Source organism: Halomonas jincaotanensis (assembly GCF_018448785.1).
In the GTDB taxonomy this organism is placed as follows: domain Bacteria; phylum Pseudomonadota; class Gammaproteobacteria; order Pseudomonadales; family Halomonadaceae; genus Halomonas; species Halomonas jincaotanensis.
In genome coordinates, this window is record NZ_JAHCLU010000013.1 from 1 (window position 1) to 57,671 (window position 57,671).

Consider the following 57,671-nt stretch of genomic DNA (forward strand, 5'->3'; position numbering starts at 1 on the left):
TGGATCGCATCGCGGCGGCAGTCCGCGATCCTGGCATGCAGGCGCGCCACGCGTTGCTTGGCCTTGGCGCGATTCTTTGAGCCTTTTTGCTTCTTGGCCAGCCGGCGCTGAAGGTAGGCCAGCTTGGCTTCGTCGCGTTTCAGGTGGCGCGGGTTGCCGGATGTTGCCCCGTCGCTGGTGATGAACAGGTCGGTCAGCCCCAGGTCAATACCGGTCATCTTCGGCGTAATCGGCAGCGCCTCTGGCGAGAACTCGCACAGGCAACTGATGAAATAACGCCCTGCACGATCCCTTGAAATCGTGATGCTGGAAGGCGGGCCGGGCAACGGGCGGCTCCAGCGGATCGGCAAGGGGACGTTCGACTTGGCGATGGTGATCTCGCCATCCCGGTAGCGAAACGCGGCCTTCGTCAGGCGGATCGACTGTCGGCCATCCTTGCGCTTGAAACGCGGATAGCGCGCCCTGAGCTTGGGGTTGAAGAAGTTGTCGAAGGCGGCTTTCTGGTCACGCGGGGTTTGTTGCAGGATCACGCTGGACACATCGGCAAGCCAGGGATACGCAGCTTTCAGCGCCACTAGCCGCTTTTCCACTGCCGCATGCGACACCGACTCGCCGCGCTGCTGAAAGGCCTCAGTACGAAACGCTAATGAGTTGTTCCAAATGAAACGGGCAGAGCCGAACGACTGTGCCAGAAGCTCGGCCTGCTCAGGCGTAGGATAAAAGCGTTCCTTGTAGGCACGTTTCGTCATACTGGAAAAATATCAGGGGTTGGTGTCTATATCAACTGGCACCGCTTCGCGGTGCGCGCTTATATCACCCGCCCGAGTGGGCGATGCTTTACGCGCTGTTTGGTAATGAAAGACAACGAACGGACGAAGGCAACGACAACAACGAGACCGTTGACCATTAATTGATGTTAAGCCTCCGCGGTTCGGCGAAGCCATAGGCAGCCAAGCTCGCTGTCAACCGAGCGTCGTAGCCAGTGACAAAACTGGCCCCGGGGACAAGCCCGCGTGAGGCATTGGGCACGACCTCGGCAACACGCCGGGCGATGGCTTCACCGGAGTCGATCCAGTTGACACCCTTCGGCGAGGCGTCCACCAGGAAGTCCTTCAGCAAAGGAAAGTGTGTGCAGCCCAGCACGACCACGTCCAGGTCGGGTTCGATCCACAAGGGCGCCAGTGCGTCGCGAATCACTGCGGCATCCACTGACTCACCGGCGAGCCAGCGCTCCGCCTGGACCACAAGGGCGTCGGCGGCAACACGAGTGACGCGACAATCGGCAGCAAAGTCGTGTATCAGCTGGAGGGTATAAGGGCGGGATATCGTGGCGCTGGTGGCCAACAGGCCGATATGGCGTGACTGGCTTAGGCGCGCCGCAGGCTTGATGGCCGGTACCGTCCCGATCACCGGCACGCTGAGACTGGCTCTCAACGGTGCCAAGGCCAGGGTGCTGGCCGTGTTGCAGGCAAGCACTAGTGCCGAGCAATCACTGACGGCAAATGCCGCCTCACACACGGCCAGAATGCGCGGTATCAGCCAGCTGTCCTCGCGTCGGCCATAGGGCATCATGGCATTGTCGCAGGCGTAGGCCAGAGAGGCTTCTGGAAGGCGACGACGCAAAGCGCCGACGACGGATAGCCCTCCCACGCCGGAATCGAAGACCAGTATCGGACCCGCGGTCAAGATCGCCAATCCTCTCTCGCCGGCGCCGATGCTGAAGCAATATGCCGCGATGAGGCCTTCTCAGGCCAGTGACCCGACGTCATGGCGTCCCATTCGGCATTTGTCTTTATCTTGTAAGTACAGCGGCTGAGCATGCTCGAATACAGTGACTGATGGCCAGGGAGCGCGATTCTACCTTAAAACCCTTCAGACTGGCGGTTCCGGGGCCTCGCGGAGCTCTGCATAGAGCTCCGGATATGCCTCCTGCAAGCGCTCCAACTTGGCGGTGGCACCTTCGGGCAGGGCATCAGCCAGCTCATCCAATGCTGCATCGTCGAAGTGCTCCCGAATCAATGGAAAGAGCAGTTCGCGCTCATCGCGTAGATAGGCACGGTGGCTATCCAGATAGGCCTTGAGATCCTCGGAGAAACGATCCATCGGTATCACCGCATCCATGAGGATCATGTCGATATCGTTGGAGAGTCGCTTGAGACGTGTCTGCAATTGCCGGTAATCATTGGCCAACTGTTCGGTTATCTCGACGCTATGGGGTGCGACCCCCCTTAGCTGCTCGGCGCAAACGCGCTCAAGCGGCATGGTAAATCCGTCCATGTAATCGAGAATGTAATCGACGACCTCCCTGACCAACTGGAAATTGGGACGCTCGCCCTGATCAAGCGTCTTCTGCTTCAGCTGCAGGACGTGCAGAATACGCGCCATATTGGCATGATCCAGGCGTAATTGGGTCAGCATCGCCATGTCGTGGCCTCCTGTAATTCGGCAAGTGGTAACGAAGGCACCCCCATTGGACGCGCCAACGATGTCGGTGTTCATCGGATCATGGATTACATTGCCGCACCGGCTCACCCCCGGCAACCAAGATAACCGGATCATCTCAAACTAGCGCCTTGCGGCGAATACTGCCTCTGTCCCAAGGTCGTATTACCGATTCAACAGTTTTCAATTTAGCAGCCCGTCGTCAAGGAGTCAGACAATGGATCTTTTTTCCCCGGCCACGTTTGGCGAGGATGCCCCACTCGCCTATCGCATGCGACCTCGCCAGCTAAACGACTACGTCGGTCAACAGGCGCTGGTGGGGCCAGGCAAACCGCTGCGTCGCATGGCCGAGAGTCGCATCGTACGCTCGATGATTCTCTGGGGGCCACCCGGAACCGGCAAGACGACGCTTGCCGAGATCCTCGCAGCAGAGTCTGGCGCCCATCTGGAGCACCTGTCGGCGGTCATGGCCGGGGTGAAAGAGATCCGCGCAGCCGTGGAGCGCGCGCGCGTTCGCCAGAGCCAGCAACACCCCACACTGCTGTTTCTCGATGAGATCCACCGGCTCAACAAGAGCCAGCAGGACGCCTTGCTGCCTCATGTGGAATCGGGACTGCTGACGCTGATCGGGGCAACTACCGAGAACCCCTCTTTCGAGGTCAACTCGGCACTGCTTTCCCGGGCAAGGGTCCATGTCCTGACCTTGCTCTCCGAGGATGAACTGGTGGAAATCTTGCGCCGCGCCCTGACCGACCCCGAGCGTGGCCTCGGCAAGCGTCGGATTGAGGTTGACGACGAGGTGCTGGGCACCCTGGCTCGCGCAGCAGCTGGCGATGCCCGGCGTGCCCTGGGGCTTCTGGAGACCGCCTGCGACTTCGCCATCGCCCAGGGCGATGGTGAGCACCTGCCCCGCAAGGCGCTGAAAGACGTGATCGGCTATCAGGCAAGCGCCTTCGATAAGCAGGGGGATCACTACTACGACTTGCTGTCGGCCATTCACAAGTCGGTGCGCTCGTCGCGTCCCGACGCCGCATTGCTTTATATGGCTCGCTTCATGCAGGGCGGTGGGGACCCCCTTGACGTGATACGCCGGCTAGCCGCCATCGCGTCCGAAGACGTCGGAAATGCTGATCCACGAGCTTTGCCCCTGGTCATGTCAGCCTGGGATGCCTACCTGCGCCTCGGGGATTACGAGGGCCAGCGCGCCATTGCCCATGCGGCCATTCATCTCGCCGTGGCGCCCAAGAGCAATGCCATCGATCGCGCCTGGAAACAGGCCAAGACCTTCGTTGACAATCAACCCAGTCTCGAGGTGCCGGGCTACCTGCGCAACGCGCCTACCCTGCTGATGGAATCCCTGGGGCACGGGCACGGCTATCGTTATGCCCACAACGAGCCCGACGCGTATCCGGCCGGCCGCACGCACGACTGCTGGCCTGAGGACATTCCCGCCACCCGCTTTTATACCCCCAGCGAATACGGACAGGAGAAACGCTTTAAGCAGATGCAGGAATGGCGCGCTGCGTTGGATGCCGCGGCAGATGGCGAGTCATCTTCCATCCAGGGCCCAGCAAAAAAAGACCCTGCAAACGAAGACCCCGGCTCACCTTAAGCGTGAACGGGGGTCTTCATCGCCATACATCACGAGACTGCGGTTAGGGGGTCATCGCGAAGCCTGGCCAGACTCGCGAATCACGTCGGTGCCCTCAGGGATCTCGAACTCAAAACGCGAGTCGGGAATATCGCTATTCTGCTCCACCTCATCGAACTCGATGGCCGTTCGCTGACCGGTGCTGTCGGTCATCTGCAGCAGACCCAGCCGTTCGCCATAGAACGTCATCTCGAGTTCCTCGAACAGCGTATCTGGGTCGCGGGGCATCAGCGTGAACGACTCGGCGTTGCCTCGTTGCGAACGCGAGACGTTGTAGCTCTCGGTCAGTTCATCCGCACTTCCCGACAGCAGCAGCGCCGGGGTGTGGGTCACGCGATGATCCAGCTCCCTTACCGTGGCTTGTTCGAGGTCCGGGTCATAGACGATCACTTGTTCGCCGTCGGAGACCACCAACTGCTGGTAAGGGGCGTCCACTTCCCAGCGAAAACGCCCGGGGCGTGATAGCCACATGCGCCCATTGGCTTCCTGAAGACGCTGACCACTGCCATCGAGAATCTGCTGTTCAAAATCGGCTGCGTAGGTCTTGAGAGGCTCTAGCATCCGGGTCAAGCGCTCGGCACCTTCACTGGCGAGGGCGGTCAGCGGCATGGCGAGCGTCATGGCCAATACGGCGAGGGGCTTGTTCACTGTCATCGTCTCTGTCTCCCTGGACGGGTCCCACTAGGAAATCCTGTCGTTCGGACCCGGAAACCGCCGGCGTGTTGCATTGACGCCGTCGCTTCCATCTTTACTGCAAGGTTGAATATCACGCCCATCAACCGCTTACCGGGGGTGGCGCCAGCACCTCACGCGCGCCGTTGGTCCCCATGGTGGTGACTACGCCCGCCATTTCCATGGCTTCGACGAGCCGAGCGGCACGGTTGTAGCCGATTTTGAAGCGCCTTTGAACCGCGGAAATCGAGGCTCGCCGCGTCTCGGTGACGAATTGCACCGCCTCGTCATACAGCGCGTCCTGTTCGGCATCGCCACCATCTCCGGCCCCATCCGCTTCCAAGCCCACGAGAGCCTCAGCCGACACGCCTCCCGAGAGGATCTCTTCGATATATTCCGGCTCGCCACGACGCTTCCAGTCTTCCACGATGCGGTGGACCTCGTCGTCATCGACAAAGGCGCCGTGTACGCGGGTCGGCATTCCGGAACCGGCCGGCAGATAGAGCATGTCGCCATGCCCCAACAGGTTCTCGGCTCCGCCCTGATCCAGGATAGTCCGCGAGTCGACCCGCGAGGAGACCTGGAACGCCATACGTGTCGGTATATTGGCCTTGATCAGGCCGGTGACCACGTCCACGGAAGGACGCTGGGTAGCGAGTATCAGGTGAATACCGGCGGCCCGCGCCTTCTGGGCCAGCCGCGCGATCAGCTCCTCGACCTTCTTGCCGACGATCATGAACATATCGGCGAATTCGTCGATCACCACGACGATATAGGACAGCTTTTCGAGCACTGGCGGTGACTGGTGCATCTCCCAGGGCTGTGGTTCCCATAACGGGTCGGCCACTTGAGCGCCTGCCCGCTCGGCCTCGTCCAGCTTGGCGTTGAAGCCGGCGATATTGCGCACACCCATTGAGGCCATCAGCTTGTAGCGGCGCTCCATTTCGGCCACGCACCAACGCAAGGCATTGGCCGCCTCTTTCATGTCGGTGACCACCGGCGCCAGCAGGTGCGGAATGCCGTCGTAGACCGACAGCTCGAGCATCTTGGGATCGACCATGATCAACCGCAGTTCGTTAGGCGTTGCCTTGAGCAGCATCGAGATCAGCATGGCGTTGACCCCGACCGACTTGCCCGAGCCGGTAGTGCCGGCCACCAGCAGGTGGGGCATCTTGCCGAGATTGGCTACTACAGCGCCACCACCGATGTCCTGGCCCAGTGCCATGGTCAGTGCCGAGGCTTCTTGCTGATAGCGGTCGGAGTCGATGACTTCGCGCAGACGGATCATCGCGCGCTTGGGGTTGGGAATTTCGATGCCCACCGTAGGCCGGCCAGGAATCACCTCGACTACCCGCACGCTCTTGACCATCAGCGAACGGGCCAGATCCTTGGCCAGGTTGCTGATCTTGGAGACCTTGACCCCGGCCGCAGGCTTGATCTCAAAGCGTGTGATTACCGGCCCAGGCCAAGTGGCGACCACCTCGGCCTTGACCCCGTACTCACGCAGGCGGACTTCCAGCAGTTCAGCCATGTCAGTCAACTGCGCATCGGTGTAGTTGGGCTGGTAGGCCTCCGGGGGCGTTAACAGACGCAGGCTCGGCAACTCACCGGAGGGCTCGGGTAACCCTTCCAGTTGGGGTCGTTGGCTCTGCAGGTGTTCGACGGTCCACAGCGCCGGCCCATCGGGCTGGTCGGCAGCGGCGCGACCCTGTTCTGCGGTAGCCAGGTGCGGGCTGTGCTCCGTCGACGGCTCCGCCGGGCTGAAGGCTTCATCCCCCGTCGTCTCAGCCAGTGATTCCCCCTCGGCCTCAGCGTCCTCCCCGTCGACGGCTGAGGGCTCGGCCAAGGTCGGCTCGCGGCGCTCGCCCTCATGGGCCGTAGCTGCCGACGAGGCATCCGAAGAAAACCACGACGGAGACACCCTGCGCTGACTCGTTGCGTCTTCCGGTGACTGGCGTGATTCACGAGGCGACTCGGGGGCGATTGATGCGTCGGAGATTTGCCGGTCCGCGTAATCGTCACGGCTCGCACGCAAGGCGGGACCAGGCCAGGCTTCCGTCACCTCGTCATCATCTGACAGCACGGGCTCGGGGACGGTTTCCGGCGCAAGGCCGGGAACTGAAGCGGCTGGCCATTTTTTTGTCGCCGCTATGCTTTCCGACCTGACTGGCCTTACCGGCGCGGCAGACGTGCCAGCCGTCGGCGACGACGTGGGTTGTTGCACGTGCGCGGGGGCCGATGTCCGAGACTGCTGAGCAGTATAGGCTGCCTCGGGCCTTTTCGCCGAAGGGGTATGCTCGGGCACATCCCAGGGAATATCGGTCTTGCCGTCGTTACCGAAGCCTGGCTCACGACGCACCGACCCCTCGGTCGCCTGTGCGGGGTCAGTTGCGCGGCGCGCCCCGGGCAGCAGACGCCGCCACCAGCGAGAACCGGTGGGGGATTCCGCCTCATGGGCCGGGGATGTGACAGGCTCTGCCTGCGCCGATGAAGAGACCCGCGTATTGCTGGCCTTGTCGCTGCGTTCACTGCGCCGCTCGCACACCAACCCAAAGCTATCGACAATCCAGTGCCACAGGCGCAAGGCACGCAGGCCCAGCTCATCCATTACGGTGAGCCATGATGTGCCACCGAAGAGGGGAAAGCCGCACAGCATCGCCGCCAGCGCCAGCAGGCCGGTGCCGCCGATACCCACCAGAGGCACCAGAGCACCAACCAGGCCCTCACCAAGAATGCCCCCCGATGAGTAGGGCAGCACACTGTCGGGATGATAGAAATGCAGTGCGCCAAGGGTCGTGGTTCCCAACAGCAACAGCACGAGCCCACCGGTTCTCACGGCCAGAGCCGTGCTGTCCCAGGCAAGATGCACCTGGCGAGAGCGGAGCAAACGCCAGGCAGCGAACCCCAGCATTCCTGGCCACCAGAGCGCACTGACACCGAACAAGGAATAAAGCACGTCGGCGATCCAGGCGCCGATGGGACCCATCCAGTTAGCGACACTCGTTTCCGGGCCCGTTTGCGTCCAGCCAGGGTCGCCGGGCTGGAACGAATAGAACGCCAACAGAAGAAAGACGCAAAGCGCGAGGAGCACAATGGCCACCCCTTCCCCTGCTGCCCCTTGCAAGCGCAGGCCGAAACGTTTCGCCGTTTCCTTTGCATTTGCCGTGTTCACTCGCCGTGGCAAGGACTTGTCATTGGCACTCAATCGTCAATTCCCCTTACGCCACCTGTGACGTATTACGTTTACATCACACTAATCATACCCAGCAAGGGCATGGCATCACAGGGTCTTCGCGGACTAGTATCAGCTTGAGCTATGCTGCAGCGGGCGTCACACTAGCGTTCACGCTCGTAATGAAGCCACTCCTGAATGCTGCCCTGGCTCGCCGACTACCCCGTCATCTTCCCCCCCGTGGAGCTCGCGCTACGCGACCCGGATGGTCTTCTCGCCGCCGGAGGCGACTTGAGTCCAGCCTGGCTGCTCGCCGCTTACCGACGCGGCATCTTTCCCTGGTATGGCGACGACCAACCGATCCTCTGGTGGAGCCCGGATCCGCGCATGGTCCTGTTTCCCAGTGAAATGCGAGTACGGCGCAGCCTCGCCAAGCGAGCCCGTAATGGAGGCTTTCGCGTCAGTGCCGACCGCGCCTTTCCTCACGTGGTCGCCGCTTGTGCCGCCCCAAGGCCTGGCCAGCCCGGCACCTGGATCACCGCCGAAATGAGCAAGGCATACGAGCAGTTGCACGCCTTGGGTGCAGCTCACTCTGTGGAGGTATGGCATGATGGCCGCCTGATCGGCGGCCTTTACGGCATCGCCATGGGACCTGTGTTCTTTGGTGAATCGATGTTCTCACATCAACCCGATGCCTCGAAGATCGCCTTGATGCATCTAACCGATGCCATGCAGGGTGGGGGCGGTAAATTGATCGATTGTCAAATGCACACCTCACATCTTGCCAGTCTGGGAGCTCGGGGTATCGCTCGGGCCGAGTTCATCGGCTATCTTAAAAAGTGGCTAGGCGATGAGAATTGGCCGGGCGAGCTGCCATCAGACGGGGCAACCGGACCTGGCGTCATCCCACCGACCTGGTCATTCGCAAGCATTGGCAGCGCGCAAGAGTCGACTTCAGGGAGAAAGCCGTCGTGAGCAGCAACACCCCGCGGCAGCCGGTACGTGACCTGCGGTTCTTTCTTACTGTGCCGCATGGCTGCAGCTACTTGCAGGGACGCGAAGCTACCACGTTGTTTCTTGACCCTCAGGAAGCGCCTGGGCAAGGCGTTTATGATGCGCTGGCGCTGCTGGGCTTTCGTCGTAGCGGACGTCACCTCTATCGCCCTCATTGTGAGGGGTGCAGCGCCTGCATCTCGGTGCGAATCCCTGTGGATGACTTCACCGCGAGCCGCAACCAGCGCAAGGTGATAGCGCGAAATACCGATATTACCCTGCGTACCCGGCCGGCGATTTTCGACCCGGAGCATTACTCACTCTACTCTCGTTATATCCGTGCTCGACACGCTGATGGCGATATGTTCCCCCCGAGTCACGAACAATATCGGACCTTTCTGACCCTCAACCAGCCTTATGCGCGACTTCTCGAATTCCGCCTGGGTAAAAGACTGGTGGCGGTGGCAGCCTTCGATCAGCTCGAGCATGGCCTGTCGGCTATCTATACGTTCTTCGATCCTGACGACACCATGGATCGCCGTTCGCTTGGCACCTTGGCTGTCCTGTCATTGATTGAGCGAGCCCGTGAGCAGCACATGCCACATGTCTATCTCGGCTACTGGATTCGAGAATCCAGGAAAATGAATTATAAACAAGCCTTTCGTCCTCTGGAGATGCTGGATGGCAGCCGTTGGCGTCGCCTGATCCCCACATAATTCTTCGCGCTGCTTTTTTGCCTTGACGCCCCGCATGCGGCACAATACCGCGCTATTGTATCGGCAAGTTGGCGAGCCCAGGCTCTCGCACCGATCCGATTCATTATTCTCATCCACGAGGGACCGCCTATATGGCACGTGAAGATCATATCGAAATGGAAGGCGTCATCGTTGATACCCTTCCCAACACCATGTTTCGCGTAGAGCTGGAAAACGGCCACGTGGTGACGGCCCATATCTCGGGCAAGATGCGCAAAAACTACATTCGCATCCTCACGGGTGACAAGGTCAAGGTCGAGCTGACTCCCTATGACCTGTCGAAAGGCCGCATCGTCTACCGCTCTCGCTGAGCGGCAGGCGGCGCGCCTGGCCGCCTTCACCCCCCACTCGCTCGGCCTATGCCGTGCACAGCGCCTGACATACAAGGCAACGCCCCGTCCGAAGACGAGGCGCTGTTTTCTGGTCGCCGCCTAGAGACTGCCTACTCAGGGAGCGTCGGCCATCTCCGCTTCGGTGGAAAGGTGTAACTCCCCCTCCTCGACACTGACATGCACCACACCACCATGCTCGGAAAGTTCGCCGAAAAGAATCATCTCGGCCAACGGTTTCTTGAGCTTTTCCTGAATCAGGCGGGCCATCGGCCGAGCCCCCATATCGGGGTCGTAACCCCTCTCTGCCAACAGATCCCGAGCGGCTTCGTCCACGTCGAGTTGCACGCGCTTCTCGTCAAGCTGGGCCTGTAGCTCGACAAGGAACTTGTCCACCACGCTGCGCACAACTGAAGTGGGCAGAGAGTGGAACTGGATGATGCCGTCCAGGCGATTGCGGAACTCCGGCGTAAAGGTCTTGCGGATAACCTCCATGGCATCGGTGGAGTGATCCTGATGCTGGAAGCCGATGGAGCGCCGCGTGGCCTGCTCGACCCCGGCATTGGAGGTCATGATCAGGATCACGTGGCGGAAGTCCGCCTCGCGGCCGTTGTTATCGGTGAGACGGCCGTGGTCCATAACCTGCAGAAGCAGGTTGAAAACCTCAGGATGCGCCTTCTCGATTTCGTCGAGCAGCAGCACGCAGTGGGGCTGCTTGGTGATCGCTTCGGTCAGCAGGCCGCCCTGGTCGTAGCCGACGTAGCCGGGAGGCGCACCGATCAGCCGCGATACGGTGTGGCGCTCCATGTACTCGGACATGTCGAAACGCACCAGTTCGATGCCCATGATATGCGAGAGTTGCCGGGCCACTTCGGTCTTACCCACACCAGTAGGGCCAGCGAACAGGAAGCTGCCCACCGGCTTATCCGGCGACTTGAGACCAGCCCGAGAAAGCTTGATCGCTGCCGACAGGCTGTCGATGGCCTCGTCCTGGCCGAACACCAGCATCTTCAGGTCGCGATCGATGTTGGCCAGCAGCTTGCGATCCGAGCTCGAGACACTCTTTGGTGGAATCCTGGCGATGGACGCCACGACGGCCTCGACCTGATCCACATCGATAGTCTCGACGCGCACCTCCATCGGCAACAAGCGCTGGTGCGCTCCGGCTTCATCGATCACATCGATGGCCTTATCGGGCAGGTGTCGGTCATTGATGTACCGATCCGCGAGACGCGCAGCACTCTCCAGCGCCGCATCCGTGTACTTGAGCTGATGATGCTCCTCGAAGCGCGAGCGCAGCCCCTTGAGGATACGGATGGTGTCATCTACCGAAGGCGCCGGTACGTCAACCTTCTGGAAGCGCCGAGCCAGCGCGCGATCCTTCTCGAAGATACCCCGATATTCCTGGAATGTCGTGGAACCGATACAGCGCAGTTCGCCCGAAGAAAGCATCGGTTTGAGGAGGTTGGAGGCGTCCATCACGCCGCCGGACGCTGCGCCGGCACCTATCACAGTATGGATCTCGTCAATGAACAGCACGGCATTGGGCTGCTTGCGCAACTCCGCCAGCAGGCTCTTGAGGCGCTTTTCGAAATCGCCACGATATTTGGTGCCGGCCAGAAGCGCACCCATGTCGAGCGAATAGACCACGGCATCACCGATGACCTCGGGGACATCCTCCTCGACGATGCGCTTGGCCAGCCCCTCGGCGATGGCCGTCTTGCCCACGCCAGCCTCACCAACCAGCAATGGATTGTTCTTGCGACGACGGGCAAGGATCTGCACTACGCGTTCCAATTCTCGGTCGCGGCCGATCAACGGATCGATCTTGCCCAGACGTGCCTGCTCGTTGAGATTGGTGGCGAAACCTGTCAACGGATTCGTGCTGTTGTCGCTGCTAGCCTCCTCCGATTCCTCTGCCTCCGCCGAGGGCGAGGACTGACTGTGACCATGTCCCGCCACCTTGGAAATGCCATGGGCGATGTAGTTGACCGCATCAACACGCGCGACGTTCTGCTGCTTGAGGAAGTAGACCGCCTGACTCTCCTGCTCGGAAAAGATGGCTACCAGCACGTTGGCGCCGGTCACTTCACTTTTGCCCGATGACTGAACATGGAATACGGCACGCTGTAATACACGCTGGAAGCCCAGCGTCGGCTGCGTCTCGCGATCACCCTGATCGTCGGGGATCAGCGGCGTGGTGGAATTGATGAAATCCTGCAGATCAGACCGAAGCTTGTCGAGGTTTGCCCCGCAGGCTCTCAGCACATCTGCTGCGGACGCGTTATCCAGCAGCGCCAGCAGCAGATGCTCCACAGTCATGAACTCGTGCCGCTTGGAGCGCGCCACGGTGAACGCTGTATTCAGGGTCAGTTCAAGTTCTTTGCTAAGCATGGCAGTCCCCTTCTCGCCGCATAGGGCTTGCGTCGGATCTATCAAGGTCCGGCATCATCAACATCGGGTACAAACGCCGCCGTTGCAAGTTACATCGTCCAACGGCATCGCTTTCACCCCTAGCGACCATGTCCGGGGGTCAGTCCGCTTCCTCGATGTCACTGAGTAACGGATGCTGACATTCTCTTGCATATTGATTGACCTGATGGCTTTTGGTTTCAGCAATGTCGTGAGTAAAGATACCGCAAGTGGCCTTGCCTTGTGTATGAACCGTCAGCATTACCTGCACAGCGGCCTCACTATCCAAGTAGAAGAAGGTCTGCAGCACCTCAACCACGAACTCCATGGGGGTAAAATCGTCGTTGTGCAATATCACTTTATACAGTGGCGGCTGAGCCAGATCCGGCTCGGCGTTCTGTACCGCCAGATCGTCATCGTTCTGCTCCCCGGGGTCACCGGGGCGCGTCATACCAGCGTTGAGCGACGCATGCACTGCCCACGACGCCTGTTCGTCTGTCTTTAACATAAGGCCCACTATCCATCTCGACAAGCCGACTGACGATAACCATCTCAACTGTAGTTGGACGCCATCATTGCGGCAGGGTTCATCGTCCCGCGTTCGTGCCCGACTCATTCGTACGGGGTTTCAACGCAAAGGCCCCCACCCGCCATGCGGCGAGCGGGGGCCCGGGGCCGATACCATGTATTACATGTTATCGGCGACGGCCTGGCCGAACTCGGAGCACTTGAGAAGCTTGGCATCGTCCATCTGGCGATGGAAGTCATAGGTGACCTCACCCTTGGAGATGGCCTTCTCCATACCCTTGAGCACCAGATCGGCGGCTTCGACCCAGCCCATATGACGCAGCATCATCTCCGCAGAGAGGATAAGTGACCCGGGATTGACCTTGTCCTGGCCGGCGTACTTGGGTGCCGTACCGTGCGTGGCCTCGAACATGGCCACGGAATCGGACAGGTTGGCGCCCGGGGCGATGCCGATGCCGCCCACTTCTGCTGCCAGGGCATCGGAGATGTAGTCCCCGTTGAGGTTCAGGGTAGCAATCACGTCATATTCGGCTGGACGCAGCAGTATTTGCTGCAACATGGCATCGGCGATCACGTCCTTGACCACGATATTCTTACCGGTCCTGGGGTTCTTGAAGGTCATCCAAGGGCCGCCATCGAGTAACTCGGCACCAAACTCCTCCTTGGCGAGTTCGTAACCCCAGTCCTTGAAGGAACCCTCGGTGAATTTCATGATGTTGCCCTTGTGCACCAGGGTCAGCGACTCGCGGTCATTGTCGATGGTGTACTGCAGGGCCTGACGGACCAGACGCTTGGTGCCCTCGACGGAAACGGGCTTGACACCGATACCGCAGTTCTCGGGGAAACGGATGTTGGTAACGCCCATTTCCTCGCGCAGGAACTTGATCACCTTGTCGGCTTCCGAGGTACCGGCCTTCCACTCGATGCCGGCGTAGATATCCTCGGAATTCTCGCGGAAGATAATCATATCCACATCGCCAGGCTTCTTCACCGGGCTCGGCACGCCCTCGAACCAGCGAACCGGACGCTGGCAAACATAAAGGTCGAGCTTCTGGCGCAGGGCGACGTTCAGGGAGCGGATACCGCCACCCACTGGCGTGGTCAGCGGCCCCTTGATGGAGACGACGTAATCCTTGACCGCTTCCAGGGTTTCTTCCGGCAGCCAGGTGTCGGCATCGTAGATCTGGGTGGACTTCTCGCCGGCGTAGACCTCCATCCAGTGTATCTTGCGCTCGCCGTTGTAGGCCTTCTGCACGGCTGCATTGATGGCGATCATCATGGCCGGCGTCACGTCGACACCGATGCCATCTCCCTCAATGTACGGGATGATCGGATCAACAGGCACGTTCAGGGTGCTGTCGGCGTTGACGGTAATCTTGTGGCCGCCTTCGGGCACGACGATTTTCTGGAACCCCATTGAGAACTCCCCTGTCTGGTCTGTTCAGTGGAGCGCGAAGTATAGCATTTACCCGCATGATCGGAGTAGGCTTGACCCGATATTTGTCGACAATCCATGGTAGCAAGACCTTGGTCGAATGAGCTCGCTCTACCTCCTGCATAAGCCTTATCATATGCTATCCCAGTTCACCGACCACTCTGTCGCCGGAGTGATGCCCCGCGCCACCCTTGCTGACATCATCACGGTACCGAACATCTATGCGGCCGGTCGACTCGACTATGACTCGGAGGGATTGCTGCTCCTGTCAGACGACGGCCAGTTGATTCACCGTATCGCCGACCCACGTCACAAGCAGCCTAAGGTGTACCGCTTGCAGGTCGAGGGCTGTCCCGACGATGCGTCTCTGCAAACCCTGCGGCATGGCGTTACCCTGAAAGACGGTCAAACACGGCCGACCAAGATACGACGACTGACTACCAGCGGACTGGCCGAGCGCGACCCGCCACTGGACCCGAAACGCCATGCCGAAACCCAGTGGCTGGAAATGACATTAACAGAGGGGCGCAATCGACAGGTCCGCCGAATGCTGGCCCATGTCGGTCATCCTGTGCTGCGCCTGGTGCGCGTCGCCATCGGCCCCTGGCAGCTCGACGACATGGCCCCTGGAGAGTGGCGCCGCGAGGTGCTTCACGTTCCGCGCCCTGTCGCTGCTCATTCAAAACGATCACCGGCGAAAACGCCGCGTCCCAAACGCCGCAATGGAGAGCGCCGATGAAACGCTGGCAACCCTACGTGACCGTGGCCTGCGTTGTGGAACGCGCCGGCCGCTTTCTGATGGTCGAGGAGGATCGTGGCGGTCCTCACACCCTGTTCAATCAGCCAGCCGGTCACCTGGAACCCGATGAGCGAATTCGCGAGGCAGCGCTGCGCGAAGTACGCGAGGAGACGGCCTGGCAAGTCGGCATAACGGACTACCTGGGCATGTACGTTTACCAGACACCGGATGGCCACACGTTTCACAGCCACGGTTTCTTCGGCATGGCCTTGGCTCACCTGGGCAACGATCTCGACAAGGGAATTCTCGCCACCCACTGGCTAACGCTTGAAGAACTCGAGGCGCTCGAACGCCAGGGACGCTTGAGAAGCCCCATGGTAATGCGGCGCGTCCGTGACAGCCTTGCTAGTAAATTCTATCCCATGCACGTGATTCACGAGCGCTAGCCGGTCGAAGCGCGAAGCCTGCATCGTGTATAATTCTGGTCCATTTACGATTCACGTTATCTGAGAGCGCCCATGACAGCCCCTCCAGGCAAGGTGATTGTCGGCATGTCCGGCGGTGTCGACTCCTCTGTATCAGCGCTGCTGCTGCTTGAGCAGGGCTTCGACGTCGAAGGACTGTTCATGAAGAACTGGGACGAGGACGACGGCACCGAGTATTGCACCGCCAAAAACGACTTGGCGGATGCCGAAGCCGTCTGCGCGAAACTTGGCATCAAATTGCACACCGCCAATTTCGCGGCCGAGTACTGGGACAATGTGTTCGAGCATTTCCTCGCCGAGTATCAGGCCGGGCGCACGCCGAACCCGGACATCCTGTGTAACCGCGAGATCAAGTTCAAGGTATTCCTGGAATACGCCGAGATGCTCGGTGCCGAGAAGATCGCAACCGGCCACTATGTTCGCCAAGGACAGGTCCGCGGACGACTCGATGGTAACTTCCGGCCACGCCTGCTCAAGGGCCTGGATGCCAACAAGGATCAGAGCTACTTCCTGCATGCCGTGCCGGAGGCCGCCATCGCGCGTACCCTCTTTCCGGTCGGCGAGCTGGAGAAACCAGACGTGCGCGCCATCGCCGAGCAGCATGACCTGATTACGGCGAGAAAAAAGGATTCCACCGGCATCTGCTTCATCGGCGAGCGGCGTTTTCGAGATTTCCTGCAGCAGTACCTGCCGGCCCAGCCAGGGAGCATCGAGACACCCGACGGTGACGTCATCGGCGAGCATCAGGGCTTGATGTACTACACCCTGGGGCAGCGTCAGGGCCTGGGCATTGGCGGTGTGGCCGACTACCTGGACGCCCCCTGGTACGTGGCCGCCAAGGATCTCGAGCGCAATGTGCTGGTCGCCGTTCAGGGCAAGCACCACCCGCTTCTGTACACCGACTCGCTTGCCACCGAAGCCGTGGACTGGGTCGCCGGCGCTCCCCCGGCGCGCGAGGCTCGCTGTTCGGCCAAAACCCGCTATCGCCAGGACGATGTGCCCTGTCACATGCAGGCGCGCGACGACGGCGGCGTGGTGATTCATTTCAAAGATCCCCAGCGGGCCGTCACGCCCGGCCAGTCCTTGGTGCTCTACGACGCAGACGTCTGCTTAGGCGGTGGAGTGATCCGCCAAACCTGGAACGCCAAGGAGCTCGCCGCATGAGCGATTCCACCCCCATCCACCGCGCCCCGGCCACTCCCGTAGCGCGCCAGGCGCTGGCCTTGGCCGGTGTGTTCCAGGCCGCCAGTCTGGTCGATGAATTGGCCCGTACCGGTCAGGTCGAACAGCGCGTCTGGGAGACCCTGATCCATGCCACTCTGGACACCAACCCCGAAAGCTTCGAGGCGATCTACGGCGGCCATCCCAACAACCTCCGCCGTGGCCTCGAGGTACTCGAAATGGTCGTCGGCCGGCGCCAGGCCAACCCAGTCGTGCTGCGTTACGGGTTTTCGCTGCTGATGCTGATGAGCAAGCTACGCAACAATAACGCCATGATGGACGAGCTGGGCCAGCACCTGACACGCATCCAGGGCCAGGCCGAACATTTCGGCGAGACCCACGAGAACGTGATTGCCAGCCTCGGCGAGGCGTATCAGAAAACGGTCTCCACCTTCAAGACGCGCATTGTCGTTCAGGGTGACCCCTCGCTCCTGCAGACCCGCATGATGCCCGAGCGCGTCCGCGCCATTCTGCTCGCCGGCATCCGCTTTGCCCTGCTGTGGCACCAGCAAGGCGGTCGCCGCTGGAAGCTGGTCGTCCAGCGCGGCCCACTCAAGAAGACGCTCGACCAACTGGGCTGATCGCCTTTATTTACCCGTTTCGGAATCCAATGCATGCCAGCCGCTCCCCTGACACTTTCCGCCCTTACCGCCCTCTCGCCGGTCGACGGCCGCTACGCCGCCAAGGCGGAAAGCCTGCGTGAGCACTTCAGTGAATTCGGCCTGATTCGCGCCCGGGTCGTCGTCGAGATTCGCTGGCTGCAGCGCCTCGCCGAGATCGACGAGATTGGCGAAGTCCCCGCGCTTTCCGCCGAGGCCACTGCCTTTCTGGAAGCGATCATCTCCGGCTTTTCGGTGAGTGATGCCGAGCGCATCAAGGAGATCGAGCGAACCACCAATCATGACGTCAAGGCGGTGGAGTACTTCCTCAAGGAGCGAATTGCTACCCAGCCCGAGCTGCATGCCATCACCGAGTTCGTGCACTTCGCCTGTACCAGCGAGGACATCAATAACCTGTCCTACGGCGTGATGCTCACCGACGGCCTCGCCGCGCTGCTGCCGGTGATGCACCAAGTCACCGACGAGATTGGCGGCCTTGCCCATGAGCATGCCGAGCAGTCAATGCTGTCGCGAACCCACGGCCAGACGGCGACGCCCACCACCCTAGGCAAGGAAATGGCCAACGTGGCCTATCGCCTCAAGCGCCAGCTGCGCCAGATCGAGAACGTCGAAGTGCTGGGCAAGATCAACGGCGCGGTCGGCAACTACAATGCCCACCTGGTTACCTACCCCGAGGTCGACTGGGAAACCAATGCGTGCCACTTCGTCGAAGGGCTGGGGCTGACCTTCAATCCCTACACCACCCAGATCGAACCCCACGACTATATCGCCGAGCTGTTCGATGCGATCTGCCGCTTCAATACTATCCTGATCGACTTCGCCCGGGACGTCTGGGGTTACATCTCGCTGGGTTACTTCAAGCAGGGGACCGTCGCCGGCGAGATCGGCTCGTCGACCATGCCGCACAAGGTCAACCCGATCGACTTCGAGAATGCCGAGGGCAACCTGGGGCTGGCCAATGCGATTCTCGGCCACTTGGCCCAGAAACTGCCGATTTCCCGCTGGCAGCGCGACCTGACCGACTCCACGGTGCTGCGCAATCTCGGTGTAGGCCTGGCCTACGGCCTGATCGCCTACCATGCCGCGCTCAAGGGCATCGGCAAGCTCGAGGCCAATCCGACCCGCCTGGCCGACGATCTCGACGGTAGCTGGGAAGTGCTCGCCGAGCCCATCCAGACCGTTATGCGCCGCTACGGCATCGAGAAACCCTATGAAAAGCTCAAGGAATTGACGCGCGGCAAGCGCATCGACCAGGCCGGCTTTGCCGCCTTTATCGACACGCTGGACCTGCCAGCGACGGTCAAGCAGGATCTCAAGACGCTGACGCCGGCCACCTACACCGGCAATGCCGCCGACCAAGCCAGGAAACTCTGACCATGTCCGCCGACACCCCCCGCGTCCTGCTGGGCGGCCTGAGTGCCGCGGAGTTTCTCCGCGACCATTGGCAGCGCCAGCCATTATTGATTCGTGGCGCCATCCCGAGCTTCGAGAGCCCATTGGATGCCGACGAACTGGCAGGGCTCGCCTGCGAAGAGGGCGTCGAATCCCGCCTGGTCGAAGCGCGTGGTCGCGATGCACAAGGCAACGAGCGCCCCTGGCAGGTCCGTGAAGGCCCCTTCGATGCGACCACCTTTGCCGAGCTTCCCGAGGGCGATTGGTCCCTACTGGTTCAGGCCGTGGACCATTACGTGCCCGAGGTGGCCGAGCTCCTCGCCGCCTTCGACTTCCTGCCCCGTTGGCGGCTTGACGACATCATGGTCAGCTACGCCCCGCCCGGCGGCAGTGTCGGGCCGCATGTCGACCAGTATGACGTCTTCCTGCTACAGGGCAGCGGTACGCGGCGCTGGCAGCTGGGTGGCCGGGTCGACGATGACGCGCCGATTCTCGAGGGGATCGACCTGCGCATTCTCGAGCGTTTCGAGGTCACGGCGGACCATGACTGGCGGCTCGAGCCCGGCGACATGCTCTACCTGCCCCCCGGCTGGGCCCATCACGGCGTCAGTCAATCCGACGACTGCATGACCTTCTCGGTGGGCTTTCGCGCCCCGTCGGCGGACGAAGCCATTACCTCGTTCGCTGATTATCTTGGCGAACAGCTGCCCGCCTCGTGGCGCTATGCCGATGCCGGCATGACGCCACCGAGGGACCCGGCGGAACTCGACGATGCCGCGCTGTCCCGCATGCGCACCTTGATTCTCGACACCCTCGACGATCCGGTCCAGCTTGGCGAATGGTTCGGTCGGGTGATGACCCAACCCAAGTATGTCGACCAGCTGGTCGCCAACGAGGAGCCGTCCGACATCGAGGTGCTTGTCGCCACGCTAGAGGACGGCGAGGAGCTGGTGCGCAGCCCCGGCTCCCGCTTCGCCTGGCGGGCCACGGAAGACGATCAGGCAACGCTTTTCGCTGACGGCGACGGCGTTCCCTGCGATCTGCGGCTTGCCAAGGCGATTGCCTCCGACACGCCGCTCGATGCCGAACTGCTCGCACTTGACGGCGCCCCCGAGGTACTGGCGCAGCTGCTCGATGCCGGCAGCCTGGGGTGGGTCGGCGAATTCGACACGGATTAGTGCCATGCTCACGTCTCTGGAAATCCTCGAAGGCGACTGGCTGCTCCTGCGTGATGCCGCAAGCGATATCCGTCGCGTGGTGTTCATCGAGGAACAGCACGTCTCACTGGAAGAAGAGTGGGACGGCCGGGATGCCGAAAGCCATCACTTTCTCGCCCTGCTCGAGGGCCGTCCCGTGGGTACCGCACGCCTGCTGCCCGATGCCCACATCGGTCGCGTTGCGGTACTCGCCGAAGCACGCGGGCGAGGCATCGGTGTGGCCTTGATGCAGTCAGCCATCGCCACCGCACAACGCCACGGACACACCACCGTCGAACTCGCCGCCCAGACCCATGCCCTGGGCTTCTATGAATCTCTTGGTTTTCGCCCTGTCGGTGACGCGTTCATCGAGGCGAATATTTTGCATCGCAATATGCAGCTAACGCTGCGTTCTTGAACACCTGAAATATCAGTTCCTGCCGAAAATTAACTACACGACGACCCCATGAAGCGTCACTCTTGTAGTCGAGCTACAACTTCCCTTTCCCCCAAATACCAATTGCCGAAGCCCGTCGGCAAGGGGCACAGTAGGGTTCATGCAGAGGAAGATAATCGCCTGGCAAGCGTTGATCGGGTATTGGGTGTTCAAGAAACTGTTCTAAAACATCGCCTCGCTCGGGATTCGACTAAGGTCGCAGAGACAAGCCGCGACAACTGGTCGAACCTGACATCATTTCGCAGGTGCAGCATAATCGGTTACCGAATGATGCACCCAGCGATTCCAGCGACCGACACGCCACAGACAGCGATCTGGTGTTTCGATCACGAAAAAAACCCTCCTGACCTGAAGGTAGGCCCCATGGCAGCATTCAACGACGAACTCAAGGCACTGGCTCAGCTGCGCGAGGCCCAGCGTGGCAAGTGGGACAATATCAATCCCGAGTACGTGGCACGCATGCGGGTCCAGAACCGTTTCCAGACCGGCCTGGATATCGCCCGCTACACCGCCAAGATCATGCGCGACGACATGGCGGCCTATGACGCCGACAGTTCACAATACACCCAGTCACTGGGTTGCTGGCACGGCTTCATCGGTCAGCAGAAAATGCTCTCGATCAAGAAACACTTCGGCACCACCAAGCGTTCGTACCTCTATCTTTCCGGCTGGATGGTCGCCGCCCTGCGCTCCGAGTTCGGGCCGCTGCCCGATCAGTCCATGCACGAGAAGACCACCGTGCCGAGCCTCATCGGCGAGCTCTACACCTTCCTGCGTCAGGCCGATGCCTGGGAGCTCAACCACCTGTTCCGTGATCTGGAAGAGGCCAAGTCAGCGGGCGACAACGCCAAGGCCGACCAGCTGATCGCCAAAATCGACGCGCACGAAACGCATGTAGTGCCGATCATCGCCGACATCGATGCCGGTTTCGGCAACGCCGAGGCCACCTACCTGCTGGCCAAGAAGATGATCGAAGCCGGCGCCTGCTGTATCCAGCTCGAGAACCAGGTGTCCGATGAAAAGCAATGCGGCCATCAGGATGGCAAGGTCACCGTGCCCCACGAGGACTTCATCGCCAAGATCAACGCCGTGCGCTACGCCTTCCTGGAACTGGGCGTCGAAGACGGCGTGATCGTCGCCCGCACTGACTCGCTGGGTGCCGGCCTGACGCAGAAGATCGCCGTGACCAAGGAACCGGGGGATTTGGGCGATCAGTACAACAGTTATCTGGATGGCGACGAGATCGACAACGCGGCGGATATCGACAACGGCGACGTGGTCATCAAGCAGGATGGCAAGCTGGTCAAGGTCAAGCGTCTCGCCTCGGGTCTCTACCAGTTCAAGCCGGGTACCGGGGAGGATCGCGTGGTGCTCGACTGCATCACCAGCCTGCAGAACGGTGCCGACCTGCTGTGGATCGAAACCGAAAAACCCCACGTGGGTCAGATCGCGGCGATGGTCAACCGCATCCGCGACGTGGTGCCCGATGCCAAGTTGGTGTACAACAATTCGCCGTCATTCAACTGGACGCTCAATTTCCGCCAGCAGGTGTTCGACGCCTGGCAGAAGGAAGGCAAGGACGTTTCCGCCTACGACCGTGCCGCCCTGATGAGCCCCGAATATGACGACACCGAACTTGGCAAGCTGGCCGATGACTGGGTGCGCAACTTCCAGCGCGACAGCGCTCGCGAGGCCGGTATTTTCCATCACCTGATCACCTTGCCGACCTACCACACCGCGGCACTTTCCACAGACAACCTCGCCAAGGGCTACTTCGGTGAGGAAGGCATGCTGGCCTATGTGGCAGGTGTTCAGCGCCGCGAGCTTCGTGAAGGCATCGCCACGGTCAAGCATCAGGACATGGCAGGCTCCAACATCGGCGATGATCACAAGGAGTTCTTCCACGGCGACGCGGCCCTGAAAGCCGGGGGCAAGGACAACACCATGAATCAGTTTGGCTGAATACCGCTCTGGCTCGAAAACGATGGCAAGGCTTAGGGGGAAGCGATCGGCTTCCCCCTTTTTTGTGCTAAATTTTCACACTTTTTCACCAGCGCAGCGCGTACACTGGCCAGCAATTACACCCTGTCGGCTGGTCAAAGACCGTTAAGATCGTTAAGCTGTTTAGTGAACACTGTTTTTTAACTAGTTCGTGACCGGCAGCAGCTTGGGAGCCCACCTCACGGCTCGCTGATCCGAACGAATGTCCCGATATCTGCAGGAGGTTCTCCATGAAACATCTTCTTCCCGTGCTGGCGCTCAGCGCCTTGACGCTGGCCGGTTGTGCCAACACGTCGCCCTATTCCGGCAACGTGTATTCGGGCAACCAGGCCAAGTCGGCACAGACCGTGAGCTTCGGAACCATCACCGCCCTTCGCCAGGTCCAGATTCAGGCCGACAGCCGCGCCGGAGGCCTGCTGGGTAGCGGTGGCGGAGCCGTCATCGGTGGCCTGCTGGGTAATCAGGTAGGCGGTGGCTCAGGACGCCAGCTCGCGACCGTTGCCGGTGCGCTGGGCGGTGCCGTCGCCGGGACCAAGGCCGAAGAATCCACGAACCGCATCGCTGCCTGGGAGATGGAAATCCGTCAAGACAATGGCCAGAATGTCGTGGTGGTTCAGAAAGCCGACCAAAACTATCAGGTTGGTCAGCGAGTTCGTCTGATCGGTAGCGGCTCGAATGTCAGCGTTGCGCCCTACTGACACGGTCCTACGCCGCTAATACGGCTCGGACTCACCGTTGTTAACCACAATGCCCGCGGCAATCTATTGCCGCGGGCATTGTGGTCTCGAGCATCTCGTTGCTAGGGTCCGCTCAGTGGAAATCTGCCTTGTTCTTTACCCAGCCGACCAGCTTGATACCGATCAGGGCAGCCAAGCCAATGAGGATGGCCATCAGCAGGATGTCCACCGGTCGAACCACCGTCGTAGCGCCAATGATGGCCAGCGCCAGGCTCCATACCAGTCGGTTGTCACCGTGGGTTTCCATTACCGATGGCAGCATCTTGTCGAGCCCTCGGCTGACGCTGACATCCCAGCGGGTGTAGCACAGGTAAAATATCACGGCGAAAGCGATCAGCCAGATCACGGCTTGTGTCATGGATAGTCTCCAGGCGGTATAGATACAACAGGTTGAAGCGTGAATGCACCAAGGGTATCGCCGCCGGTTGAGCCACGCAACCGCGTTGACGCGCGTGAAATCGCCTCAGGATTCAGAGAAGTATCCTGAAATTCTTCCATTGCCCTGACAGCCCCCCGATTCCCGCGTTATCATGATGATGTACATGCACTCACCGAAAGGTATCTTCATGCAGATTGCGCAGAATTCAGTTGTCGCGTTCCATTACACTCTGACCAACGATGCAGGTGAGGTGCTGGACAGCTCGGAAGGCCGCGAGCCGCTCACTTACCTCCACGGCGCCGGCAATATCGTACCGGGCCTCGAGAAAGAGCTTGAAGGCCACAAGGCAGGTGAAAAGATACAGGCCACCGTAGTGCCCGAAGAAGGCTATGGCGAGAAACAGTCACAACTGGTGCAGGAAGTGCCGCGCGATGCATTCCAGGGTGTTGAAAGCGTCGAGCCCGGCATGCAGTTCCAAGCGCAGACCCAGGGCGGCCCGTTGATGGTCACCGTGACCCAGGTGGAAGGCGATACGGTGGTCGTGGACGGTAATCACCCCCTCGCGGGCCAGACGCTCAACTTCGACGTAGAAATCGCCGAAGTTCGTGCCGCCAGCGAAGAAGAAGTCGAGCACGGTCACGTCCATGGCGAAGGCGACGGCCATGGCGAAGCGGCTCAGCAGCAATGAGGCAACGTTAAAAGCCCAATGTCAGCACGCTTCGCAGAATCAAGGGGCAGCCATCGGCTGCCCCTTTTTCTGTGTACGCGCCACTGATGACTTGCCAATCCTGATACTCCCCCCTACTTTTCCGGCCAACCGTTGAGCATTTGGCCACTCATCTCGCTAGTACTTTCTCAGCGTCAAGTAACCGCCCCAGAGGCGGGTCGCCGTGGTGACCAGGCAGGCGAGCGCGAAAACGCTGGCCAGCCACGCAAAATGTTCTGGCCAGAGGCAGAAAACCACGAATGCCACAACCGTTTCGGTCCCCTCGGTGAGCCCATGCAGATAGTAGAAAGCCTTGCTCTCGAACTGTGGCCGCTCGAGATGATGCTTGGTCGCCATGATCGCGAAAGCCAGAAACGAGGTGCCGGTACCGATGAAGGCAAACAACAGGAAGGCGGCGGGTAGCGCATTGGTCGGTGGGTCCGCCAGAGCGAAACCCAGCACCACCGCCGCGTAGAAAACGAAGTCCAAGCCAATATCGACGAAGCCTCCTGCATCGCTGGACTGGCCAAGATGACGCGCCAATGCACCATCCAAGCCGTCACCCAGGCGATTGAGGAGTATCACGGCCAGCGCAGTGTGATACCACTCCATGGCCAGCAGCGGCAACGCCAGCATGCCGATTAGAAAGGCCGCCAGGGTGACCTGGTCGGGACGCACCCCAAACGTCGCAGTGAGTCGCGCCAGCGTCGTCAAGGGCCCTTGGGTCAAGGGCATGGTCCAGCGGTCGAGCATCTCAGCGTCCTGTCGTATCGTCGTGTCGTGCCTTGCCACGTCGCCAGGCGAAATAACCCGCCAGCCACCCCAGCACGCGTTCTGGTTTATGAGCATTCTTCCAGCTACCTGCCGTGGCCTTTACCGCCTCGCTGAACGTCGGGTAGGGATGAATCGTGCCTAGCAGCTTGTTGAGCCCGATCCCCTGGGTCATGGCCAGGGTGAATTCAGCAAGCATCTCTCCGGCGCCGTGGCCGACGATGGTTGCGCCGAGAATACGGTCTTTACCCGGCACGGTCAGCACCTTGATGAACCCTTGGGTCTGGCCCTCGGCGATGGCACGATCCAACTCGCTGAGGTCGTAACGCGTCACCTCCACCTCGATGTCGTCGCGGCGCGCCTCCTTCTCGTTGAGGCCGACCCGCGCCACCTCGGGGTCGGTAAAGGTGACTGCCGGCAAGGCCCGGTAACTGACCCGAAAGCGCTTGAATTCACCGAAAAGGGCATTGACGGTGGCATGCCAGGCTTGATGGGCGCTGGCATGAGTCAGCTGGTAGGGGCCCGCCACATCGCCACAGGCCCATACGTTGGGCAGCACGCTCTGTAGCGACTCGTCCACATCGAGTGTGCCGTCCGCACGCGTCTCGACCCCTAACGCCTCCAGTCCCAGACCTTCCACGTTTGCCTGACGCCCCACGGCCACCAGCAAGCGGTCGAAGGGCAGCGTCTCATGGGGCGATTCACCAGCCTCGGCGGCCTGCATAGTCAGCATGTGACCACTCTCAGGATCAGATACCACGCGCAGTGCTTGCGTGCCGGTGCGCACCACGACGCCCTCCTCGATCAGTCGCGCCTCGACCTGAGCCGCCACATCACGATCCTCCCGGGGCAACAAATGCTCGCCCATCTCGACCAGGATCACGCGGCTGCCCAGCCTGGCGAAGCTCTGACCCAGCTCGCAGCCGATGGGACCACCACCCAGCACCAAGAGGCGTTGCGGCAGGCGCTCCAGCTGCCAGAGATTATCCGAGGTCAGCACCTCGATACTTTCCAGGCCAGGCAAGGGGGGCACGCGCGGCCTGGCGCCACTGGCGATGATCACATGGCGCGTCGTCAGGACCCGCTCGCCGACACGTACCCGCCAGGGATCCTCCAGGTGCGCCTGACCACCGATTACCTCAACTCCCAGGCCCTCATAACGCTCGCGGCTGTCGTGTGGTGCCACCTCACGCACGGCCCGATGAACATGGCCCATTACCGCCGCAAAATTTACCTCCGGCTTGCCCGTCTGAATGCCGAAACGCTCGGCATCACGGATGCCGCTGACCAGTCGGGCCGCCCTGATCAATGCCTTGGACGGCACACAGCCGGTATTCAGGCAGTCCCCGCCCATCTGGTCGCGCTCCACCAGCGCTACCTTCGCCTTGACCGCCGAGGCGATGTAGCTTGCTACCAACCCCGCAGATCCGGCGCCAATCACCACGATATCCTGATCAAAACGCGTTGGCCGATCGAAACGTTTGCCCAGCTGGCGGCGCTTGCCCAGCGCAACGAGCCCCCGAGCCAGCCAGGGAAACAGCCCTATCAGCACGAAGGAGCCGATCAGCCCCGGCGACAGTATCCCGCCCAACGACTCGAGCTCACCCAGTTCACGGCCAGCATTCACGTAGACCGCCGTACCCGGCAACATACCGAGCTGGCTGACCCAATAGAAGGTCAAGAGGCGCATGCGTGTCAGACCCATGACCAGGTTGATCACGAAGAAAGGGAACAGAGGGATCAGGCGCAGGGTAAAGAGGTAGAAGGCGCCTTCGCGCTTGATACCGGCATTGATGCGCCTCAGCTGAACGGCAAATCGACGCTCCAGCGGCTCCCGCGCCAAGGTGCGGGCGATCAGCGCCGCCAGCGTCGCCCCCAGGGCACTGGCGAAGGAGATCAACACCAACCCCCAACCGAAGCCGAACAGGGCGCCACCCAGCAACGTCAGCAGCGTGGCACCGGGAAGCGAAACCGCAGCCATCGTCACATAAATGAGAAAGAAGCCACCGGCCACCGACAACGGCTCGGCCGCAAGCCAGACCTGAAAGCGTGACTGTTCGGCTTGCAGATTGGCCAGGGTGAGGATTTCATGTGCCCCACTGAGGAAATAGACCGCCACGACGAGTAGAACGGCAGCCAGGAGGATCAAGCGACGTCGAGTCAAGGGTAGGGCTCCTGGGAAAAGCTGCCTCGCGCGGCAGCATTCGTATCAGACACCTGTGTCGTGGCGTGCGGCGATAACTTACAGCACGTTGCACCGGCACGCGGTACATGTTTAAACAAGGATTGTACGGAACCCTCTACAAGCGACAACCTCTAATCCTTTATCCCTGAGCCAAGGAACCACTCTATGACACCTTTCATGACGCTTTCTCCAGGCCGCTTCCTTATCCGTGCCCTGCCCGTCGCCATCGCCTTGTCAATACCCGCCATGACAATGGCAGAGGAAGAAGCCGACAGCGCTCGTGCTGTCTTCGCCGGCGGCTGTTTCTGGTGTGTTGAGGAAGCCTTCGACCCAGTGGAAGGCGTCCTCTCCACCACCTCGGGCTTTAGCGGCGGACATGTCGAGGATCCCACCTACAATCAGGTCGTGGCGGGCGATACCGGCCATACCGAGGTGGTCGAAATAGAATATGACCCGAGCGTCGTCGACTACGCAACGCTGCTTGAGGTGTTCTGGCGCAATATCGACCCTTTCGCCGTGGATCGACAGTTCTGTGATGCGGGCGATAGCTACCGTAGCGAGATCTTCGTGCTCGATGATGAGCAGCGCTCACTTGCCGAGGCAAGCCTCGACAGTCTGGAAGAGCGCTTTGATCAGGAAATTGCCACCGAGATCACTGACTTTGAAGCCTTCTACCCCGCCGAGGAATACCACCAGAACTACTACCAGGAAAATCCGGTGCGCTACCGCTTCTACAAGTCGGCGTGTGGCCGCGTCGAGAGGCTGGAAGAGATCTGGGGCGATGAAGCCGGCGGACTATCTTGAGACTCTTGCGTTTACCGCTTTCTCACGGCGCCACAACCAACCGGCGATCGCAAAGGTCACTCCCAGCACCAGCCAGGAGCCGATCGCCACACCCAACCACCCACCGAGTTGCCAGAAGGGTTCAAGCCAAAGGCTTCCCAGGCTGGCACCGCAATAGTAGAAGACCAGATAAAGGGCCGAGGCGCTGCCTCGGGCTCGTTCGGCATGACGGCCAACCCAGCTCGAGGCCATCGAGTGCGAGAGAAAGAAGCCGAAGGCATTGATCGTCAGGCCTACGATGATCACTGGCAGCGAGCTTGCCAAGGTAACGATCGTACCGACCATCAGAATTCCGATCCCCAGCATCATGCATACCGGCTGGGGCAAGGACTTGGCCAGTCGACCTGACAGCGCCGACCCGAGGGTACCGCCGAGGTATGTGACGAAGATCAGGCCGATCAGGCGGGCGCCCAAGCCGAAGGGCGCATCGGCCAGACGGAAGGTGATGTAACTGTACTGGTTGATAAAGATCAGGAAATTGAGCCCACCCAGCAGATAGGCACCGAGCAACAAGGGGTTGCGCAAGTGCCCGACCAGGTCGGCCACAGCGCCCTTCAGTTCGAAAGGACGTGGTGTGAAGGCCCGGGAAGCCGGGAGTAGCCTCCAGAACAGCGCCACGCCGACGAGCGTCATCAGGCCCACCGTCATGAAGCTCGCCGGTGCGCCGCCGATTTCCGCCACAGCGCCACCGACAACACGACCGCCGATTCCGCCCAGAGTATTGGCGCCGATGTAGAGCCCGACCGCCGAGAGCAGCGCCGGCCGGTCAAACTCATCCCCCATCCAGGCGATGGCAACTGCCGGCAACCCTCCCAGCACGAAGCCCTGCAGGGCGCGTAGCAAAAGAAGGATCTCGAAGTTCGGCGCCAGCGCCAGCCCCAGCGACATCAACCCGGCCGCCAACAGCGTGTAGCGCATGATACGGTCACGGCCGATGGCATCGGATAGCGGGCCGAAGACCAGCAGCGAGGCCGCCAGGGACAGGGTCGCCAAGGACATCACCAGACTGACCACTAGGGTCGAGACACCAAACTCGGTGCGCAAGGCCGGCAATAGTGGCTGGGGAGCATAGAGGTTAATGAAGACGAGAAAAGATCCCAGGCAGAGCGCCAGGGTCGCGCGCCACCAAGGGGGGCTTCGCGCCGCGATTCGACCGGACGTATCGCTCATCCGTTACCGGTAGTCGCGACTCGCTGAGCCAGTTGCACCGGCTCGATGGCCCGTCGGGCCTGCCAGTAATAACGCTGCCAGTAATGATGATCGAGTTCCGAGACCGTCACCCCTTGCGACCTGGATGCATGCAGGAACAACCCCTCACCGAGATAGATACCGACGTGCCGATAGGGACCCGGGGGCTGGAAAAACACCAGGTCGCCGGCCTGTAGCTGGCTGCGCTCTACCGCTTTGCCCAGCTCAACCTGCTCACCCGTGGTTCGTGGCAAGTCATAGTGGAAGCTGTCGCTGAAGATGTTCTGCACCAGTGCCGAGCAGTCGACACCCCGTCCCGTCGTGCCACCTAGTCGATACGGCGTTCCTACCCAGCGCTCATGTTGGTCGAGCAGCGCCTGACGCACCACGGCGGGAGACGAATGCTGGAAGCGTTCCAGGTTGCGAAGCGGATTGTCGACCGGCGACATCATGGGGTCCCAGTTATCGGGTAACCCCGGCAACTGGTGGGCGAAATAATCATCCTGGGCCGGCGGTGCTCCGGTATCGTGCGGCGCGTTGGCACAACCGACCAGTAAGGCAACGGAAACCGCAACCATCGTGGCTCTGAACGGCGTTCTGCACAACCGGGGGGCGCTCATCTAGCGATGACCTCATTCCTTGAGCCGCACCCTGTCCGCCGCGCGACTGCTCGCGTGTCTCGAACTGGTGGATGTCGTTGTGGCAGTGATGCAGGAGAAGGACCGGTATCACTGCCACAACGGCCTGTCGGCGACTCACTTCGTGGCGACGACTCCCGACAAAGGAGCCTATCGATAAGACCCGTACTATAAATCACATGTCCCGCACAAGGCGAGAGCTCAATGCAAGGCGTGGGTGTCGCCTGGCAAGGTATCGATATGCACGGGCGCCCAATGGCTTGGACGAGCCCCAGGATAATCGAGGCTGGCCCAGGGTCCAGCCAATGGGGGGGCCGCCGTCAACCAGGCGACAAGCGCCTGCCGGAAGCCGGCGAGAAAGGCTTCCCGCTCCGGCGTCTCGCCCATGAAGAACGAGAAGCCCGTGTAGAGGCCCCGGGCGAATTCCTCCCAACCGCCATAGTGAGCGGCTGCCAAGTCGTGCGCCCTCTCCAGCAGGGAAATGAAGTCCGACGCACCGAGCCAACCGAGTTGGCGACCGGCAATGGCCAGGTCAACGGCCTGCGAGATGTCCCAGGCCGTCATGTCGGTATCGTTGCAGCCATCCTCGTTGTCGCGAACCCGCTTCAGCCGGAGCAGATGATGCCTCTCCTCTTCGCTGCAATCGCCCGATTCCAGCGTACTGATCTCCGAGGCAAGCCGACCGGCATTCAAGGTATAGGGTGCATAGTTGATCTGATACTCCTGACGGTCGCCGGCCTCAAGCAGGGTGTTTAGAAAATCGATCAGCTCATCGGCAGAGTGCAGGTCATAATGGCCATCGACCCATTCCCGGATCGCGACACACTCTCGCTCGCTCTCGGCATGCGGCAAACTCCAGGCGGCGCTGTTCAATGGGCCGACCAACGACATCGCCGTGAAGTGCGCAAGGCTCGGACGGGGACCGGGCTCCTGCCAGGCGACCGCTTGCCAATCGAGCCAATGAAACTCGCTTCCCGGATCGTCCAGGTGCCAACGAATCTCATCGACCAGCGATGGCTGGCTATCCTCGGGCAGCAGCGCCTCCCAACTAGCCCAGGCCTCGAGCAAGCGTCGCGCGTCGGGATAGAAGCGGCACAAGGAGCTGCGCAGCGCCTCGGATAACACGTTCAAACCCTCGCTATCGAAGGCCTCGCTATCGAAGGCCATCTGGAGATAGAACGCGTACTTCTCGGCCATTTGGATAGTCGCGGCATAACGGCTCGCCTGGCGCAACGCATCACGATTCGCCAAGGCCTCGGGGTCGGGGTGCCCGAATGAGGTCACTGCCGGTGGCAAGGCGCCATGAACGGCATCAGCAGCCAGCTGGTTGAGATGATGGGCCTGGGCCGGCAACCAATAGCGGGCCAGTGCCTGCACGCCCTCCTCGGCATGCAGATCCAAGGTCTCGCGCAGATACTCTCGGGCATCCTCGCGCCTGACCGCGAGCGGGGTGGAACCGGGACCCTGGCGGGTCGCGACCTCCGGCTCGCGTACCGCGGACAACGCCAGCACCCAGTGGTGGGGGTCACGCCGCCAATCACGAATGAACTGACGCGACGCCTCTATTGATGCCGGCGCCAACAAACCCTGAAGTGGCGTTCGCCACGGGCTCACCGGCGACTGCATCAACAATCGCCAATCGCTGCCGAGCGCCGTCAGCCGATTGCGCCCTTCGAACAGGCTTCGGCCGCGCTGATAGGCCCGAGCCAGCGCCGACCAGTCGCTGTAGCGACGCACGATCAAATCACCACCGTGCAAGGCAAACTGTTCCGCCTCGTCGGCGTCGAGCCATCCCAGGCATGCCCCCGACCAGGCAAGATCGATTAGTCGCAGCCAGTCCCAGGCAGCCCACTCCAGCGGCTCACCCTGGTCGACGAAACCCAATAGCACACGGCCGTAATCCCGCTCAGTGTTCTCCAGGCCATCGCGCCATTGGCGCCGCTCGGCATCATTCAAAGACAGCAGCCGCGTTGCATCGAGATCCCATCCCTGTCGGTCGCCCTGGGCCCCCAGCCACAACAGGGCGCGAATCAGATCATCGCGACCACGGATCTGCCAGGCCTCGGCCAGCCATCCTTCCAGGTCGGCCCAGTCGATCACCGATCCTGGAACTTCGAGTACCGGCGCGAAGCCAGCACGCAGCCGCCAGACGCGCTCGCCAGGGCCATCGGGCCAGAGCGGCAGCTTCTCGTCGTGTACAGCCAGCCACTCCTCGAGTCGCTCCCAGGTGATGCCGTCACCCTCGTGTTCCAACACAGAAAGCGCTTCGCAAGCCTCACAGAAGCCATCATCCCCGCGCACCCATCCTTGGGCACTGCGCGCCTGTCGCAATGCCGTCAGCCAGGCGTCGAGGTCGGCATAATGTGCGGTGATTTCCTCGGCAAGGCGCTGCGTCCAGCGTCGGGCGCAGGATGGCGACAGCCACCCAGCGGCGCCGGCCAGGGCAATCAGCTCAAGGCCATCCAGCAAATGGCCGGCATCGACACCACTGCCACCACTTCCCATGGCGCCAAGCAATTGCCAGCCCAGTTCACCCCGATCATTGACGCCCAGATCAGCAAGGCGTGCGGACGCCGCCTCGGCAGTGATCGACAGCGGGTCGGGCGCAAAGGCCCAATCGCATAGCACCAGCTGCTGGGCCCACCAGGCATTCAGGGCATCGACCAAGGCTCACCTCGAATTTCGCGAAAGACGAACGGCACACCTCAGCGTACCAAAAAAATTTAGGCGACTGATTGTAGCCGAAAGCAGCGCTGGCGCCGATGGTTCAACAACATGAAATCGCCTTCCTGCCGAATGCCCTTGTGGGTAAGATAGCTAGGCTTGGCGTAACGTTTAATATACTGCACACTTGTTCGACATGATGATCAACCGTCTCAGGAGAGGACATGACCTCGCAAGCCGATCTACTGGTTGACAAGGCCTATATTGCCGGCCAGTGGCGTGATGGTGAGCGCCATTTTAGCGTCACCGATCCCGCCACTGGCGACGTGCTAGCCGAGGTGCCCGACCTCGATGGCGAGGCGGCGCGTGAAGCGATTGCCTCCGCCGAGGCGGCCTGGCCAGCCTGGCGCAAGCTGCCTGCCAAGGAGCGGGCAGCCCTGTTGCGTGCCTGGTTCGATGCCATCATGACCCACCAGGAAGCCCTCGCCAGGCTGATGACCCTGGAACAAGGCAAGCCGTTGACGGAATCGCGGGGCGAAGTCGCCTATGGCGCCTCCTTCGTGGAGTTCTATGCCGAGGAGGCCAAGCGCATGGCGGGCGAGACTCTGCCCAGCCATGGCATCGACAAGCGCATTCTGGTCTTCCGCGAGCCCATTGGGGTCGTAGCGGCCATCACGCCGTGGAATTTTCCCCTGGCGATGATCACTCGCAAGTGCGCCCCAGCCCTCGCCGCCGGCTGCCCAGTGGTCATAAAGCCCGCCGAGGCGACGCCCCTCACCGCCCTGGCGCTGGCCAAGCTGGCCGAGCACGTCGGCTTCCCCGCCGGTGTACTCAATGTTGTGACCGCCTCGCGACCGGCCGAAATCGGTGAAGTGCTGACCACCGACCCGCGAGTACGCAAGATTTCCTTCACCGGCTCCACGCCGGTGGGAAAGAGGCTACTCGCCCAGTGTGCCGGTACCGTCAAGAAGGCCTCCATGGAACTTGGCGGCAACGCACCGTTCATCGTCTTCGATGATGCCGATCTCGATGCTGCGGTCGAAGGCGCCATCGCCTCCAAGTACCGCAACTCCGGCCAGACCTGCGTCTGCACCAATCGTCTGCTGGTCCAGTCGGGTGTCTATGAGGCGTTCCTCGACAAGCTGGCCGCCCGTGTCGCCGAACTCAAGGTCGGCAACGGCCTGGACGACGGCGTGATCCAGGGACCGCTGATCAACCAGGCCGCCGTCGACAAGGTCGAAGCGCATATCCATGATGCCCTGGCCAAGGGGGGCCGACTGATTGCCGGTGGGAAGCCACACGCCCTTGGCGGCACCTTCTTCCAGCCGACCATCATCGCCGACGTCACCATCGAGATGCGCGTCGCCACCGAGGAAACCTTCGGCCCATTGGCACCGGTCTTTCGCTTCGACACCGAGGAAGACGCCATCGCGATGGCCAATGCCACCGAGTTCGGCCTGGCGGCCTATTTTTATGCACGCGACTACCGGCGCATCTGGCATGTCATGGAAGGACTGGAATATGGCATGGTGGGCGTGAACGAAGGCATTATCTCAACGGAATTGGCGCCTTTCGGTGGCGTCAAGGAATCAGGCCTGGGTCGCGAAGGTTCACGACACGGCCTGGACGAGTACACTGAACTAAAATATGTCTGCGTCGGCGGCCTCTGATCGCCCGCAACGTCTCACAAGGAGGCAGTATTCATGAACAACGCCCAACTTAACGAACTCAAGCAGCGCTATGTGGCCAACGGCGCCGCCAGCCCCGCCACGGCCTTCGCCGAGCGTGCGGAGAATGCGCAGGTTTGGGATGCCGATGGCAATCGCTTCGTCGATTTCGCCGGCGGTATCGGCGTGCTCAACATCGGCCATCGCCACCCCAAGGTCGTTCAGGCTGTCAAGGACCAGCTCGACAAGGTCATGCATACCTGTCAGACGGTGATGCCTTACGAAGGCTACGTGAAGGTGGCGGAAAAGCTCAGCCAGATCACACCGGTACGCGGCCATGCCAAGGTCATGCTGGCCAACTCCGGCGCTGAAGCGCTTGAGAACGCGGTCAAGGTCGCGCGTGCCGCGACCGGCAAGACCAACGTCGTGTGTTTCGACGGTGGCTACCACGGCCGCACCTTCATGACCATGGCCATGAACGGCAAGGTCAATCCCTATCAGACCGACTTCGGCCCCATGCCGGGCACTGTTTTCCGCGCGCCCTACCCGGTGCCCTATCACGGTGTCAGCGAAGATGAGGCACTGCGTGGCCTGAAGATGGTGCTCAAGACCGACGCCAATCCCAAGGACACCGCGGCGATCGTCCTCGAGCCGGTCCTCGGCGAAGGCGGCTTCTATCCTGCCTCGACGAGCTTCCTTAAGGCGATCCGCGAGATCTGCGATGAGCACGGCATCCTGATGATCGTCGACGAGGTGCAATCCGGTTTCGGCCGCACCGGCAAGATGTTCGCCATCGAGCACAGCGGCGTGGAGCCGGACATCATGACCATGGCCAAGAGCATGGGCGATGGTATGCCGATTTCGGCCATCGTCGGTACCGACAAGGTCATGGATGCGTCTGGCGCCAACTCACTGGGCGGCACCTACACCGGCAGCCCCGTTTCCTGCGCCGCGACGCTGGCGGTACTCGAGGTCTTCGAGCAGGAGGGCATTCTCGAGAAGAGCCAAGCGCTCGGCGACAAACTGGCCAAGCGCTTCGCCCAGTGGCAACAGGACTTCGACTGCGTGGACAATGGCCGTAACATGGGCGCCATGGCCGCCGTCGACCTGGTATCCGACAAGGCCAACCACACTCCAGATGCTGACCTGGCGGGCGCGCTATGCAAGAAGGCCCGCGAGAAGGGCTTGATCCTGCTCTCCTGCGGCATGTACGGCAACACCATACGCTTCCTGATGCCCGTCACTATCGAGGATGACGTGCTCGAGGAGGGTCTCGGCATTCTAGAGGCATCGCTCAAGGAGCTGGTCGGCGCCAAGCAAACCGCCAACGCCTGACGCCATCGGTGACCCGCCCAACAGAACGCGCCTCCTCACGGAGGCGCGTTTTTTCATGCCGTAACGAGCTCTTCAAGCCGATTCGATAAGTGACCGTCCTCAGGCCGACATCAGATTGGCCTTGTCGTCACGCGACCAGACGCGATGCTGTCCCATGGCCTGGGTGAGCGGTGCAAACACGTCGTCCAGCGTCGCCCCCAGGATGATCCCATCTTCCTGGGTCGGTACCTGGGCCGCGCTCAGCAATGCCTTGCCCTCGCCAATGGCCGCAATGGCCTTGAGATGCTTGTAGGCTTCCTGCACGTAGTAGCGTCCCAGACCGGATTGCGAGAGTGTCTTCACACTTTGCTCACCGCCCACCACGATCACCGCATCCAGGGTCACCGATGGCTGACCGTTGAGCATCGCATCGGGCACGATGGCCTGACCGTTGGTGGACTTGACCGGTGCCATGCTGGGCGCGATGACCATACCCTGCGCCCCTTCGGCTTTCAGTTTCGCCTTGGCGGCTTCCACCTGTTTACCATCCACGCCGTCGGCCACCAGGATCGCCACCTTACGGTACAGGATGTTATTCGGCAGTCGCGCCATCAGGCTTAGCGCCGGGGAGGCCTGCAACGAGCTCCGGCCAAGCTCGTCGGCCGGCGCAGGCTTGCTCGTTGGCGCCTCGATGCCATGGTTCTCGCCGACGCGACGCGCCAGCTCCAGATCGATATTGGGCAATATCTCCTGAATCACGCGCTCGCGGATCCACGGCCGGGCGACCTTGGAAAGCTCGAAGGTATAGGCATCGATGATGTGCTCTTTCTCGACATCGGTCTGGCTGTTCCAGAACAGCGTCGCCTGGGAATAATGATCACCGAACGAGTCACTGCGAGCCCTCACCTTATGCGCGTCGACACGCTCATAGTAGCTCTCGAAGCCGCCGTTTTCCGCCGCCGCCGGCGTCTCGCTGGGCCAGCCGCCATCGATCGAATTGGGCTCGTAGGATGCCTGACCCTTGTTGATCGTCTGGCGATGCATGGAATCGCGCTGGTTGTTGTGGAACGGGCATACCGGCTGGTTGATGGGAATCTCGTGAAAGTTGGGCCCCCCCAGCCGCAGCATCTGGGTATCCAGGTACGAGAACAACCGCCCCTGAAGCAGCGGATCATTGGAGAAGTCGATACCCGGCACGATGTTGGTCGGATTGAAGGCGACCTGCTCGGTCTCGGCGAAGTAATTGTCGGGGTTGCGGTTGAGCACCATCTTGCCGATCAGGGTGACCGGCACCTGCTCCTCGGGGATGATCTTGGTGGGATCGAGGATGTCGAAGTCGAACGTGTGCTCGTCCTCCTCTTCCACCACCTGGACACCCAGCTCGTATTCCAGGAAGTCGCCGTTCTCGATATCGTCCCACATGTTACGGCGGTTGAAGTCGGGGTCACGGCCCCAGAGCTTTTGGGCCTCATCCCAGATCAATGAGCAGGTACCCGCCAGTGGCTTCCAGTGGAACTTGACGAAGCGACCCTTGCCTTGCTTGTCGATCAAGCGAAAGGTATGCACGCCGAAGCCTTCCATGTTGCGGTAATGCCGAGGGAATGCCCGGTCGGACATTGTCCACAATACCATATGGGTGGACTCCGGCATCAGAGAGACGAAGTCCCAGAAGGTATCGTGGGCCGACTGCCCCATGGGAATCTCGTTGTGGGGCTCGGGCTTCACCGCATGCACGAAATCGGGGAACTTGATCGCATCCTGGATGAAGAACACCGGCATGTCGTTGCCTACCAGGTCCCAGTTGCCCTCGTCGGTGTAGAACTTGGTGGCGAAGCCGCGAACGTCGCGCACGGTATCATTGGAACCACGCGAGCCTTGCACCGTGGAGAAACGCACGAACACCGGGGTCTTCTTGCCGGAGTCCTGAAAAAGACCGGCCTTGGAATACTGAGCCGCGTTCTCGTAGGGCTGGAAGTAACCGTGCGCTGCCGCTCCCCGGGCGTGCACGATACGCTCGGGGATACGCTCGTTGTCGAAGTGGTTGAGTTTCTCGCGGAAGATGAAGTCTTCCATCAGCGTGGGGCCGCGCTCCCCGGCCTTCAGCGAGTTGTGGTTGTCGGAAATGCGCAGCCCTTGGTTAGTGCGCAGATCATGCCCCTCGGAATCGCTGCGGTAATGCTCCAGGCTATCCGACTTGCTGTTCTCGGTCGTCTTGACGTCCGTATCGTTGGGGCCGCTACTGTTCGGCGTCGTATGCGGATTATTGGCCATGCAAACGCTCCTCCTTTGCGTTCATTCATGACCCGGTAGCCAGCGTTCAGCTGCCTCACCGAGCCACGCGGTTGCTGGCAAGCTCACTCCAGAGCTGCCTCCCATTCAAAGTAGTCGGTGAAACGTCACAAGCCTAATAGGCGTGGCTTATTGTTCGCACAGGCAAGGGTAATTGGCAGCGAGTCCGCATTGCTCGTGCCGCCGTTGAAACTCGGCTGTCGCAAGCTGGTAATCTTGCCGTCAGAAAGGCGACGATGGCATGAGGCGTCGATCGGTCACGCCGCGGATGGAGTCGCGATGTTTCGTACCCTTGCCATACTTCGATCGCTGCAAAGCGCTCATCACACCTTGGAAGACGTTCAGGTCAGTCTCCAGAAGGCGTGTGATTACCGCTGGCTGAGAGAACAGCTGCCCTGCGGCGTGGTGACCGACACCAATGACACCCTGTCAGATGGTACGCCTGCCTTAACCATCACTCTGCCGTTCCTGGCCACCTCGGCGCGACGGCAGGGCGGGAAATGGCCGGAAGCACCCGACGAGCGCGAGCGCTGTCATGTGGAGGGCGCCCATGCCTGCCGTGCCGCCGGCGCGCCGGCGTATCGCAAGCTCGAAAGCCTGTCGCATGGGCTGGTTCATGGTGCCCTGGCGGTCTTGAAGGATGCCGCTCGCTTCGACTACCTGCTGACCACGAATGCCATACGTTTGACGTGGCGGTGTCTGGAGCATATAGACGGCCCTCTGAAAAGTGAACTGGGGCGTTGGCTCGACGATCGCGACCAGCTCGCTGGACGCCATGGCCTCTTCCTGCTCGAGGTAAAAATCCCCAGTGCGACTCCCCATGTCTCACTTCACGGTAAATGGCTGGACACCCAGACAGACACTTACCGACGCATCGTGCCGCGCCATGCGGGACCCTGAACCCTCGGACACTATTGGATGCCACGGGAATGGCCTAAGCTTGAGCGTCGATTCGCCGCTAACTCAGGGAGGAAGCAATGAGCGACACCGATCTTGGCACGCTGGATGCCAGTGCCCTTGCGGCACTTTATGCCTCGGGGAAAGCCTCCCCGCTTGAAACGACCCGGGCGGCGCTGGAACGTATCGATCGCTTCAACGGGGCGGTCAATGCCTATACCTACGTTGATACAGAGGGCGCCGAGGTGTCCGCGCGGGCATCGACTCGCCGCTGGCACCAGGGAGCCCCTTTGAGCCCAATCGATGGCGTGCCGGTATCGCTTAAGGATTTAACGGAAGTCGCCGGCATGCCAGCACGCGAAGGCTCGCGCCTGACACCGGCGACGAAACGCGAACATGACAGCCCGCCGGTACGAATGTTGCGAGAGGCAGGCGCCATACTGCTCGGCAAGACCAATACGCCGGAGTTTGGCTGGAAGGCCGTCACTGACAATCTTGTCTACGGTACGACGTACAATCCCTGGGACACGCGCCTGACCCCGGGAGGTTCTTCAGGCGGCGCCGCCGTTGCCGCCGCCCTCAACATGGGGGTACTGCATCAGGGTGGCGACTCCGGTGGTTCCATCCGCATCCCCGCGGCCTTTACCGGTGTCTTCGGCTTCAAACCGTCCTTCGGCTGGACGCCCCAATGGCCTCCCTCCAAAGAGCCCTCGCTTTCGCATATCGGTCCCTTGACGCGCAACGTGCGTGACGCGGTGCATATGATGAACGTGATAGGGCGTTACGACTTTCGCGATCCTTACGCCATTCGCGGTCAACCCGACGACTGGGGCAGCCACCTCGCCAACGACCTCGATGGCCTGCGAATCGCCTATTCGCCTGACCTAGGCTACGCCAAGGTCGACGACCAAGTGGCACGGCGCGTCCGCCAGGCCGCGGAAACGCTTCAGTCGCTGGGTGCGGTGGTGGAAGAGGTCCACCCGGGGTTTGTCTCGCCCATCGAGACCTTTCAGACTGTCTGGTTCACAGCATCACTGGAGCTGTGGTTACAGTGCAGTGAATGCGAACGCGAGCTGCTCGACCCTGGCCTGGTTGCCAATGCCAAGCGTGCGGAGGCGTTGAGCGCGGTGGACTTCTTCCGTGCATTGAACGACAGGGCCCTTCTCACTGAGCGACTGGAACACTTCAATCAGAAGTACCACCTGCTGATGACGCCAACGGTACCGCTCGAACCCTTTGCGGCTGATCACGAAGTGCCGCCGGGAAGCGATATGCAGGATTGGGAAGAGTGGGCGCCCTTCTCCTACCCTTTCAACCTCAGCCAGCAACCTGCCGCCTCGGTACCTTGCGGCTTTACCGATAGCGGTCTGCCCGTCGGTTTCCAGCTTGCCGGCGGCAAGTTCGATGACGTTCGCGTATTACACGCCTGTCATGCCTATCTGGAAGCCTGTCCGCCCCGCTTCCCGACAATGCCCAATCCCACCAGCACCTCCTGAAACGATTCGCCCGGCTAATGCCGGGCGAATCGTTAGAAGGATGGATGAAAAGCGTCAGCCGCTCTTGACCTTCGAAATCACCCACAGCAACAGCACGGCGCCCGCGATGGCGGTGACCAGCGAGCCGACGAAGCCGCCTGCCTGCAAACCCAGCAGGCTGAACAGCATGCCGCCGATCACCGCGCCGACGATGCCCACCCCGATATTACCGAGGATGCCGAAACCGCCACCACGCATGATATGACCGGCAATCCAGCCCGCCAGACCGCCAATGATGAGCCAAGCAATCAATCCCATGATCATTTCTCCTTTTTACATCAATTCAAGGCCAGGCTGTGATGGTGCCTCAGGTAAGTTGGCGAAGAAAGAGCGACCTCAAAAAGAGGAACCCGGCTCAGCAAGAAAAGCCAGTTCCTCGGGACTGGATTCGCGGCCCAGAATGGCGTTGCGATGTGGGTAGCGTCCGAAGCGCTGAAGGATCTCACGATGCCGATGCTCGAAACGCAGGTTCTCTTCAAGACCCGGTTGGTCGAAGAGTCTAAGGGCCTCTTCATGTATCGCAAGCGATTCACTATGCATATACGGCATATAAAGAAAGGCGCGCCACCCTACATCGAGATGGCGGTCCGCCGCCTGGGCCACCGCTTCCTGGGCCAATGCCAAGGCCATCGCGTCGCTGGCGAAGGCCTCAGTCGTATCGCGATACATTTGGCGTGAGAACTGATCCAGCACAATCACCTCGGCAAGCCGGCCAAGCGCCGAGCGACGCCAGAGCCAGAGTTCCGCACGATTCGCCGAGGAATGTAATTCCCCGAAGCGCTCGACGATAGTGGCATCCAGTGCGGTGTCCTTGCGAAACCACTGGGCAGGCGTGAGTTCCTTGAACCAGAAATCGAGCACGACATCGGGACGCCCTTCCAGCATGGCAGGTACCTCTCTTCAAGGTAGTTCGGATGATAGTCTCCCAGATTAGCAGCCTTTTCCACCATTACTCCATCGACCCAAGGGCCGCCATGACCGCTTACGACCTGCTGCAGATGCTCACCTATGTGTTCCACATTGTCGGCCTGCTGGTCTGTTTGGCAGGACTGAGCCTGGCCCGGCGCCCCGAACGACGATTGGCGGGACGAACCGTGGCGGCGTTTGGTTTCCTGATCGCCATATTGCCGGTACTGATGCAGCTTTTCGGTGTCATCGAGCCGACGCCGATGCCACCACAGCCGCCTCAGTAGGTCGATGTTGATGTCGATACCAGAAGACATCGGGTAATTAGCCGAAAGGGGTATAGAAGAATCGTTTCAGCGTCTTAGACTTTCCCCACACTCGACCTATACCGATTCTCGCCCCGCGGAGTCGCTTCCTCGGCCCATCTCGCTTTCAAGGATCTCCTCCATGCATGCCCTGACTCTGGCGTCGTTCCTGTTCTTTACCGGGCTCGTTGCCTTCATTACCTGGCGTATCACCCGGCGCGACGACCATTCGAGCACCAGTGGCTATTTCCTTGCCGGTCGGACCTTGACCTTTCCGCTGATCGCCGGATCGCTGTTGATGACCAACCTCTCCACCGAGCAGATGGTCGGCCTCAACGGCGCCGCCTTCGCTGACGGGCTCAGCGTCATGGCCTGGGAAGTGGTCGCGGTGATCGCCCTGGTGGCGCTGGCGCTGTTCTTCCTGCCGCGCTTCCTGCGCAGCGGCATCGCCACCCTGCCGCAGCTGCTGGCGATCCGCTTCGATGCCGGCACCCAGCTGATCACCAACGTGATCTTTCTCATCGCCTATGCGGCGATCCTGCTGCCGATCATTCTCTATTCCGGCGCCATCGGCTTGCAGGGCATGCTCGACCTCTCCGGCCTTACCGGTATCGAGTCCAGCACCCTGTTGCTGTGGCTGACGGTATGGATCGTCGGCATTATCGGCGCCATCTACGCCCTGTTCGGTGGCCTTCGCACCGTTGCCGTCTCCGATACCCTGAACGGGGTCGGACTGCTGGTCGGTGGTTTCGTGATCGTCTACTTCGGTCTCCAGGCCGTAAGCAGCGATGGCGGCCTCATGGAGGGCTGGAATATCCTCAAGGAAAGCAACCCCGACAAACTCGACTCCATCGGCGGTAGCGAACAGCAAGTACCCTTCTTTACGCTGTTTACCGGGGTCTTTCTGATCAACCTGTTCTACTGGACGACCAACCAGCAAATCATTCAGCGCACCTTTGCCGCCAAGAACCTCGCCGAAGGTCAAAAAGGCGTATTGCTGACCGGCTTCTTCAAACTGTTGGGCCCACTCTACCTGGTGCTACCGGGCATCATCGCCTTCCATCTGTATGCCGACCAGGGCGTCCGCGCCGACGAAGCCTATGGACATCTGGTGTTCAACGTCCTGCCGCCCTACCTCACCGGCTTCTTTGCCGCGGTAATGGTCGGTGCCATCCTGTCGTCGTTCAACTCGGCGCTCAACAGCACCACCACCATATTCAGCCTGGGGATATACAAGGGCGTGCTGAACAAGAACGCTTCCGAAGCGCAGGTGGTCAAGTCAGGCAAGATATTCGGCTGGATCATGGCGATCACCACCATGATCATCGCCCCCTTGCTGGCCGGACAGGAAAGCCTCTTTGGCTACCTGCAGAAAATGAACGCGATCTACTTCATTCCCATTCTGGCGGTAGTCATCGTCGGCCTGCTGACCAAGCGCGTTCCGCCCATGGCCGCCAAGCTCGCCCTGGTCGGCGGTTGTCTGCTGATCGCCGCTGGCTACTTCGTGCCGCCCTTCAACCAGTTGCCGGTGGTAATGCACGAGTTCCATTTCGTGGCCTCGGTATTCGTGCTGCTGGTCGCAATGATGCTGCTGATCGGCAAGCTGCGCCCGCGCGCGACCGAATGGGTCCAGGAGGATATCGGCGCCGTCGACCTGACGCCTTGGAAAGGCGCCATTCCCGCCGGGATCGTGCTAGTCATTCTGGTGATTGCCATCTATGTGGCCTTCGCCGGCTGATGCCGTTGCGCCAGGCGGTATCTGCATCGCAGCCTAACCTCGAGCTCACCACGACGCCTCGCCATCGGCGGGGCTTCGTGGCTATCGCGTTTCGTCCTTGCCAGTCGGTCATGACACCCGCACATTAAAGCTGTGACTTTACGGGATGGATACCCCTTTCATGCGTCAACCCCTGGCTCGAGACATACACGACCTGCTGGAACGCGGCCGTGACCGCCAAGTTCGTCTGGCGGTCACCGGCCTGTCGCGTTCGGGCAAGACCGCTTTTCTCACCTCACTGATTAACCAGCTGCGCCACGCGGGGCTCGAGGCTCGGCTGGACTTGTTGCCCGCGGCCCGAGAGGGCCGCTTGCTCGGCGCGCGGCGGGTCAATCAACACGACCTTGGCGTGCCCCGCTTCCCCTACGACCAGGCCATGGCCTCGCTGGATGCCAACCCACCGCACTGGCCCGAGCCGACCCGGGGCATCGGCGAGCTGCGCCTGGTGATCCGCTATCGTCCGGGCAAACGGGGGCTCCTGGGCCGCGAGATCCGCCAGCTGAGCCTGGACCTGTTCGACTACCCGGGAGAATGGCTGCTCGACCTGCCACTGCTGGGGCACGACTATCTGAGCTGGAGCCTCGACCAGCAACCATCCCGGGGCCAGGCGCGCGAGCGCCTGTTTGCCGACTGGCTCGACGCGGTGGCCGACCTGGACCCTGCCGCCGAGGCTGATGAAGCGAGGCTCGCCGAGATCGCCGAATGCTATGCCAAGGGGTTACGGGCCGCCCGGGAGGCCGGTTTCGCCGATCTTCAGCCCGGACGCTTCCTGCTGCCCGGCGAGCTCGCCGGCGCCCCAGTGCTGCAGTTCTTTCCGCTCCCGGCCATCGCGACGCACGACACGGCCAAACTGACCAGATTGCCCTCGGAGAGCAACTACGCCACGCTCAACCGGCGCTTTCGCCACTATCAGCAGCGTGTGGTCAAGCCCTTCTATCGTGAGCACTTTCGCCGCTTCGACCGCCAGATTGTCCTGGTGGACCTGCTGGGGGCGCTCAATGCCGGCCCGGAGCGCTTCGAGGACCTGTCCCGGGCCCTTGCCAACCTGATGCAGAGTTTCGACTACGGCCAGCGCAGCCTGCTCTCGCGCCTCTTCGCGCCGCGCATCGACCGCCTGGCGATTGCCGCCACCAAGAGCGATCATGTGACCCCCGACCAGCATCCCCGCCTCGTCGCGCTGCTCGAGGCGCTGCTCGCCGAGCCGCTCAAGGACCTGCGCTTCGCCAATATTCCCGTCAAGGCGCTCTCGCTGGCGGCCATTCGCGCCACCGAGAGCCGCGAAGTGAGCCTGGAGGGGCATCGCTCACCGGCCTTGCGCGGCAAGAACCTGGCCGGTGAAGAGCTGCTGATGTATCCCGGCGAAGTGCCCAACACCCTACCGGATCATGACTTCTGGGCTCGCCAGGGATTCGACTTCCCGGCGTTTCGCCCCATGCCCCGCGATGGCGGCGCCCTTCCCCACATTCGCATGGATGCCACCCTGGATTGGCTCATCGGAGACAAGCTGCAATGAGCGATACCCGTCGATCTGACCCGCGTCCGCGGCAGGGCTTCACGCTCGACGACCCCGAGCTCACCCCGCCAATGGGCGACGACCCACGGCCCGGAGCGCGCTTCGCCGCCGACCTGCCCAGCCAACCCTTGGACGATCCGCAGCCGGCCGAACAGGCATTGGAGGCAAGCCTGACCAAGCCCCGCAAGCGCCGCTGGGGACTGTTCACCCTGCTCGGCGGCACACTGGGACTTGGCATGCTGGAAGCCGGCCAAACGCTCTACGCGGCGAGTCTCGGCGGCGACTGGCTGGCCGGGGCCTGGAGCCTGTTCGGGTTATTAGCGCTGGGGCTGGGCGGTTCGGCGCTGCTCCGTGAGCTGTTTCGGTTGCGGCGGCTGAAACAGCACGGCTCGCTACGCGCAAGCCTCGACGCTCTTCCCGAGGCAACACCGAAACAGGCCCAGGCCCTCGCCGAACGCCTTAGAAAAGACCTGGGGCTCGATGATGATCACCCACACTGGCAGGGCTACCTCGCCGCCCGGGAGGCCCACCACGACGGGCGCGACATCAGGCTGTTGCTCTCGCACCATCTGCTCGCGCCCCGCGACCGGGAGGCTCGGCGGCTGATTTCGAGAATGTCGGGGGAGACCGCCGTCATGGTGGCCATCAGCCCCCTGACGCTGGTCGACATGCTGCTGGTGGCATGGCGCAACCTGGCAATGGTCGATCGCCTGTGCCGGCTGTATGGCCTGGAACTCGGCTATGCCAGTCGACTGCGCCTGATGAGAAGCGTGCTCTACAACATGGCCTTCGCCGGGGCCAGCGAGATGGCCAGCGACGCCGGCATGCAGATGCTGTCGCTGAATCTCGCCGGGCGCCTTTCGGCCCAGGCCGGACAGGGCCTGGGGGTCGGCCTGCTCAGTGCGCGTCTCGGCCTGCGAACCCAGCGCCTCACGCGTCCGCTGACCTTCGCCGACAATGAAGCGCCTCGGCTGAGCGACCTTCGCGGCGAGCTCTGGCAGCACCTGCGGCGCCTGGAAATACGCGCCGAGACGGACAAGACGCATCGCCGCTGACGGGCAACGTCCCGGCGATGTCACAACGCGAAACGCTCGCGCAGGTACTTGGTTACGGCGCCGTCGGTGTGATGGCCGATGACCCGCGCCTTTGGCACCCGTCCGCGAAGCTCGGGATGAGCGTTGCCCATGACATGCGCCTCGCCGGCCAGGGTAAGCATCTCGACATCGTTGAGGTTATCGCCAAACGCCAGGCACGCCTCAGCCTCCATCCCCAGCGAGTCGAGCAGTGACGCCAGCGCCGCACCTTTATTGACCCCGCCGGCCATGATCTCGAGCGAGGTCTCCATGGAGTAGGTCAGATGCAGACGCTCGCCATGACGGCGGCGGATCTCCGTTTCCAGCTCGGCCACTTGCTGGGGCTCGCCGATGTAGAGCACCTTGCCGACACGCTCGCCATCGAGCTCGCCCGGTTCGGCCACCCGATACCCGAAACCGGTATGCGCATGCAGCGCCAGCAAGTGCGGGGCCTCGGCATCGATCAGCCATTCGTCGTCGAGATACAAATTCAACCGGACCCCGGCCTGGAGAGGCAACGCGATCAGGTCGCGTGCCAACTCGCGGTCCACATGGCGCGCGGCCACCAGGCCGTCGTGCTGATCGTGCAGGTAGGCGCCGTTGGTGCTGATGACATGCACCGGCACGCCCAGACGCTCGCGAAACAACAGCATGTCGCGAAAGTGGCGTCCCGAGGCAAGCGCCAGGTGATGCCCCTGCGCGGAGAGGGTTCGCAGGGTTGCGATGGTACCCGGTGTCAGGTCATGGTCGGCATCGAGCAGCGTGCCGTCCAGGTCGGTAACGATCAATCGAGGAGTCATGGGTCTTCCAAGGTCGAAGATTAAGATCAGGCTACCGAAGCGGCTGGCCGCTGTCTTCAGGCACTGACCAGGCACCGGTAGAAGTCGCCCTCAACGCCCTCAGATAGTTCCGGCGAAGGAATCCCGTTCGCCCCGGAAAGCACGGGCGATACGACCCGAGTGCGCGTTGCATTTGGCCCCGCGACGGGGAATCCGTATAGTGGTCTGCTTCCCCGCCAACCGATCGTGACCATGCTGCAGAACAACTCGGCGCTTGCTCAACTCAAGCAACAGATGCGTAACAACACGCCTCGCGTAGAGGGCGTGATCAAGGCCACCGACAGGGGCTTTGGCTTTCTCGAGACCGACGACGGTGAATCGTATTTCGTGCCGCCACCTGCGATGAAGCAGGTACTGCACGGCGACCGCGTCGGCGCCATCCTCCACGAGGAGGGCGACAAGAAATCCGTGGAGCCGGACACCCTGATCGAGAGCGGCATGGAACGCTTCATCGCCCGCGTGCAGAAGCGCGAGGGTCGGTTGGCAGTCGTGCCCGATCATCCCTCGATGAAGAATGCCCTCAAGGCGCGTATCAAGCGCAGCCTCGACGAGGAGAGCATCGGTGATGGCGACTGGGTGGTTGCGAGACTGGTTCGCCATCCGCTCAAGCCCGACGACCGTGCCTTCTTCACGCAGATCGACGAATTGGTGGCCAAGACCGACGACCCAGCAGTGCCGTGGAGGGTCACGCTGGCACGTCATGCGCTCGAGCAGGAGTGCCCGGATGCCGGCGACGACTGGCCGTTGCTTGATGAGGGTCTTACGCGCGAGGACCTGACCGCCGAGCCTTTCTTCACCATCGACGGCGAGAAGACCCGCGACATGGACGATGCCCTGCGCATCGAGGCCGACGAGAACGGCGGCTGGAAGCTGACCGTGGCCATCGCCGACCCCACCGCCTATGTCGCGGAAGGACACGCCGCCGACCTGGAGGCACGCACCCGCGCCTTCACCGTCTACCTGCCGGGACAGAACGTCACCATGCTGCCCGAGCAGCTCGCCGACGACCTCTGCTCGCTGTGGGAAGACCAGGAGCGCCCGGTGCTGGCCTGTACGCTCAAGATCGGTGCCGACGGCAGTCTGGGCGACTACCGCTTCTTCGCCGCCACCGTGCGCTCCCAGGCCAAGCTGGCCTACGACTGGATCTCCGACTGGCTGGAAGGCCAGGGCGAATGGCGCCCGACAGGGGCGATCGGTGAACAGCTCAAGGCCCTGGAAGCCATGACCCTGGCCCGCAGCGCCTGGCGTGCCGAGCATGCGCTGGTGTTCAAGGATCGCCCGGACTTCGTCTTCGACCTCGACGTGGCCGGCAATGTGCTGGCGATTCGTACCGAAGAGCGGCGCATCGCCAACCGCATGATCGAGGAATCGATGATCGCCGCCAACGCCTGCTGCGCCGACTTGCTGGCTAGCCATGTGGGCCACGGCATCTTCAACGTCCATCGTGCCTTCGAGCCGGAAAAGGCCGAGGCGGCGCAGGAATTCCTGTCCGGCCAGGATATCCAGGTCGAGCGCGAGGCGCTGACCGAATTGCCCCGCTACCGCGAGCTCAAGCGGGTACTCGAGGGTCGCGACGATGCCTGGCTGGACGCACGCCTGCGTCGCTTCCAGGGCTTCACCAGCATGTCGGCCCAGCCCGGCCCCCACTTTGGCCTGGGCCTGGCCGCCTACGCTACCTGGACCTCGCCGATCCGCAAGTATGGCGACATGGTCAACCATCGCTTGATCAAGCGCGTGCTCAAGGGCGAACAGGCACCGGCCGAAGCGAGCCAGCAGCTCACCGAGCAGCTCACCGAACGGCGGCGCCTCAATCGCATGGCCGAGCGCGACGTCAAGGACTGGCTCTACGTGCGCTACCTGACGCCGGCCGCCGAGGCGCAGGAAACCTTCGAGGCCGAGGTCATCAACGTCAATCGCGGCGGCATGCGGGTACGCCTGACCGCCAATGGGGCCACGGCTTTCATTCCGGCGCCCCTGATGCACAGCGATCGCACCAAGGTGGTCATCGACGACAAGGAAGGCCGTATCCAGATCGAGGAGACGGAACGCTTCAAGCTTGGTGACGTGATCCGCGTCGCGCTGACCGAAGCGCGCGAGGAAACCCGCTCGCTGGTCGGCCGCCCGGTCGATTAAGGCCTGCCCTGCCTTCGACACGCTACAGGGGCCTCCGGCACCTACCTCCGGCACCTACAAGGTGAGGTGTCGAAGGCCCCACCCGCCATGGATAACATCGCGCCCTGACGCTGAATTGACACATTAGCGCTTTAGGCTGAAAGGATCGTGCTGCTCTTGGGCCGGAGGATCCTTTGCACATTGCCGATGTGACGATGTTTCATGCACCCGCCAGTGGCGGCGTGCGCACCTATTTGCAAGCCAAGCACCGGGTGTTTTCCCGGACACCCGACCTGCGCACCAGCCTGCTGGTACCCGGAGCCGAACGCGACAGCCTGGGCGATCATCACACCCTCCCCGCCCTGCGCTTACCCTTGGGACAAGGCTATCGCTTCCCTCTACGTATTCGTCCCTGGCAGGAAGCGCTGGTATCACTTGCGCCGGACCTGATCGAGGCCGGCGACCCATACGTCACCGCCTGGGCGGCGTTGAACGCCGGCCAGCAGCTCGGCGTGCCCGTCGTGGGCTTCTACCACTCCGACCTGCCGCGGCTGATGGGAGATCGCTTTGGACAGCAGGTAGGAAAGCGCCTGGAGCGCTACGTGGCGCGCCTCTACTCGCAGTTCGACAGTGTGCTGGCACCTTGCCACGCCATGGCCAATCGGCTACGCGACTGGGGTGTTGAGCACGTTCGGGTGCAGCCGCTGGGGGTCGATGTGGCGCGTTTTCATCCCCGACGGCGCGATCCGGCACTGCGACGCGAACTCGGTCTGGGACCGCAGACGCGGTTGCTGATCTTCGTCGGCCGCTATTCGCGAGAGAAGAATATCGATGTGCTGCTGGCCACCCTGCAACGCCTGGGTCCCCCCTATCACCTGCTGCTGATGGGGCCGGGCATGCCACGCCAGGTGCCCACCAACGTGACGGTCGTCGATCGCTGCTGCGGCGTCCATGAAGTGGCCAGGGCGCTAGCCAGCAGCGATGCCATGCTCCACGCCGGCACCCGTGAAACCTTCGGCTTGATCGCGCAGGAGGCAATGGCCAGCGGCATCCCGGTGATCGGTGCCAGGGCCGGCGCGCTGGCGGAAAATGTCCCCCTCGGGGCGGGCATCCTGTGCCGCCCGCTCGACCCGGCGGCCATGGCGGAGGCCTGCCACTCGCTGTTTCTCAACGATGTGGCCGCCAGCAGGCGCTACGCGCGACGCCATGTCGAGCGCCACTTCGACTGGGACTGTGTGATGCAGGACTTGTTGACGCACTATCGACAACTCGGCGACGGCAGCGAGCACCATGCTCACCCCCAGAACGGCTGATACTCACCGCGCATTGCCGCAGTGGCGGCCGCTGCATGGCCTGATGATCGTGACGGCGCTCATCACCCCCCTGGCGGTCACCCTCTGGTTGGGCGGAACCGAGGCCCTGGCCGCGGTCAAGCGGTTCCCACTGGATGTCCTGGCCCTGATGATAGTGATCGCCTTCCTGTGCTGGAACCTCAACGCCGCCCGGCTGCGCTTGATGCTGGATGGCCGGGCCGGCCACCTTGGGCAGCGCGGCGCACTGGGCATCGAACTGGCGTCCAAATTCGCCCTCTGTGCTACGCCCGGCGGCAGTGGTGGCCCACCTACGCTGCTGGTATTGCTGTCGCAACGTGGCCTACCGGCCGCAAAGGGGGCAGCCGTCTTCCTGCTCGACCAGGGTTGCGATCTGCTGTTTTTCCTCTGCATGCTGACCGGACTGGTGGCTTTCTCCTTGCTGGGCGAAGCCCAGTGGCCCCACCAGGCGTTGATCCAGATGGCACTGGTCGCATTGGTCCTGCTAGCCGCTGGCGTAACGTTGGTGATGGGATACCTGCCACGGTTGTTGCGTTACCCCGCATCACCAGGATCACGGTGGCTGAGCGGGTATCGGCGACGTTGGCTTGCTCGCCGCCTGCTGAAGTGTCGCTATGGGCTGCAAGCGACCCTGCAGCTCCCCATTACGACGCTGCTGGCGATGCTGATGCTCACCACGGCGCATTGGCTACTGCGCTACAGCCTGCTCTACCTGGCGGTGCTGGGCGCTGGGGGAAATGCCGACTGGCTGTGGACCTTCCTGACCCAGATGCTGGCCATGGCCGCGAGCCAATTCAGTTTTTTGCCCGGAGGCGCCGGTGCGGCCGAGCTGGGGGTCGGCGGGTTGCTGCTACCGCTGATGGCGCGCGAGCAGGCCGCCGCCGCCGTGCTGGTCTGGCGCCTGGTGTCCTACCACCTTTATCTCGCCGCCGGCGCCCCGTATTTTCTGCTGTCGGCCTACCGACTGGTGAGGCGACCATCAACAGCACGACTCTGAGCGCCTTCTCAGTTGTTGAAGTGACGCTGCTTCTCCGCCGTCCAGTCGATCGCTGGGGCACGCATGCCGTGCCCGCCACGATAAGGTGCATACGCCGGGGCTTCCCAACCCGCCAGTAGTGCCGGCGCCAGCCGAAACACCTCGACCCCGATGGGGTGACAGGTTTCCAGAGGATCGCGGGCGTCGGGGCCCCACAGGTCGACCGACAGGTCGCCTCCAGGGCAGCACGACAATGCACACAGCAGGTCGACTTCGGCGAACAACTCGATGTAGTCGCCCTCTCTGGCCGGACAGGCTTTCATGAAGTACTGGTCATCGTCGTTGAGCCCAGTGCACTGGAAGACGTTGAGCACGTCATGCACGTCGAACTCGGTGAGCCCGAAGGGAGCCACCGCACGCACCAGATTGGAATGACAGTGATGGTCGAAGTCCTCGCCGGTCAGCAGCTTGTTGACGTAGGGGTCGCAGCGCGTCCCCAGCAGGTCATGGACCCTGCCACCGTCAGGGTCCACGCCACTCCCGTTCACGCCATAGCCGGCCAGGGTATCGTCGATAATGGTCGCCATGGGCCGTAGATAGGGGAGCGTCGACCACAAGCGATCGAACGTCGACACATGCGCCCGCTGCAGCTGGCGCGTCCGCGAGGCCCAAAAGCGCTCCCGCGGATTGTGGCGATGCCAGAGGTTGAGATCCCCTACCTGGGGTCCATCCAGCGTCGAGAGACGCAGCACATGGCCGGCCGGCACCTCCCAGGCCAGGCCCTCGCGAATCGGCACGACCCGCTGGTCGACAAGCTTTCTCGCCTCTGGCGCCGTCAGTCGGGCATAGAAGTCGCGGTCCACGTCGAGAATGGAGCCTTGCGTGGCGCGGTAGGCGGCGGGCACCTTTGCCATGGCCTTGTCTCCTTGGATATTTGAGAAATACCCGACATGCTAACGGATTGTCCCCTGACGCTCTCAACGCCCGCCACGTGACGCCTCAGCTCGCGTTGATTTCGCCCTGCTGATGGTGATAGAAGAAGCGCAGCATTTCCTTAGTGGCATCGGGGCCCTTGGGATCGGTATAGCTTCCCTTCGTACTACCTCCCGACCAGGCATGACCCGCACCCTGGACCCGCCACTGCTCCAGGCGCGGCTCGCCCTTCGCATCATGATGCGTGGTACGCGTATAGGCATGGCCGTTGGCCACCTGCCCCTGCTCCACCGTGACCCTGGCGTTGCCCTTACCGTGACTTGTCGCCTCGCCCTCTCGACGCGTGGCGGCGTACTGGGCGGCAACGCGCTCTGCATTGCTTGGGTGCACGGTGGTGTCGCGATCACCATGAAAGATGATGGCTGGCACCTCCGACACCCAACCGGATGCTCGCGCTGAGGTACCACCGCCCAGAGGACCCGTGCCGCCCTGCATTGCCCCCAGGGCATCGGGGAGGCTCTGCGCCACGCCGTGGGGCAGCCCCGAATGCACGCCCACCGCCGCAAAGAGATCCGGATAGGTCATCGCCAGCGTCGTTGCCATGGCGGCGCCTGCCGAGAGCCCTGCGACATAGACCCGGCTCGCATCGAGCCCGTGCGTGTCGATGACCTGACGGGTCATGCCGGCAAGGATCGACGGCTCACCGCCCTCGCGCTGCTGGTCTTCGGCCTTGAACCAGTTCCAGCACTTCGAGCTGTTAGCGGTCATCGGCTGGGCCGGATAGAGCACGCAACACAGCTGCTCTTCGGCCAGCCGGTTCATGTTGGTCCCGGCAGCGAAGTCGTCGGGATTCTGCGTGCATCCATGCAGCATGACCACCAGTGGTAGTGCCTGCCCGTGATGGCCGCTGGGAATGTACAGCTTGTAGTCGCGCGTGCCGACATGGTTGGTATAACGGCCGGCCGTGAACGCGCCGGGGTGTGCCTCCTCAGTAGCGCCCCGTGCCTGCTCTGGTTGGGCGCCGGCGCCGCGAAACTTGAGCCACTTGTCGCGCCATGCAGCAGGAATGTCAATGTCGCCGCTCGGGTATGCCCCAGTGGTCGCCTGTCGGGTATCGCCAAATGCGGAAAATGGTGCGGCTTGCGCTGTCGGCTCATCTTTCAAGCTCGAGGCCGTGACCGCCTCGTCGACGACCTGCCAGCTCCCCTCAAAGGTATTCCCCTCGAATGTGTTGCCTCCGCCGTAAGTTTTATTCGGCGTTTCCTCACCCGTCGCCTCTCCCTTCCCTCCCGGCATGGCGCCTTGCAGGATGGCCATGGCCTCGTGCAGCTTCCCGGCGCGCGTGAGCCGCGTCGCTTCTTCCATTCGCTTCGTCATAGTGGCGTCGATCATCGTTAAATTTCCTATTCAGTGATTCAGTGAATTCGGTCTGCCAGGGCGGCCTTGACCGCCGCGCTGGCATGCAGGGCGCCCAGCACGACCACCGATTCGATGGTGGCGCGGGCAAGCTCCGGTGTTACGTCGTCGGCGATGCGGGCCAGCCCCAGCACCTGGATCTGCAGCGCCTCTCCGGCGGCCTGAAGCGCCTCTAGATCACTGCGGCTGTAGTCTTGCAAGCCCAGCACGAATGTCTTGCGTGCCACGGTTTCCTTGACAACTTCCGCATGGGTGGCCAGCTGGTTGCGGATCGCCGTGCGGATCAGATCGGTTCGATTGGAATAGAATCCTTCCTGGACCAGCAGATCGATCTGCCCCAGGTCGACGACCCCCAGGTTGATGGTGATCTTCTCGCTGGCGTCGCCGGACTTGCGGCGCAGTTCATGCACGCTCATTTGTTATGCCTCGTTGCCCAAATTGCGGAACCATCCTGACGCTACTTCAGCATCTCTATGGCATCCATTAACCATCCACATGGATGGTATAATAGGCTAGCCGTGACAATAGTCAAGCTTTGGGCGTACGAAAAACGACCCACCGATAGGCGGGCCGTTACATATGGGTAAAGGGAGTGGCGTAGCAGGAAATCAAACGCCACAAACAACAAGGGCACCCATGGGTGCCCTTGAAGAATGTCGTGACGGAAGGCAGCGAAGCTGACTGATCGGCCTTACCAGCCGGTTGCCTGCTTTAGCGCATCGCCGATCTCGGCGAGCGAGCGCACTGTCTTGACGCCCGCGGCTTCCAGAGCGGCGAACTTCTCGTCCGCGGTGCCCTTGCCACCCGCGATGATGGCGCCGGCGTGGCCCATACGCTTACCGGGAGGTGCGGTAACGCCGGCGATATATGCCACCACCGGCTTGGAGACGTTGGCCTTGATGTAGGCGGCCGCCTCTTCCTCGGCCGTGCCGCCGATCTCGCCGATCATCACGATGGCCTCAGTGGCTGGATCCTTCTCGAACTGTTCGAGGATATCGATGAAGTTGGAGCCGGGAATCGGATCGCCGCCGATACCCACACAGGTCGACTGACCGAAGCCATGGTCGGTGGTCTGCTTGACAGCTTCATAGGTCAGGGTACCGGAACGCGAGACGATACCGACACGACCCGGCTTGTGAATATGGCCCGGCATGATGCCGATCTTGCACTCACCCGGCGTGATGACACCCGGGCAGTTCGGACCGATCAGGCGCACGCCCAACTCGTCGCACTTCACCTTGGCGTCGAGCATGTCCAGCGTCGGAATGCCTTCGGTGATGCAGACGATCAGCTTGATCCCAGCGTTGGCAGCTTCCAGGATCGAGTCCTTGCAGAACGGCGCCGGTACGTAGATCACACTGGCCTCGGCTCCAGTCTCGGCCACGGCTTCCTTGACGGTGTTGAACACCGGCAGGCCCAGATGCTCCTGGCCGCCCTTGCCCGGCGTCACCCCACCGACCATCTTGGTGCCGTAGGCGATCGCCTGTTCAGAGTGGAAGGTCCCCTGTCCACCAGTGAAACCCTGGCAGATGACCTTGGTGTTCTTGTCGATCAGGATGCTCATTACTTGCCCTCCGCTGCCTTGACAACCTGCTGAGCCGCATCGCTCAGACTGGTAGCAGCGATGATGTTCAGACCACTGGAGGCCAATTTTTCGGCACCCAGTTCGGCGTTGTTACCCTCAAGACGCACCACGACCGGCACGTTAACACCGACCTGCTCGACGGCACCGATGATGCCCTCGGCGATCATGTCGCAACGCACGATGCCGCCGAAGATATTGACCAGTACGGCCTTCACGGAATCGTCAGAGAGAATGAGCTTGAAGGCTTCAGCCACACGCTCCTTGGTGGCGCCACCGCCAACGTCCAGGAAGTTGGCGGGTTGGCCACCGTTGAGCTTGATGATGTCCATCGTGCCCATCGCCAGTCCGGCGCCATTGACCATGCAGCCGATGTTACCTTCCAGCGCCACGTAGTTCAGTTCCCAGGCCGCAGCTTCGGCTTCACGCTCGTCTTCCTGGGACGGATCGCGCATTGCCTGCAGGTCCGGATGGCGATAGAGGGCATTGCCATCCAGGTTGATCTTGGCGTCGAGGCAGTGGAGGTCGCCCTCGTCGGTCACCACTAGCGGATTGATCTCGAGCAGCGCAAGATCCTTGTCGTGGAACAGCTTGGAGAGTCCCAGGAAGATCTTGGTGAACTGCTTGACCTGGTTACCAGTGAGGCCCAATGCGAAAGCAAGCTCACGCGCCTGGTAGGGCTGAGCGCCGACCAGAGGGTCGATCTCGGCCTTGAGAATCTTCTCGGGAGTTTCCTCGGCCACCTTTTCGATTTCGACACCACCCTCGGTGGAGGCCATGAAGACCACACGTCGCGTGCCGCGATCGACCACTGCGCCCAGATAGAGCTCGTCGGCGATGTCGGTACAGGTCTCGACCAGGAGCGTGGTGACCGGCTGTCCCTTGTCGTCGGTCTGGAAGGTCACCAGATTCTTGCCCAGCCAAGACTCGGCGAAGGACTTGGCCTCCTCCGGGCTCTTGATCAGCTTGACACCACCGGCCTTGCCACGGCCGCCGGCGTGAACCTGGGCCTTGATGACCCACTTGTCGCCACCGATCTTCTTGCAGGCCTCGAGGGCCTCTTCTGGGGTATCCACAGCGAAGCCCTTGGACACCGGCAGGCCATAATCGGCAAACAGCTGTTTGCCCTGATATTCGTGAAGGTTCATCGATTCATGCCATTGGTTGCATGTGACTCGAACGATGACCGCAAGCTCCCCCTATCAGGCGTTACGCTTGGGTCACCCCCGTCCGTTTCCGATACTAGGCCGGAAACGAGGCGCCACCCGTAGGTGGCGCTTGTTGTCTTTACTTTTTCTTCTTGCGATTGGCCATATGGATCGCATGGCCTTCCACGGCGAGCGCCGCCTCATGCACTGCCTCAGACATCGTTGGGTGGGCATAGCAGGTCAGCGCCAGATCCTCGGCACTGGAGCCGAACTCCAGTGCGATCACGCCCTGGGCGATCATCTCACCGGCATGCTGGCCAACGATGTGCATACCCAGCACGCGATCGGTCTCGGCGTCGGCAATGATCTTGGCCTGGCCCTCGGTGGCGTTGTTGGCCATGGCGCGGCCGCTGGCGGCAAAGGGAAAGGCACCCGTCTTGACCTCGATCCCGGCGGCCTTGGCCTCCTGCTCATTCATGCCCACCCAGGCCACCTCAGGGAAAGTGTAGATGACGCTGGGGATGGCGTCGTAGTTCATCTCGGCCTTGTGGCCGGCAATGATGTCCGCGACCATGATGCCCTCTTCCGAGGCCTTATGGGCCAGCATCTGGCCGCGCACGCAGTCACCGATGGCATAGACGCCCGGCACGCTGGTACGGCAGTGGTCGTCGACATGGATGAAGCCACGCTCATCCAGATCAACGCCAATTCCGTCTGCGACGACGCCCTTGGTGTAAGGCTTGCGGCCCACACAGACGATCAACTTGTCGAAGGTAATTTCCTGCTCACCTTTGCTGTCGGTGAACTTGACGACAATTTCCTTGCCCTTCACCTCGGATCCCGTGACGCGGCTGCCCATGCGGATATCCAGACCCTGCTTCTTGAGCAGTTTCTGGGTCTCCTTGGCAATGGCGCTGTCGACCATGGGAAGGAAGTCATCCAATGCCTCAAGCATGGTGACTTCACTGCCTAGGCGATTCCACACGCTGCCTAATTCCAGGCCTATGATGCCGGCACCGATCACCCCAAGGCGCTTGGGTACCTCCTGAAATTCCAGGGCACCGGCAGAATCCACGACCATTCCCTCGACCAGAGGGGTCGGGGGGATCTCGATGGGAACCGAGCCAGCGGCAATGACAATGTTATCGGCCTCATGGGTCGCCGTCTTGCCGTCCTTGTCGGTCACCTCGACCTGCTTCGAGGAGGTCACCTTACCGGTGCCCTCGATGGCGGTCACCCCATTGGCCTTGAACAGACCAGAGATGCCCCCGGTCAAGTTCTTCACAATGGTGTCCTTGCGGGCCATCATCTTCTTGACGTCCATCGTCACGTCGCCGGCCTGGATGCCCAGGCCATCGAAGTCGTGCTTGGCCTCGACGAACTTGTGGGAGGCCTCGAGCAGTGCCTTGGAAGGGATACAACCCACGTTCAGGCAAGTCCCGCCATG

General features: G+C 61.7%; 51 protein-coding genes (1 of these 51 running past the window's edge). 27 read left to right on the forward strand and 24 right to left on the reverse strand.

Features of this window, described 5'->3' with window-relative positions; translation table 11 throughout:
- From KG088_RS12390 to KG088_RS12400, 3 genes are all read right to left on the reverse strand, one after another.
- Nucleotides 1-749 (reverse strand): RNA-guided endonuclease InsQ/TnpB family protein (locus KG088_RS12390; protein ID WP_213825850.1); only part of this gene is annotated, 749 nt, incomplete at its 3' end.
- Between the two features lie 157 nt (nucleotides 750-906).
- Nucleotides 907-1,695 carry a glutamate racemase gene (murI, locus tag KG088_RS12395; RefSeq protein ID WP_406565606.1) on the reverse strand — a complete coding sequence of 263 codons (789 nt, stop codon included), beginning with the start codon at nucleotides 1,693-1,695 and terminating at the stop codon, nucleotides 907-909.
- 177 nt (nucleotides 1,696-1,872) lie between these two features.
- Complete coding sequence (locus KG088_RS12400) at nucleotides 1,873-2,418, reverse strand: hemerythrin domain-containing protein (RefSeq protein ID WP_213825998.1); 546 nt, start codon at nucleotides 2,416-2,418, stop codon at nucleotides 1,873-1,875.
- 241 nt (nucleotides 2,419-2,659) lie between these two features.
- Here KG088_RS12400 and KG088_RS12405 point away from each other — a divergent pair, with 241 nt between their 5' ends.
- Complete coding sequence (locus KG088_RS12405) at nucleotides 2,660-4,054, forward strand: replication-associated recombination protein A (protein WP_213825851.1); 1,395 nt, start codon at nucleotides 2,660-2,662, stop codon at nucleotides 4,052-4,054.
- A 51-nt stretch (nucleotides 4,055-4,105) separates the two neighbouring features.
- Here the strand turns inward: KG088_RS12405 and lolA are convergent, their stop codons facing one another.
- Entirely contained in the window at nucleotides 4,106-4,747 is a 642-nt protein-coding gene (gene lolA / locus KG088_RS12410; RefSeq protein ID WP_213825852.1) for an outer membrane lipoprotein chaperone LolA, read from the reverse strand.
- Between the two features lie 121 nt (nucleotides 4,748-4,868).
- On the reverse strand, nucleotides 4,869-7,949 hold the full coding sequence (locus KG088_RS12415) for a DNA translocase FtsK (RefSeq protein WP_406565607.1): 3,081 nt from the start codon (nucleotides 7,947-7,949) through the stop codon (nucleotides 4,869-4,871).
- A 186-nt stretch (nucleotides 7,950-8,135) separates the two neighbouring features.
- On the opposite strand from KG088_RS12415, the gene aat reads away from it, so the two are divergent.
- The 3 genes from aat to infA all read left to right on the forward strand — a co-directional run bounded on the left by aat (nucleotide 8,136) and on the right by infA (nucleotide 9,996).
- The gene (aat, locus tag KG088_RS12420; protein ID WP_213825853.1) at nucleotides 8,136-8,912 is read left to right on the forward strand and encodes a leucyl/phenylalanyl-tRNA--protein transferase; all 777 of its coding nucleotides are present in this window, start codon (nucleotides 8,136-8,138) and stop codon (nucleotides 8,910-8,912) included.
- On the forward strand, nucleotides 8,909-9,646 hold the full coding sequence (locus KG088_RS12425) for an arginyltransferase (protein WP_213825854.1): 738 nt from the start codon (nucleotides 8,909-8,911) through the stop codon (nucleotides 9,644-9,646). Before aat ends, KG088_RS12425 begins: the two co-directional genes overlap by 4 nt.
- Nucleotides 9,647-9,777: 131 nt before the next feature.
- On the forward strand, nucleotides 9,778-9,996 hold the full coding sequence (gene infA / locus KG088_RS12430; protein ID WP_007111068.1) for a translation initiation factor IF-1: 219 nt from the start codon (nucleotides 9,778-9,780) through the stop codon (nucleotides 9,994-9,996).
- A 135-nt stretch (nucleotides 9,997-10,131) separates the two neighbouring features.
- Here infA and clpA read toward each other — a convergent pair whose 3' ends face one another.
- From clpA to icd, 3 genes are all read right to left on the reverse strand, one after another.
- Nucleotides 10,132-12,408, reverse strand: a complete 2,277-nt coding sequence (clpA, locus tag KG088_RS12435) for an ATP-dependent Clp protease ATP-binding subunit ClpA (RefSeq protein ID WP_213825855.1) — start codon at nucleotides 12,406-12,408, stop codon at nucleotides 10,132-10,134.
- 139 nt (nucleotides 12,409-12,547) lie between these two features.
- Nucleotides 12,548-12,934, reverse strand: coding sequence for an ATP-dependent Clp protease adapter ClpS (clpS, locus tag KG088_RS12440; protein WP_213825856.1), 387 nt, complete (start codon nucleotides 12,932-12,934; stop codon nucleotides 12,548-12,550).
- A 180-nt stretch (nucleotides 12,935-13,114) separates the two neighbouring features.
- A complete protein-coding gene (gene icd, locus KG088_RS12445) occupies nucleotides 13,115-14,371 on the reverse strand; it encodes an NADP-dependent isocitrate dehydrogenase (protein ID WP_213825857.1) in 1,257 nt (418 codons plus the stop codon).
- A gap of 118 nt (nucleotides 14,372-14,489) precedes the next feature.
- Between icd and KG088_RS12450 the strand changes: the two genes are divergently transcribed.
- The 9 genes from KG088_RS12450 to KG088_RS12490 all read left to right on the forward strand — a co-directional run bounded on the left by KG088_RS12450 (nucleotide 14,490) and on the right by KG088_RS12490 (nucleotide 23,198).
- Complete coding sequence (locus KG088_RS12450) at nucleotides 14,490-15,128, forward strand: pseudouridine synthase (RefSeq protein ID WP_213825858.1); 639 nt, start codon at nucleotides 14,490-14,492, stop codon at nucleotides 15,126-15,128.
- Complete coding sequence (locus KG088_RS12455; RefSeq protein ID WP_213825859.1) at nucleotides 15,125-15,574, forward strand: NUDIX domain-containing protein; 450 nt, start codon at nucleotides 15,125-15,127, stop codon at nucleotides 15,572-15,574. The genes KG088_RS12450 and KG088_RS12455 overlap by 4 nt, the downstream gene beginning before the upstream one ends.
- A 72-nt stretch (nucleotides 15,575-15,646) precedes the next feature.
- Complete coding sequence (gene mnmA / locus KG088_RS12460) at nucleotides 15,647-16,777, forward strand: tRNA 2-thiouridine(34) synthase MnmA (protein ID WP_213825860.1); 1,131 nt, start codon at nucleotides 15,647-15,649, stop codon at nucleotides 16,775-16,777.
- Nucleotides 16,774-17,415, forward strand: a complete 642-nt coding sequence (gene hflD / locus KG088_RS12465; RefSeq protein ID WP_213825861.1) for a high frequency lysogenization protein HflD — start codon at nucleotides 16,774-16,776, stop codon at nucleotides 17,413-17,415. Before mnmA ends, hflD begins: the two co-directional genes overlap by 4 nt.
- 48 nt (nucleotides 17,416-17,463) lie before the next feature.
- Nucleotides 17,464-18,828: an adenylosuccinate lyase gene (gene purB / locus KG088_RS12470; protein WP_213826002.1), complete on the forward strand. Its 1,365-nt coding sequence runs from the start codon at nucleotides 17,464-17,466 to the stop codon at nucleotides 18,826-18,828.
- Between the two features lie 2 nt (nucleotides 18,829-18,830).
- Nucleotides 18,831-20,024, forward strand: a complete 1,194-nt coding sequence (locus KG088_RS12475; protein WP_213825862.1) for a cupin domain-containing protein — start codon at nucleotides 18,831-18,833, stop codon at nucleotides 20,022-20,024.
- Between the two features lie 4 nt (nucleotides 20,025-20,028).
- Entirely contained in the window at nucleotides 20,029-20,460 is a 432-nt protein-coding gene (locus KG088_RS12480; RefSeq protein WP_213825863.1) for a GNAT family N-acetyltransferase, read from the forward strand.
- A 402-nt stretch (nucleotides 20,461-20,862) separates the two neighbouring features.
- Nucleotides 20,863-22,461: an isocitrate lyase gene (locus KG088_RS12485; RefSeq protein WP_213825864.1), complete on the forward strand. Its 1,599-nt coding sequence runs from the start codon at nucleotides 20,863-20,865 to the stop codon at nucleotides 22,459-22,461.
- A 269-nt stretch (nucleotides 22,462-22,730) separates the two neighbouring features.
- Entirely contained in the window at nucleotides 22,731-23,198 is a 468-nt protein-coding gene (locus KG088_RS12490; protein WP_213825865.1) for an outer membrane lipoprotein, read from the forward strand.
- Between the two features lie 112 nt (nucleotides 23,199-23,310).
- Here KG088_RS12490 and KG088_RS12495 read toward each other — a convergent pair whose 3' ends face one another.
- A complete protein-coding gene (locus KG088_RS12495) occupies nucleotides 23,311-23,595 on the reverse strand; it encodes a hypothetical protein (RefSeq protein ID WP_213825866.1) in 285 nt (94 codons plus the stop codon).
- A gap of 208 nt (nucleotides 23,596-23,803) precedes the next feature.
- On the opposite strand from KG088_RS12495, the gene KG088_RS12500 reads away from it, so the two are divergent.
- Nucleotides 23,804-24,304 carry an FKBP-type peptidyl-prolyl cis-trans isomerase gene (locus KG088_RS12500; RefSeq protein WP_213826004.1) on the forward strand — a complete coding sequence of 167 codons (501 nt, stop codon included), beginning with the start codon at nucleotides 23,804-23,806 and terminating at the stop codon, nucleotides 24,302-24,304.
- A gap of 156 nt (nucleotides 24,305-24,460) precedes the next feature.
- On the opposite strand, the gene KG088_RS12505 is transcribed toward KG088_RS12500, so the two are convergent.
- Both KG088_RS12505 and KG088_RS12510 read right to left on the reverse strand, forming a co-directional pair.
- Nucleotides 24,461-25,075, reverse strand: a complete 615-nt coding sequence (locus KG088_RS12505) for a CDP-alcohol phosphatidyltransferase family protein (RefSeq protein ID WP_213825867.1) — start codon at nucleotides 25,073-25,075, stop codon at nucleotides 24,461-24,463.
- A 1-nt stretch (nucleotide 25,076) separates the two neighbouring features.
- On the reverse strand, nucleotides 25,077-27,257 hold the full coding sequence (locus tag KG088_RS12510) for an FAD-dependent oxidoreductase (RefSeq protein ID WP_213825868.1): 2,181 nt from the start codon (nucleotides 27,255-27,257) through the stop codon (nucleotides 25,077-25,079).
- A 198-nt stretch (nucleotides 27,258-27,455) separates the two neighbouring features.
- Here KG088_RS12510 and msrA point away from each other — a divergent pair, with 198 nt between their 5' ends.
- A complete protein-coding gene (msrA, locus tag KG088_RS12515) occupies nucleotides 27,456-28,082 on the forward strand; it encodes a peptide-methionine (S)-S-oxide reductase MsrA (protein ID WP_213825869.1) in 627 nt (208 codons plus the stop codon).
- Here the strand turns inward: msrA and KG088_RS12520 are convergent.
- Nucleotides 28,074-29,291: an MFS transporter gene (locus KG088_RS12520; protein ID WP_213825870.1), complete on the reverse strand. Its 1,218-nt coding sequence runs from the start codon at nucleotides 29,289-29,291 to the stop codon at nucleotides 28,074-28,076. The genes msrA and KG088_RS12520 overlap by 9 nt on opposite strands.
- Nucleotides 29,288-29,887, reverse strand: a complete 600-nt coding sequence (locus KG088_RS12525) for an NlpC/P60 family protein (protein ID WP_213825871.1) — start codon at nucleotides 29,885-29,887, stop codon at nucleotides 29,288-29,290. The genes KG088_RS12520 and KG088_RS12525 overlap by 4 nt, the downstream gene beginning before the upstream one ends.
- Before the next feature lie 61 nt (nucleotides 29,888-29,948).
- On the opposite strand from KG088_RS12525, the gene KG088_RS12530 reads away from it, so the two are divergent.
- Entirely contained in the window at nucleotides 29,949-30,107 is a 159-nt protein-coding gene (locus KG088_RS12530) for a hypothetical protein (protein WP_213825872.1), read from the forward strand.
- A gap of 41 nt (nucleotides 30,108-30,148) precedes the next feature.
- Here the strand turns inward: KG088_RS12530 and KG088_RS12535 are convergent, their stop codons facing one another.
- The gene (locus KG088_RS12535; RefSeq protein ID WP_213825873.1) at nucleotides 30,149-32,614 is read right to left on the reverse strand and encodes a DUF1266 domain-containing protein; all 2,466 of its coding nucleotides are present in this window, start codon (nucleotides 32,612-32,614) and stop codon (nucleotides 30,149-30,151) included.
- 221 nt (nucleotides 32,615-32,835) lie between these two features.
- Between KG088_RS12535 and KG088_RS12540 the strand changes: the two genes are divergently transcribed.
- Together KG088_RS12540 and gabT are read left to right on the forward strand one after the other, a co-directional pair.
- A complete protein-coding gene (locus KG088_RS12540) occupies nucleotides 32,836-34,281 on the forward strand; it encodes an NAD-dependent succinate-semialdehyde dehydrogenase (protein ID WP_213825874.1) in 1,446 nt (481 codons plus the stop codon).
- A gap of 33 nt (nucleotides 34,282-34,314) precedes the next feature.
- Nucleotides 34,315-35,613, forward strand: coding sequence for a 4-aminobutyrate--2-oxoglutarate transaminase (gene gabT / locus KG088_RS12545; protein WP_213825875.1), 1,299 nt, complete (start codon nucleotides 34,315-34,317; stop codon nucleotides 35,611-35,613).
- A gap of 99 nt (nucleotides 35,614-35,712) precedes the next feature.
- Here the strand turns inward: gabT and katE are convergent, their stop codons facing one another.
- On the reverse strand, nucleotides 35,713-37,863 hold the full coding sequence (katE, locus tag KG088_RS12550) for a catalase HPII (RefSeq protein ID WP_213825876.1): 2,151 nt from the start codon (nucleotides 37,861-37,863) through the stop codon (nucleotides 35,713-35,715).
- A gap of 297 nt (nucleotides 37,864-38,160) precedes the next feature.
- Between katE and KG088_RS12555 the strand changes: the two genes are divergently transcribed.
- Entirely contained in the window at nucleotides 38,161-38,781 is a 621-nt protein-coding gene (locus tag KG088_RS12555) for a hypothetical protein (protein WP_213825877.1), read from the forward strand.
- Nucleotides 38,782-38,858: 77 nt separating this feature from the next.
- Nucleotides 38,859-40,274: an amidase gene (locus tag KG088_RS12560; RefSeq protein ID WP_213825878.1), complete on the forward strand. Its 1,416-nt coding sequence runs from the start codon at nucleotides 38,859-38,861 to the stop codon at nucleotides 40,272-40,274.
- A gap of 54 nt (nucleotides 40,275-40,328) precedes the next feature.
- Here KG088_RS12560 and KG088_RS12565 read toward each other — a convergent pair whose 3' ends face one another.
- A complete protein-coding gene (locus tag KG088_RS12565) occupies nucleotides 40,329-40,571 on the reverse strand; it encodes a GlsB/YeaQ/YmgE family stress response membrane protein (protein WP_089792815.1) in 243 nt (80 codons plus the stop codon).
- A 78-nt stretch (nucleotides 40,572-40,649) separates the two neighbouring features.
- Nucleotides 40,650-41,198, reverse strand: coding sequence for a DUF924 family protein (locus KG088_RS12570; RefSeq protein ID WP_213825879.1), 549 nt, complete (start codon nucleotides 41,196-41,198; stop codon nucleotides 40,650-40,652).
- Between the two features lie 29 nt (nucleotides 41,199-41,227).
- On the opposite strand from KG088_RS12570, the gene KG088_RS12575 reads away from it, so the two are divergent.
- The 4 genes from KG088_RS12575 (at nucleotide 41,228) to KG088_RS12590 (ending at nucleotide 45,869) form a co-directional block, all read left to right on the forward strand.
- A complete protein-coding gene (locus KG088_RS12575; protein WP_250148245.1) occupies nucleotides 41,228-41,506 on the forward strand; it encodes a hypothetical protein in 279 nt (92 codons plus the stop codon).
- Between the two features lie 160 nt (nucleotides 41,507-41,666).
- Nucleotides 41,667-43,262 (forward strand): solute:sodium symporter family transporter, encoded by a 1,596-nt coding sequence (locus KG088_RS12580; RefSeq protein ID WP_213825880.1) that lies wholly within the window; start codon nucleotides 41,667-41,669, stop codon nucleotides 43,260-43,262.
- Nucleotides 43,263-43,422: 160 nt separating this feature from the next.
- Nucleotides 43,423-44,814, forward strand: a complete 1,392-nt coding sequence (locus tag KG088_RS12585) for a YcjX family GTP-binding protein (protein ID WP_213825881.1) — start codon at nucleotides 43,423-43,425, stop codon at nucleotides 44,812-44,814.
- Complete coding sequence (locus tag KG088_RS12590) at nucleotides 44,811-45,869, forward strand: TIGR01620 family protein (protein WP_213825882.1); 1,059 nt, start codon at nucleotides 44,811-44,813, stop codon at nucleotides 45,867-45,869. Before KG088_RS12585 ends, KG088_RS12590 begins: the two co-directional genes overlap by 4 nt.
- Before the next feature lie 20 nt (nucleotides 45,870-45,889).
- Here KG088_RS12590 and KG088_RS12595 read toward each other — a convergent pair whose 3' ends face one another.
- A complete protein-coding gene (locus tag KG088_RS12595) occupies nucleotides 45,890-46,687 on the reverse strand; it encodes a Cof-type HAD-IIB family hydrolase (protein ID WP_213825883.1) in 798 nt (265 codons plus the stop codon).
- Between the two features lie 231 nt (nucleotides 46,688-46,918).
- Here KG088_RS12595 and KG088_RS12600 point away from each other — a divergent pair, with 231 nt between their 5' ends.
- From KG088_RS12600 to KG088_RS12610, 3 genes are all read left to right on the forward strand, one after another.
- The gene (locus tag KG088_RS12600; RefSeq protein WP_213825884.1) at nucleotides 46,919-48,859 is read left to right on the forward strand and encodes an exoribonuclease II; all 1,941 of its coding nucleotides are present in this window, start codon (nucleotides 46,919-46,921) and stop codon (nucleotides 48,857-48,859) included.
- 173 nt (nucleotides 48,860-49,032) lie between these two features.
- Nucleotides 49,033-50,151, forward strand: coding sequence for a glycosyltransferase family 4 protein (locus KG088_RS12605; protein ID WP_213825885.1), 1,119 nt, complete (start codon nucleotides 49,033-49,035; stop codon nucleotides 50,149-50,151).
- Nucleotides 50,129-51,166, forward strand: coding sequence for a lysylphosphatidylglycerol synthase transmembrane domain-containing protein (locus KG088_RS12610; protein ID WP_213825886.1), 1,038 nt, complete (start codon nucleotides 50,129-50,131; stop codon nucleotides 51,164-51,166). Before KG088_RS12605 ends, KG088_RS12610 begins: the two co-directional genes overlap by 23 nt.
- Before the next feature lie 8 nt (nucleotides 51,167-51,174).
- On the opposite strand, the gene KG088_RS12615 is transcribed toward KG088_RS12610, so the two are convergent.
- The 6 genes from KG088_RS12615 to lpdA form a co-directional block, all read right to left on the reverse strand.
- Nucleotides 51,175-52,059: an urea carboxylase-associated family protein gene (locus KG088_RS12615; protein WP_213825887.1), complete on the reverse strand. Its 885-nt coding sequence runs from the start codon at nucleotides 52,057-52,059 to the stop codon at nucleotides 51,175-51,177.
- Between the two features lie 85 nt (nucleotides 52,060-52,144).
- Nucleotides 52,145-53,470 (reverse strand): extracellular catalytic domain type 1 short-chain-length polyhydroxyalkanoate depolymerase, encoded by a 1,326-nt coding sequence (locus tag KG088_RS12620; protein WP_213825888.1) that lies wholly within the window; start codon nucleotides 53,468-53,470, stop codon nucleotides 52,145-52,147.
- A 23-nt stretch (nucleotides 53,471-53,493) separates the two neighbouring features.
- Nucleotides 53,494-53,910, reverse strand: a complete 417-nt coding sequence (locus KG088_RS12625) for a CopG family transcriptional regulator (protein ID WP_213825889.1) — start codon at nucleotides 53,908-53,910, stop codon at nucleotides 53,494-53,496.
- 275 nt (nucleotides 53,911-54,185) lie between these two features.
- A complete protein-coding gene (sucD, locus tag KG088_RS12630; protein WP_213825890.1) occupies nucleotides 54,186-55,058 on the reverse strand; it encodes a succinate--CoA ligase subunit alpha in 873 nt (290 codons plus the stop codon).
- Nucleotides 55,058-56,224, reverse strand: a complete 1,167-nt coding sequence (gene sucC, locus KG088_RS12635) for an ADP-forming succinate--CoA ligase subunit beta (RefSeq protein ID WP_213825891.1) — start codon at nucleotides 56,222-56,224, stop codon at nucleotides 55,058-55,060. Before sucC ends, sucD begins: the two co-directional genes overlap by 1 nt.
- 139 nt (nucleotides 56,225-56,363) lie before the next feature.
- Nucleotides 56,364-57,671 carry the 3' portion of a dihydrolipoyl dehydrogenase gene (lpdA, locus tag KG088_RS12640; RefSeq protein ID WP_213825892.1) on the reverse strand. 132 nt of this gene lie beyond the right edge of the window, so only the last 1,308 of its 1,440 coding nucleotides appear in the window; the start codon falls outside the window, past its right edge; its stop codon occupies nucleotides 56,364-56,366.

What these genes read in the sequence shown, in the direction of transcription:
- KG088_RS12400 (WP_213825998.1), bottom strand. Translation starts at nt 2,418, where the DNA reads ATGCTGACCCAATTACGCCTGGATCATGCCAATATGGCGCGTATTCTG.
- KG088_RS12405 (WP_213825851.1), top strand. Translation starts at nt 2,660, where the DNA reads ATGGATCTTTTTTCCCCGGCCACGTTTGGCGAGGATGCCCCACTCGCC.
- lolA (WP_213825852.1), bottom strand. Translation starts at nt 4,747, where the DNA reads ATGACAGTGAACAAGCCCCTCGCCGTATTGGCCATGACGCTCGCCATG.
- aat (WP_213825853.1), top strand. Translation starts at nt 8,136, where the DNA reads ATGCTGCCCTGGCTCGCCGACTACCCCGTCATCTTCCCCCCCGTGGAG.
- infA (WP_007111068.1), top strand. Translation starts at nt 9,778, where the DNA reads ATGGCACGTGAAGATCATATCGAAATGGAAGGCGTCATCGTTGATACC.
- clpA (WP_213825855.1), bottom strand. Translation starts at nt 12,408, where the DNA reads ATGCTTAGCAAAGAACTTGAACTGACCCTGAATACAGCGTTCACCGTG.
- clpS (WP_213825856.1), bottom strand. Translation starts at nt 12,934, where the DNA reads ATGTTAAAGACAGACGAACAGGCGTCGTGGGCAGTGCATGCGTCGCTC.
- icd (WP_213825857.1), bottom strand. Translation starts at nt 14,371, where the DNA reads ATGGGGTTCCAGAAAATCGTCGTGCCCGAAGGCGGCCACAAGATTACC.
- KG088_RS12450 (WP_213825858.1), top strand. Translation starts at nt 14,490, where the DNA reads ATGAGCTCGCTCTACCTCCTGCATAAGCCTTATCATATGCTATCCCAG.
- KG088_RS12455 (WP_213825859.1), top strand. Translation starts at nt 15,125, where the DNA reads ATGAAACGCTGGCAACCCTACGTGACCGTGGCCTGCGTTGTGGAACGC.
- mnmA (WP_213825860.1), top strand. Translation starts at nt 15,647, where the DNA reads ATGACAGCCCCTCCAGGCAAGGTGATTGTCGGCATGTCCGGCGGTGTC.
- hflD (WP_213825861.1), top strand. Translation starts at nt 16,774, where the DNA reads ATGAGCGATTCCACCCCCATCCACCGCGCCCCGGCCACTCCCGTAGCG.
- KG088_RS12475 (WP_213825862.1), top strand. Translation starts at nt 18,831, where the DNA reads ATGTCCGCCGACACCCCCCGCGTCCTGCTGGGCGGCCTGAGTGCCGCG.
- KG088_RS12480 (WP_213825863.1), top strand. Translation starts at nt 20,029, where the DNA reads ATGCTCACGTCTCTGGAAATCCTCGAAGGCGACTGGCTGCTCCTGCGT.
- KG088_RS12485 (WP_213825864.1), top strand. Translation starts at nt 20,863, where the DNA reads ATGGCAGCATTCAACGACGAACTCAAGGCACTGGCTCAGCTGCGCGAG.
- KG088_RS12490 (WP_213825865.1), top strand. Translation starts at nt 22,731, where the DNA reads ATGAAACATCTTCTTCCCGTGCTGGCGCTCAGCGCCTTGACGCTGGCC.
- KG088_RS12495 (WP_213825866.1), bottom strand. Translation starts at nt 23,595, where the DNA reads ATGACACAAGCCGTGATCTGGCTGATCGCTTTCGCCGTGATATTTTAC.
- KG088_RS12500 (WP_213826004.1), top strand. Translation starts at nt 23,804, where the DNA reads ATGCAGATTGCGCAGAATTCAGTTGTCGCGTTCCATTACACTCTGACC.
- KG088_RS12505 (WP_213825867.1), bottom strand. Translation starts at nt 25,075, where the DNA reads ATGCTCGACCGCTGGACCATGCCCTTGACCCAAGGGCCCTTGACGACG.
- msrA (WP_213825869.1), top strand. Translation starts at nt 27,456, where the DNA reads ATGACGCTTTCTCCAGGCCGCTTCCTTATCCGTGCCCTGCCCGTCGCC.
- KG088_RS12520 (WP_213825870.1), bottom strand. Translation starts at nt 29,291, where the DNA reads ATGAGCGATACGTCCGGTCGAATCGCGGCGCGAAGCCCCCCTTGGTGG.
- KG088_RS12525 (WP_213825871.1), bottom strand. Translation starts at nt 29,887, where the DNA reads ATGGTTGCGGTTTCCGTTGCCTTACTGGTCGGTTGTGCCAACGCGCCG.
- KG088_RS12540 (WP_213825874.1), top strand. Translation starts at nt 32,836, where the DNA reads ATGACCTCGCAAGCCGATCTACTGGTTGACAAGGCCTATATTGCCGGC.
- gabT (WP_213825875.1), top strand. Translation starts at nt 34,315, where the DNA reads ATGAACAACGCCCAACTTAACGAACTCAAGCAGCGCTATGTGGCCAAC.
- katE (WP_213825876.1), bottom strand. Translation starts at nt 37,863, where the DNA reads ATGGCCAATAATCCGCATACGACGCCGAACAGTAGCGGCCCCAACGAT.
- KG088_RS12555 (WP_213825877.1), top strand. Translation starts at nt 38,161, where the DNA reads ATGTTTCGTACCCTTGCCATACTTCGATCGCTGCAAAGCGCTCATCAC.
- KG088_RS12560 (WP_213825878.1), top strand. Translation starts at nt 38,859, where the DNA reads ATGAGCGACACCGATCTTGGCACGCTGGATGCCAGTGCCCTTGCGGCA.
- KG088_RS12565 (WP_089792815.1), bottom strand. Translation starts at nt 40,571, where the DNA reads ATGGGATTGATTGCTTGGCTCATCATTGGCGGTCTGGCGGGCTGGATT.
- KG088_RS12570 (WP_213825879.1), bottom strand. Translation starts at nt 41,198, where the DNA reads ATGCTGGAAGGGCGTCCCGATGTCGTGCTCGATTTCTGGTTCAAGGAA.
- KG088_RS12575 (WP_250148245.1), top strand. Translation starts at nt 41,228, where the DNA reads ATGATAGTCTCCCAGATTAGCAGCCTTTTCCACCATTACTCCATCGAC.
- KG088_RS12580 (WP_213825880.1), top strand. Translation starts at nt 41,667, where the DNA reads ATGCATGCCCTGACTCTGGCGTCGTTCCTGTTCTTTACCGGGCTCGTT.
- KG088_RS12585 (WP_213825881.1), top strand. Translation starts at nt 43,423, where the DNA reads ATGCGTCAACCCCTGGCTCGAGACATACACGACCTGCTGGAACGCGGC.
- KG088_RS12590 (WP_213825882.1), top strand. Translation starts at nt 44,811, where the DNA reads ATGAGCGATACCCGTCGATCTGACCCGCGTCCGCGGCAGGGCTTCACG.
- KG088_RS12595 (WP_213825883.1), bottom strand. Translation starts at nt 46,687, where the DNA reads ATGACTCCTCGATTGATCGTTACCGACCTGGACGGCACGCTGCTCGAT.
- KG088_RS12600 (WP_213825884.1), top strand. Translation starts at nt 46,919, where the DNA reads ATGCTGCAGAACAACTCGGCGCTTGCTCAACTCAAGCAACAGATGCGT.
- KG088_RS12610 (WP_213825886.1), top strand. Translation starts at nt 50,129, where the DNA reads ATGCTCACCCCCAGAACGGCTGATACTCACCGCGCATTGCCGCAGTGG.
- KG088_RS12615 (WP_213825887.1), bottom strand. Translation starts at nt 52,059, where the DNA reads ATGGCAAAGGTGCCCGCCGCCTACCGCGCCACGCAAGGCTCCATTCTC.
- KG088_RS12620 (WP_213825888.1), bottom strand. Translation starts at nt 53,470, where the DNA reads ATGATCGACGCCACTATGACGAAGCGAATGGAAGAAGCGACGCGGCTC.
- KG088_RS12625 (WP_213825889.1), bottom strand. Translation starts at nt 53,910, where the DNA reads ATGAGCGTGCATGAACTGCGCCGCAAGTCCGGCGACGCCAGCGAGAAG.
- sucD (WP_213825890.1), bottom strand. Translation starts at nt 55,058, where the DNA reads ATGAGCATCCTGATCGACAAGAACACCAAGGTCATCTGCCAGGGTTTC.
- sucC (WP_213825891.1), bottom strand. Translation starts at nt 56,224, where the DNA reads ATGAACCTTCACGAATATCAGGGCAAACAGCTGTTTGCCGATTATGGC.